The organism is Streptomyces griseoluteus (assembly GCF_004784465.1).
GTDB classification, from domain to species: domain Bacteria; phylum Actinomycetota; class Actinomycetes; order Streptomycetales; family Streptomycetaceae; genus Streptomyces; species Streptomyces griseoluteus.
On the sequence record NZ_SRRU01000013.1, the window covers coordinates 1 to 56,312 of the forward strand.

The window sequence follows — 56,312 nt, forward strand, 5'->3', positions numbered from 1 at the left end:
CGGACGGCCATGAAGATGCGGGGCATGACCGGGAAGTGGAAGGCCATGTGGCATTCGTCGCCGCCGGTGGAGTAGTCGCCGAAGTAGTCGACCACGTCCTCGGGCCACTGATTGGCCTCCGCCAGCAGCACGGTGTCCGGGTACTGGGCGTCGATCTCGCTCCGGACGCGCTTGAGGAAGGCGTGCGAGGCGGGCAGGTTCTCGCAGTTGGTGCCCTCGGCCGCGTACAGGTAGGGCACCGCGTCGAGCCGGAAGCCGTCGATGCCGAGGTCCAGCCAGAACCGGAGGGCGGCCAGGATCTCCTCCTGCACGGCCGGGTTCTCGTAGTTGAGGTCCGGCTGGTGCGAGAAGAAGCGGTGGAAGAAGTACTGTCCGCGCACCGGGTCGAAGGTCCAGTTGGAGACCTCGGTGTCGACGAAGATGATCCGGGCGTCCTGGTACTGCTTGTCGTCGTCGGCCCACATGTAGTAGTCGCCGTACGGGCCTTCGGGGTTGGCGCGGGACTCCTGGAACCACGGGTGCTGGTCACTGGTGTGGTTCATGACGAAGTCGATGATGACCCGCATGCCCCGCTGATGGGCCGCGTCCACGAACTCCACGAAGTCGGCCAGGTCGCCGAACTCGGGAAGGACGGAGGTGTAGTCCGCGACGTCGTAACCACCGTCACGCAAGGGGGACTTGAAGAACGGCGGGAGCCACAGACAGTCCACGCCGAGCCACTGGAGATAGTCGAGCTTGGCGGTCAGACCCTTCAGATCGCCGACGCCGTCGCCGTCGCTGTCGTGGAAGGAGCGGACCAGCACTTCATAGAAGACGGCGCGCTTGAACCACTCGGGGTCCCGGTCCTTGGCCGGAGTGTCCTCGAAAGTGTCCGGCACGGGTTCGTTCACGGTCATGACGCTGAAGGCCCTCCGATCTGTGACGTCGCCGGCTCGGCACGCAGGACGTGCGCGGGGGCGCGGCCGGGGCTGAGGCGGACATAGTTGTCGCGGCCCCAGTGGTAGGTCTCGCCCGTCAGTTCGTCGTGCACGGACAGGGCGTCGTTCCAGTCCAGTCCGAGTCGCGGCAGGTCCAACGAGACCGTGGCCTCCTGGGTGTGGTGCGGGTCGAGACTGACGACCACGAGGACCATGTCGTCGCCGGTGCGCTTGCTGAACGCGAGCACCGAGTCGTTGTCGGTCCGGTGGAAGCTGAGATTGCGCAGATGGTGCAGTGCGGGGTGCCTGCGGCGGATCTCGTTGAGGCGGGTGATGAGCGGGGCGATGGTCCGTCCCTCACGGGCGGCCGCCTCCCAGTCCCGGCGGGCGAGTTGGTACTTCTCGGAGTTCAGGTACTCCTCGCTGCCCGGCTGAAGCGCCTGGTTCTCGCACAGTTCGTAGCCGCTGTAGATGCCCCAGGCGGGGGAGAGCATGGCCGCGAGCACGGCACGGATCTCGAAAGCGGGGCGGCCGCCGTGCTGGAGGTAACCGGGCAGGATGTCGGGGGTGTTGGCGAAGAAGTTGGGCCGCAGGTAGGCGGCGGATTCGCCTGACAACTCGGTCAGATACTCCGTGAGTTCCTGCTTGCTGTTGCGCCAGGTGAAGTAGGTGTAGGACTGCTGGAAGCCGATCTGGGCGAGGGTGTGCATCATCGCGGGGCGGGTGAACGCCTCCGCCAGGAAGATGACGTCCGGGTCGGCGTGGTTGATCTCCCCGATCACGCGCTCCCAGAACACCACGGGCTTGGTGTGGGGGTTGTCGACGCGGAAGATGCGGACGCCGTGCTCCATCCAGTGCCGGAGCACCCGTACGGTCTCGGTGACCAGGCCGTCCATGTCGGCGTCGAAGGCGATGGGGTAGATGTCCTGGTACTTCTTCGGCGGGTTCTCGGCATAGGCGATGGTGCCGTCGGGGCGGTGGTGGAACCACTGCGGGTGCTTCTCCACCCACGGGTGGTCCGGCGAGCACTGCAACGCGAAGTCCAGGGCGATTTCCAGGCCCAACTCCCGTGCCCGGCCCACGAAGTGGTCGAAGTCCTCGAGGGTGCCGAGGTCGGGGTGGACGGCGTCGTGGCCGCCCTCGGGGGAGCCGATCGCCCAGGGGACACCGACGTCGTCCGGGGTCGCGGTCAGCGTGTTGTTACGGCCCTTGCGGTGCGTGGTCCCGATCGGATGGATCGGAGGCAGGTACACCACGTCGAAGCCCATCTCCGCGATGGCCTCAAGACGCTTCTGGGCCGTCCGGAACGTGCCGTGCGGTTCGTCCAGCGTCCCCTCCGAGCGCGGGAAGAACTCGTACCAGGAGCCGTACAGGGCCCGTTGCCGCTCAACCAGCAGCGGCATCGGGTCCGAGGCGGTCACCAGGTCCCGCAGGGGGTACCGGGCGAGGACCGCCGCCACCTCCGGGCCCAGGGCGTCCTTCAGACGGTGGTTCACCGAGAGGGTGTCGTCGCCCAGGACGTGGGCGGTGGCCAGGACGAGGTCGCGCTCCGGGCCCTTCGGTGCTCCGGCGGCCGCGCGCTCGTAGAGCTCCGCGCCCTCCTCCAGCACCAGACCGGTGTCGATCCCGGCCGGGATCTTGATGCCGGCCGCGTGCCGCCAGGTGGCGATCGGATCGGACCACGCCTCCACGCGGTAGGTCCAGCGGCCGGTGGCGTCCGGGGTGATGTCCGCGCCCCACACGTCGCTGCCGGGGGACAGCTCGCGCATCGGGGTCCACGGGCCGCGCCGGCCATGGGGACCGCGCAGGACCACATTGGCGCCCACCGCGTCATGTCCCTCGCGGAACACGGTCGCGGTCACCTGGAACGTCTCCCCGGCCACCGCCTTCGCCGGGCGCCTGCCGCACTCCACGGCCGGCCGGACATCACGTACCGGTACGCGGCCGATGGCCGGGGTCCTGCGCATGGATCTCACCTCCGCCGTGCGCGAAGCCGGGCACACGGGGCCCGGCTTCGCGGTCCTGGATACGGGCCGGCAGGTGCCGTCCCGTAGGGGAACGCCATGTACGGTGCCAGGTCAGGGGCTTGGCGCCGTGGATCGCCGCTCCGGGGACTGCGCGCGTCGCGCCGCCCGTCCGGGCCGCGGCCGCCCGTCCTGCTCGCCCGGCCGGCCGGGCGGGGTGGAGCGCAGATACCGCTCCGCGGCGTCCGCCGCCTCCCTGGCGCAGCGTTTTCCCATCAACACGCACAACGTGTAGCCCGAGTCCTCGAAGGTGCTCCGGACCGTGCGGTCGTGGGGCGAGGCGAGCATCACGCGCTCCCACGCCCGGTAACGCCGCAACTGCCGGGCCACTTCGGCCTTGGCGGGTAGCAGCATGGCCCCTTCACCTTCCACGGCTCTCGACGTCGCGTTCCCGACGGTCGGGTGGTGTCCGAGCACGGAAGGGCGCGGAACCGTTACGGCGATCGAGGGCTTTCACCCATGGTGCACGTGTAAACACCCTCCGTCCTGTTGGAGCTTCAACGACCCCGCCGTTCGTGATGCTCGTGTTGCACGAATGGCGTAGCAGCCGCAATGTGGATGATGACTCAGAAGCGACTGGCATTCACGCTGAGTGTCCGGTGATCCCGCCGGACGGCCGTGGAGCAGGAGCTTCGCCGGTGAGGAGCAAGCGACAATGGAGACCGCAGTGCCTCGCTACTACCACCTCGACGTGGAAGTCAGCCCGGAACGGGTGGGACAGGTCAGCCGCATCCTGGCCGCCCACCTCAGTCACTGGGACCTCGACAATCTCGTGGACCCCGTCCGCCGCGGCACCGAGATTCTGCTGCGCGCCATCGACCAGCACGCCCCGGACACCACCACCTCCATCGAGATGTGGTGGAACGGCCAGCACCTCATCACCGCCATCGGCGGCGGCGACCGCGACCTCGGCCCGGACGAGGGTCTGCGCGCCTGTCTCGCGGACATCGCCGCCATGAGCGACGGGTGGGGCTGCTGCGCCACCGAGACCGGGGCCAGGATCATCTGGTTCTCGCAGCGGGCCCGTGCCGACCAGCGGGTCCCGCTGGTCCCGACCGCTCCCTCGCCGCACATCGGCCGGATGCTGCGCGTACCCCGCGCGGCCCCGGTGCCCGCAGGGGTCGGCGAGGTGCCCGCCGGCGCTCTGGTGGGCGTCCGGTGACGGCCAGGAAGTCCCGGAAGGGGGTGCCCGTGTGGAGCGGGCACCCCTATCCGTTGGGCGCCTCCTACGATGGTCAGGGCACCAACTTCGCGCTGTTCAGCGAGGTCGCCGAGCGCGTGGAGCTGGTCCTCGTCGACGACGCGGGCGCCGAGACGCCCGTACCCCTCCACGAGGTCGACGGGTTCGTGTGGCACGGGTATCTGCCGGGGGTCGGGCCGGGCCAGCGCTACGGGTACCGGGTGCACGGTCCCTGGCAGCCCTCCCTCGGCCACCGCTGCAACCCGGCCAAGCTGCTGCTGGACCCCTACGCCCGGGCCGTCGACGGCCAGATGGACAACGACCCCTCGCTGTACGAGCGCGACCCGCACGGCCCGGCGCCCGCCGACAGCGCCGGGCACTCGATGCTGGGCGTGGTCACCGACCCCTACTTCGACTGGGGCGACGACCGCCCGCCGGGGCACCCCTACTCCGAGTCCGTCATCTACGAGACCCATGTGCGCGGCCTGACCCGGACCCACCCGGACGTGCCGGAGCGGCTGCGCGGCACCTACGCCGGGCTGGCCCACCCCGCGGTCACCGAGCATCTCACCTCGCTCGGAGTCACCGCGGTCGAGCTGATGCCGGTCCACCAGTTCGCGCAGGACGGTGTGCTGCGCGACCGGGGCCTGTCCAACTACTGGGGCTACAACACCATCGGCTTCTTCGCCCCGCACAACGCCTACGCCGCCCTCGGCTCGCGCGGCCAGCAGGTCAACGAGTTCAAGGCCATGGTCAAGGCGATGCACGCGGCCGGCCTCGAAGTCATCCTCGACGTGGTCTACAACCACACCGCCGAGGGCAACGAGATGGGCCCCACCCTCTCCTTCCGGGGCATCGACAACGCCTCCTACTACCGCCTGGTCGACGGCGACTGGGCGCACTACTACGACACCACGGGCACCGGCAACAGCCTGCTGATGCGGCACCCCTACGTACTCCAGCTCATCATGGACTCATTGCGGTACTGGGTGACCGAGATGCATGTCGACGGGTTCCGCTTCGACCTCGCGGCGACCCTGGCCCGGCAGTTCCACGAAGTGGACCGGCTGTCGGCGTTCTTCGACCTGATCCAGCAGGACCCGGTGATCAGCCGGGTCAAGCTCATCGCCGAGCCCTGGGACCTGGGGGAGGGCGGCTACCAGGTCGGCAACTTCCCCCAGCTCTGGTCGGAGTGGAACGGCAAGTACCGGGACGCCGTACGGGACTTCTGGCGGGCCGAGCCCGGTTCGCTGGGCGAGTTCGCGTCCCGGCTCACCGGTTCCTCCGACCTCTACCAGGCCAGCCGGCGCCGGCCACGGGCCAGCGTCAACTTCGTCACCGCGCACGACGGTTTCACCCTGCGCGACCTGGTGTCGTACAACGACAAGCACAACGAGGCCAACGGTGAGGGCAACCGGGACGGTGAGAGCGACAACCGGTCCTGGAACTGCGGCGCCGAGGGCGACACCGACGACCCGGCCGTGCTCGAACTGCGGGCCCGCCAGCAGCGCAACCTGCTGGCCACCCTGCTGCTCAGCCAGGGCATCCCGATGCTCGGCCACGGCGACGAACTCGGCCGTACCCAGCGCGGCAACAACAACGCCTACTGCCAGGACAACGAGATCTCCTGGATCGACTGGGACCTCACCGACGAGCAGCGCGCCCTCGTCGACTTCACCCGGCGCCTGATCGGCCTGCGCGCCGAGCACCCCGTGCTGCGCCGGCGCCGCTTCTTCCGGGGCGAGACCGAGACCCGGAAGAAGCAGCCGCTGCCCGACCTGATCTGGCTGCGGCCCGACGCACGTGAGATGACCGACCAGGACTGGCGGCGCGGCGACGCGCACTCGGTGGGCGTCTTCCTCAACGGTGACGCCATCGCCGAGCGGGACGCCTACGGCGGCCGGGTGGTCGACGACTCCTTCCTGCTGCTGCTGAACGGCTTCTGGGAGCCCGTCGACTTCCGGCTGCCCGCCGCGTCGTACGGTGAGCGCTGGACGACCCTGATCGACACCGCCGACCCCGAGGGTGTGCCCGACGAGCGGGAGCGCAAGGCGGGTACCCGGCTGCGGGTCGAGTCGCGGAGCCTGATCCTGCTGTCCCGGCCGTCCCGCGACGGCTGAGCGGGGACGACAAGTGGGCGCCCACCGGATTCCGGTGGGCGCCCACTTGTCGTCCGTCAGCGCGGGTCGCGTGCGGTCACCGTGAACTGGGCGCCGTCCGGGTCCCGCAGGACGGCCTCCCGCTCGTTCTCGCTCAGCACGCTGCCGCCGTGCTTCTCGGCGCTGCGGGCGCAGCGCGCCACGTCGTCGACGGAGAAGTGGATCTGCCAGTGCGGCCGCACCGAGGGGTCCGGGGCCGCCTCCACCGCGCCGGAGTCGATCCGCGCCACCACGGTGCCCTGGCTGCGCAGCACCACCTCGCCGCCCGCGTACTCGACCTCGCAGCAGCCCGCCGTCCCGGAGGCCCAGTCCAGCACCTCGCCATAGAAGATCGCCGCGTCGAAGGCGTTGCGGGTGTGCAGGCGGATGAAGGCGGGGGCGGAACGGCGCCAGGACTCCCAGTCGGAGAACAGCTCGCCCTGCCAGACGCCGAAGGTCGCCCCGTCCCGGTCGGCGAGCAGCGCGCCCCGGCCGGGCGGGAAGGACAGCGGGCCCACGGCCGCCGTGCCGCCCCGCTCCCGGACCCGCGCCACCGCCACGTCGGCGTCGGGGACGGCGAAGTACGGGGTCCAGGCCACCGCGGTCTGCCACATCCCGGCGACGGCGGCGATCCCGGCGATCGGCACGCCGTCCGCGAGCGCGATCCGGAAGTGGTCGCCGAGGCGGGCGTCGCGCCAGCGCCAGCCGAGCACGGCGCTGTAGAACTCCTCGGTGGCGTCGAGATCGCGGCTGGTCAGGCTCACCCAGCAGGGGGCACCGAAGACGGAGTGCGTCGAAACGGTGTCCTTCTTCTTCCTCAAGCCACCGCTGACGGATGTGTGGTGATTCATGACGGTCGCGTCCTGCTCTCGGGGCCCGGCGGCCACCGGTCTCGACCAGTGTCCGGCCGAAAAGGGGTCGGCTGCCTCCCGACTACCCCGCAGACGGGCCCTGATGTGCGGTGAGCTCCCCCGGCCACCCAGCGCGTCGGGGGCGTCACGAAGCCGGGCGGCTATCGCCCGAAAGAGTGAAAGGCACGGCGGTACGGGGGCTGCGGGAGCACGCTCAGCCGGACTCGGTGAGCAGTTCCTCGCGGAGCCGGTCGAAGCAGCCGCTCAGCAGCCGGGAGACGTGCATCTGCGATATGCCGAGCTGCTCCGCGATCCCGCTCTGCGTCATACCCCGGAAGAACCGCAGGTAGAGGATGGTGCGCTCCCGCTCGGGCAGCGCCGCCAGACAGGGCTTCACGGCCGCCCGGTCCACCACCAGGTCGAAGCCGGGGTCGGGCTCGCCGAGGGAGTCGCCGAGCGCGTACCCGTCCGTGCCCGCCACGTCGGCGTCCAGGGACAGCGCGGAGAAGCACTCCAGCGCCTCCATGCCGGTGCGCACCTCGTCCTCGCTGAGCCGGGTGTGCGCCGCCAGCTCCGCCACGGTGGGCGGACGGCCGGGAATGGTCTGCGCCAGCTCCTTGCCGGCGCTGCGGACCCGGTTGCGCAGGTCCTGCACCCGGCGCGGCACGTGCAGGGTCCACATGTGGTCCCGGAAGTGGCGCTTGATCTCGCCGGTGATCGTCGGCACCGCGTACGCCTCGAAGGCCCGGCCGCGCTCGGGGTCGTAATGATCCACGGCCTTCACCAGGCCCAGGGCGGCCACCTGGTACAGGTCCTCCAAGGACTCGCCGCGGCCGCGGAACCGGACCGCGATCCGCTCCGCCATGGGCAGCCACAGCCGCACCAGCTCGTCCCGCAGCGCCGCCCGCTCGGGGCCCTTGGGGAGCCCGGAGAGGCGCTCGAAGGCGTGGGCCGTGTCAGGGGCGTCGTCATGAGGGTGGGTTTTCGTGCTGCCAGTTACAGACATCGCGTGCACTTCTCTCGCGGGCTGGGACGACAGGCACATTCGGCACTGCAGTCCCTCTTGCCCAGTGTGCGGCAAAAGCAAACAAACATGCCAATAGGGGACGAAACCCGTGTCGGTCTTGACCCGGTTTTGGACTGGGTGGCTCCATGGACGCGGGCCGTGAGAGGCGGTCGCCGGGAGTGATGTGCGGCACGCGCCCGAACCGTGCCCGCGCACCCGCCCGGACGGTTTCTCCTGGGCACGGCTTGATCGCCGAGCGAAGCGGGCGAACCGCCTGGCCATGTGGCATTCCGCTCATTTGACAGTGTGCTGAGCACACGGATAGACAGCAGCTCGCGGATGGTCGAGAGGGGCACTGTGTACGAGCCGAACGTGGTCGGTGACTGGCAGGAATACGGCGAGCACGCCGGCCTGCGGGTCCGCGTCCATCGTCTGGAGACGGCCGATCCGCCCCGGGGGCGTGACGACGCCGCGGCCGGGCTGACGTACTTCAGCGTCCGTGTGACGATCGAGAACCGGGGCACCCGCCCGTGCAGCGTCCAGCTCGAGGACGGTCAGATCGACGTCCGGGTCGGCGCCGACGGCGAGGGCGCCTTCATCGACTGGCGCAACTCGCAGTTCATCGAGGGCTTCGACGTGTACCCGCTGCGCCGGGCCACCGCCGTGGTCCACGCGGCCGCCGCCGAGGACGCGCTCACCCATGTGGACGTCCAGGTCCATCTGCGGGTGGACGACGAGTGGACCGACCGCAGGCTGTGGGCCGGCGGCATCGGCCTCACCGAGACCGCCCAGGTGGCCACCGCCGCGGCCTGCGGGCCGGACAGCCTGGCGCACCAGCTCACCGCGTACCTGGAGGAGCGGACCGAGCCCGGTACCGCCTGACGGGCACCGGGCCGGCCCGCGAGAGGGTCAGGCGTTCGGGTCGAAGGGGATGCCGGCCGGCTTCGCCGACGCCAGGTGCGAGGCGAAACTCGCGTCCTTCAGACCGAAGTTGGCGCTGCCGAAGTCATACGTGCTCAGCTTGTCGCGCAGACCGGGCGGGTAGCCGTCCCAGCCGACCAGCGCCGGGTACTGCCAGGTGTGCTTGTGGTTCTCCGGCGGCTCGTCGCCTGTGTTGGCCAGCCGGAAGCAGTGCGTGCCGATGCCGTCCTTGTGGTAGACGACCTTGGCGTGCGTGCCCTCGAAGCGGACCTCGGAGACCGGGTGCACGGTGAAGGAGCCGTGGTTGGACGTCGACACGTACCGCGTCTGCCCGTCCTGCACCCACACCACCACGTGCTCCCAGTCGTTGCGGTGGCCGCCGATGCTGGTACCGGGGAGGGCCTGGTCCTTCTCGAAGTACAGGCCGTAGAGATAGCCGCACCAGCCGTTGTTGCACTTGGCGCGCGAGTATCCGTTGGTGTTGTCCAGGTCCGAGGCGTCGCGGCAGTTGCCGTTGAGCGCGCCGGTCGGGTTCAGGCCGGGGTTTATCGTGCCGTCGGGGCCGATCGCGGGCGTCGAGTAGCAGCCGTCGGTGTCGTAGTCGAACGCGGGCTGATACCTCAGTTCCTCGGCCGTGGCGTTGACCGGCAGGGCGAGCGGGGGAGCGGCGAAGGCCGCGGCCGGGAAGGCGATCACGAGGGTGGCGGCGCCGGTGAGCGTGGCGAGCCATCTGCCGCGCCGTCGGCGGGACGGGGACGAACCCACTTCAATCTCCAACTGCATTGAGGGACAAGGCAGTTCAGCATCCCGGCCGAAGGGCCCGCTGTGAAGCCGTCCCACCTGTCCCGCAGGTGAAATCCTGTCAGCCGCGCGCTCAGAGATCCTCGGGGAGGTCCGCCGCCGACTCCTCGGGGGCGAGGTCCGGGCGCAGGCGCAGCCAGCTCGGCTGGCGCAGCAGCCCCGCCCGCGTCCGGGTGCTGAAGCCGACCTCGCCGACCAGCCGGGGCAGCACCCAGCGCGCCCCAGGAATCCGGGGCTCGGGGTCGAAGGGGCACCGTTCGCTCGCCGAGGCCGCCAGCAGCGCGGCCAGCTCGGTGCGCTCACCCTCGCTCCAGCCCGTGCCCACCCGGCCCGCGTACACCAGCCGCCCTCCCGCGCGCTGGCCGACCAGCACCGCGCCGGGCAGCCCGGACAGGCGGCCCTTGCCGGGCAGCCAGCCGCCGACGATCACGTCCACGCTCCGGATGTTCCGGATCTTGATCCAGTTCCGGGAGCGCACGCCCGGCTCGTACACGGAGTCCAGCCGTTTGCACACCACCCCCTCCAGACCGTGCTCCCGCGTCATCCGCAGGGCCTCGGCGCCATGGCCGACCACCGCCCCCGGCACCGACCAGCGCGGACCGTTCAGGCCGAGGCCCGCGAGCAGGTCGCGCCGCCGCGCGTACGAGGCCGCCGTCTGCGGCCCGGAGAGGTACGGCACGTCGAACAGCACCAGGTGGACCGGAGCCCGCGCGGCCCGGTGGGCCGCCAGGGCCGGGGTGTGCGCGAGGCCCATCCGGTTCTGGAGGGCCTGGAAGTCGGCCCGCCCCTCCGCGTCCAGAGCCAGCACCTCGCCGTCCAGGATGGCGGGCGTGTCCCCCAAGGCGCGGCCCAGCGGCTCCAGTTCGGGATAGGCGGCCGTGATGTCCTCCCCGGAGCGGGCGCGCAGCAGCAGGGTTCCGTCACCGGGCAGGTAGACCATCACCCGCTGCCCGTCCTGCTTGGTCTCGTACGCCCAGCGCGCGTCCTGGGCGGGCGGCGGCAGGGTGCCGGGGGTGGCGAGCATGGGGCGGACGAACGGCAGCGGGGTGACGGTCACGGCAGAAGATGTCGACCACGCCGGGCGCCACCACGCACCCCGCGCCGCGGGTTCCCCCGAACGGCGGCCGCCGCCGCGCCGGTACCCGAGCCGCCGACCGGCCCCTACCGTCGAGTAATATCCGGCGGCAGGCCATCGAAGGAGACATCGTGCCCCCACGTTCACCCCTGTTGCTCGCCGGTCTGCTGGCCTCGGCCGGGATCGCCCACTTCGCCACCCCCAGGAAGTTCGACGAGCTCGTCCCCCGGGCCCTGCCCGGCTCGCCCCGCACCTGGACCTACGCCAGCGGGGTCGCGGAACTCGCCCTCGCCGCCGGGATCGCCGTGCCCGCCACCCGCGCACCGGCCGCCAAGGCGGCCGCCGCCTTCTTCGTCGGGGTCTTCCCGGCCAACGTGAAGATGGCCGTCGACTGGCGGCACCGGCCCGCCCGGCAGCGCACCGCCTCCCTGGCCCGGCTGCCCCTCCAGGTGCCGCTGGTGCTGTGGGCCCGGGGCGTGGCCCGTACCGCGAAGGGCCAGTCATGAGCCTCCAGGTCGGCGACACCGTCGAGGACTTCACGCTGCCGGACGAGACCGGCACCGAGCGGCGGCTGACGGAACTCCTGGCCGACGGCCCCGTGGTGCTGTTCTTCTACCCGGCCGCCCTCACCCCCGGCTGCACCGTCGAGGCGTGCCACTTCCGCGACCTGGCGGGCGAGTTCGCCGCCGCCGGGGCCCAGCCGGTGGGCATCAGCGGCGACACCGTCGAGAAGCAGCAGGAGTTCGCCGGGCGCCACACCCTCGGCATGCCCCTGCTCTCCGACACCGACGGCACGATCCGTGAACGCTTCGGCGTCAAGCGGGGCTTCACGATCGCGCCCACCAAGCGGGCCACGTTCGTCATCGGGCAGGACCGCACGATCTGGGAGATCGTCCGCAGCGAACTGCGCATGAACACCCACGCCGACCGGGCGCTGGCCGCGCTGCGGGCGGCGAAGGGCTGATCTCTCGTACGGGAGGTGGCCGGGGCCGTGCTCGCCAAGGCCACCGTCCGGCTGACACGATCAAGGGGAGCCCGTACGACGACCCCCGGGAGCGCAGACATGAGCACGGACAGCACCTCGGCGGAGCGGCCCGAGCCCGTCGCGGGCGTGGCGGTGAAACCGGTCGCCGGACACATCGGCGCCGAGATCACCGGCGTCGACCTCGCCGCACCGCTCGACGACTCCCTGGTGGCGCTGATCAGGGACGCGATGCTGCGCTGGAAGGTCGTCTTCTTCCGCGACCAGCGGCTCGACCACGCCGGGCACGTCGCCTTCGCCCGCCGCTTCGGCGAGCCCGTCGTGCTGCGCAAGCGGGGGAGCGCCTCGCCGGAGGGGTTCCCGGAGGTGGAGACGACCGCCGACCGGCTGGAGCTGGGCGGCCGGTTCGGGATGGAGCACGAGGAGTGGCTGCGCCGGCGCCGGCACACCCTGCTGCGCGGCTGGCACTGCGACCACGGCGCCCGGATCGACCCGCCCGCCGCGACCATCCTGCGCGCCGAGACCGTCCCCCCGTACGGCGGCGACACCACCTGGGCCAACCTGGCGGCCGCCTACGCCGGGCTGTCCGCGCCGGTGCGCTCCTTCGTGGACGGGCTGCGGGCCGAGCACCGGCTCGGGGTCGGCTACCAGCCCCGGCCCGGAGACGACGCGTACCTGCGGCACCTCCTGGACCACCAGGTCGCCTCCGAGCACCCCCTGGTGCGGGTGCACCCGGAGACGGGGGAGCGGGTGCTGTTCGTCAACGGCTACTACCTGGAGCAGATCTCCGGGGTCTCCCGCCCCGAGAGCGCGGCCCTGCTGGAGATGCTGCTGGAGCAGGTGGTGCGGCCCGAGTACACCGTCCGCTTCCGCTGGGAGCCCGGCAGCGTCGCCTTCTGGGACAACCGGGCCACCGTCCACCTCGCCCCCGGCGACACCGCCCACGTCGGCCATCCCCGGATCATGCACCGGGTCATGCTCCAGGGCGATGTGCCGGTGGGCGTGGACGGCATCGCGTCGAAGCCGCTGGTGGGCACGGAGCCCGGACGCTGGTAGTCCCCTGGTTCACCCCGGTGTGACCAGCCGCGCCTCGTAGGCGAACACGGCCGCCTGGGTGCGGTCCCGCAGGCCCAGCTTCACCAGGATGCGGCTCACATGGGTCTTGATGGTGGAGTCGGCCACCACCAGCCGCTCGGCGATCTCGGAGTTCGACAGGCCCTGGGCGATCAGCACCAGCACCTCCGTCTCCCGCTCGGTCAGCTCGCCGTAGGCCGCGTGGGCGGCCGGCATCAGGCGGGGGGCCTCGGACAGGCGGGAGAACTCGTGGATCAGCCGCTTGGTGACCGTCGGCGCGAGCAGCGCCTCTCCGGAGGCCACCACCCTTACACCGTCGGCGAGTTGGCGCGCGGAGGCGTCCTTCAGCAGGAAGCCGGAGGCCCCGGCCCGCAGTGCCTGGTACACGTACTCGTCCAGATCGAAGGTGGTGAGCACCAGCACCTTCGCCGTCGCGTCCGCCGCGATGATCTCGCGCGTCGCCTCTATGCCGTTCATCTCCGGCATGCGGATGTCCATCAGCACGACGTCCGGCGCGAGTTCACGTACCCGCGCCACGGCCTCCCGGCCGTTGACCGCCTCGCCGACGACCTCGATGTCCGGCATCGCGTTCAGCAGGACCGAGAAGCCCTCGCGGACCATCATCTGGTCGTCGGCGATCACCACGCGGATCGTCATGCCTCACCCTCGATCGGGGCGGCCGCCGGCACCGGCAGGAACACGGCCACCTCGTAACCGCCCTCGGCCGTCGGGGATGCCGTCATCTCGCCGTTCAGCATGGAGACGCGTTCCCGCATGCCCGTGATGCCGTGACCGGCGCCGGGGGAGGGCTTGATGAGACCCGGCGCGGGCGGCGCCCCGTTGACCACGCGCAGGCCCAGACCGCCGAGCACGTACCCGATCTCCACCTTGGCGTCCGCGCCCGGCGCGTGCCGCAGGGTGTTGCTGAGCGCCTCCTGCACGATCCGGTACGCCGACAGCTCGACACCCTGCGGGAGTTCGCGCACCGCGCCCGTCACCGTCTTGGTGACGTCGAGCCCGGCGTCCCGCACGTTGGCGAGCAGGGCGTCCAGGTCCGCGAGGGTGGGCTGGGGGGCGTCCGGGGCCTCGTAGTCCTGTGCGCGGACCACGCCCAGGACCCGGCGCAGCTCGGTCAGGGCGGCGACCGCGTTCTCCCGGATGGTGGCGAACGCCTTCTCCAGCTCCGGCGGCGGGTTCTCCACCCGGTAGGGCGCCGCCTCCGCCTGGATGGCGACCACCGACATGTGATGCGCGACCACGTCGTGCAGCTCGCGGGCGATGGTGGTGCGCTCCTCCAGCAGGGTGCGCCGGGAACGTTCGTGCGCGGTGACGGTCTGATGGACGCTCACCTCCCGCCGGGCCTGCCGCAAGGTCTGCCGGATCGCGACGGTCAGCAGGAACACGCCGGCGAAGAACAGCAGCGGCCCCAGGTCGGACCCGTAGCCGAAGTCGCTCGGGCCGAACAGGCCGTCGGCGAGGACCCCGTAGGCCGCGGTCAGCAGCCACATCCAGGCGGCCGTGCGGGGGCGGGTGCGCGCCGCGACGACCGTCAGCACGGCCAGGTGCCCGACGAAGCCGCCCGGCGGGAACGGCGATTCGCCGGACGAGCCGCCGGCCAGCACGAGGGCGACCGTGTTGGCGGCCAGGGAAGCCCAGAACGCTCCCGCCGGACGTACCAGGGTCAGCAGCACCGGTGCCCCGGCCAGCAGCCCGCACAGCAGGCCGGACAGGCCACCGGTGTACGTGGACACCAGGGCGACGAACACCGAAAGCCCGGCGAGGACGACCACCACCGCGTGGGGCGCCCAGGCGCCGTACTCCCGCAGGCGCTCGGAGCCGCGCCGGGTGAAGCGGCCGCCGGGTTCGGTGGGCGGCAGCGGGCGGTAGGCGAAGGCGTCGTGGAACAGGTCCTGCCGCAGCCCGCCCAGGGCGTCCGCGGCGAACCGGAACTCCGGGCTGCGCTGCCGCGCGGGCCGGCCCGGCGGTATCGGCTGGGTGTGCGTCGTATCGGTCACGGAAGAGACGGTAGGCCCAGAGCGGGGTGCGGTCGTCCCCTCTCAGGGGGGTTCTCGGGGGTCCGTCTCAGGGGGGAGGCGGGGCACCCGCCTGAGTCCCGCTCCGGGAAAACCGGCGCTCCGGAATGCGGACAGTCATGGCTATTTCTTTGTCTGCCTGTCAAAAAGGTTTTACACAGCGAGGTTTGAGTTTGAATTCATTCGCCGGAACCCGGGCGGCCTCCTAGGGAAAACCCTCGCTTGTTCCGGCGCTTGGTGACATGACCTAGTCAAGGTGCCATTCTCGCCCCGTACGCGCATCCTCCCCACTCCCTTCTCAGGAGGAGTACGAGTGAGACGCCTTCCCCACAGACACCTTTCCCGCAAGGGAGCCACGGTCGGAGCCGCCCTGCTCTCCACGGCGGCGCTCCTCGCCGTGGCCGTCCAGGCGACCCCCGCGGCCGCACGGCCCGCCGCCCCCCACGCCCCGCTGCGCACCGGCGCCCTGGAGGCCAGGCTCAGCCCCGCCCAGCACGCGGCGCTGGTCAAGACCGCCAAGCAGGGCACCGACGACACCGCCCGCTCCCTCGGTCTCGGCGCCAAGGAGAAGCTGGTCGTCCGGGACGTCGTCAAGGACAACGACGGCACCGTGCACACCCGTTACGAGCGCACCTACGCGGGCCTGCCGGTCCTCGGCGGCGACCTCGTGGTGCACACCCCGCCCGCCTCCGTGGCCAAGGGCACGGTGAGCACCACCTTCAACACCAAGCGGACCATCAAGGTCGCCTCCCTCACCCCGGCCGTCACCAAGTCCGCCGCGCAGTCGACGGCGCTCAAGGCCGCCAAGGCCCTGAAGGCGGAGAAGCCCGCCGCCGACAGCGCGCGCAAGGTGATCTGGGCCGGCTCCGGCACGCCGACGCTCGCCTGGGAGTCCGTGATCGGCGGCTTCCAGGACGACGGCACCCCGAGCAAGCTGCACGTCATCACCGACGCCAGGACCGGCAAGGAGCTGTACCGCTACCAGGCGGTGCAGACCGGCACCGGCAAGACCCAGTACAGCGGCACGGTCAGCCTCAACACCACGCTGTCCGGGTCCACGTACCAGCTCTACGACACCACGCGCGGCGGCCACAAGACGTACAACCTGAACAAGGGCACGTCCGGCACCGGCACCCTGTTCACCGACGCCGACGACGTGTGGGGCTCCGGGGCGGGCTCGGACACCCAGACCGCCGCGGCCGACGCCGCCTACGGCGCCCAGGAGACCTGGGACTTCTACAAGAACACCTTCGGGCGCAGCGGCATACGCAACGACGGCGTCGCCGCCTACAGCCGCGTCCACTACAGCAACGCCTACGTCAACGCCTTCTGGGACGACTCCTGCTTCTGCATGACCTACGGCGACGGCACGAGCAACACCCACGCCCTCACCTCGCTGGACGTCGCCGGCCACGAGATGAGCCACGGCGTCACCTCCAACACCGCCGGGCTCAACTACACCGGGGAATCCGGCGGCCTGAACGAGGCGACCTCCGACATCTTCGGCACCGGGGTGGAGTTCTACGCGAACAACACCACCGACCCCGGTGACTACCTCATCGGCGAGAAGATCGACATCAACGGCGACGGCTCGCCGCTGCGTTACATGGACAAGCCGAGCAAGGACGGCGCGTCCAAGGACAGTTGGTCCTCCAGCCTCGGCGGCCTCGACGTGCACTACTCCTCGGGCCCTGCGAACCACATGTTCTACCTGCTCTCCGAGGGCAGCGGCACCAAGGTCATCAACGGCGTCACCTACAACAGCCCGACCTCGGACGGCGTCGCGGTCACTGGCATCGGCCGGGACAAGGCCCTCCAGATCTGGTACAAGGCGCTGACGACGTACATGACGTCCAGCACCAACTACGCCGCCGCCCGCACCGCCGCCCTCAACGCGGCCGCCGCGCTGTACGGCACCAACTCCGCCGAGTACGCGGGCGTCGGCAACGCCTTCGCCGGGATCAACGTCGGCAGCCACATCAACCCGCCGGCCAGCGGGGTGACCGTCACCAACCCCGGCAACCAGTCCGCCACCGTGGGCAAGGCGGTCAGCCTCCAGATCCAGGCCAGCAGCACCAACAGCGGTGCGCTGAGCTACAGCGCCACCGGGCTCCCGGCCGGGCTGTCGATCAACGCCTCCACCGGCCTGATCTCCGGCACGCCGACCAGCGCGGGCTCCTCCAGCACCACGGTCACCGTGACCGACTCCGCGGGCAAGACCGGCACGGCCGCCTTCATCTGGACGGTCAGCGCCACCGGCGGCGGCTGCTCGGCGACCCAGCTGCTCGCCAACCCCGGCTTCGAGTCCGGCAACACCGGCTGGACCGCGAGCAGCGGCGTCATCACCACCGACAGCGGCCAGGCCAGCCACGGCGGCTCGTACAAGGCATGGCTGGACGGCTACGGCTCCACGCACACCGACACGCTGGCCCAGTCGGTCGCGATCCCCGCGGGCTGCAAGGCGACCCTGACCTTCTACCTGCACGTGGACTCGGCGGAGACCACCACCAGCACCCAGTACGACAAGCTGACGCTCACCGCCGGTTCGACCACCCTGGCGACCTACTCCAACCTCAACAAGGCCACGGGGTACGTCCAGAAGACCATCGACCTGTCCTCGCTGGCGGGCTCGACGGTCAGCCTGAAGTTCACCGGGGTCGAGGACTCCTCGCTCCAGACCAGCTTCGTCATCGACGACACCGCCCTGACGACCGGCTGATCCGCGCCTCCCCGCACGACAAGGGTCCCGCACACGGGGTGTGCGGGACCCTTCGCGTTCCCCGTCAGTTCAGCGGGTCCAGCGTGAGGTACGCCTGCTGCGGGTTGCCGTCGTTGACCAGCGACTCGTGGTTGCCGACGTCGTCGAAGGCGAAGGCGTACGCCTTGCCGTCGGCCATCTGGGCGTGGACGGCCTTCGCGTACTGGTTGGTGACCCCGTCCTGGTAGAAGCCGGCGTCGGAGCTGTCCGGCTGGTTGGGGTTGCTCAGCAGCGTAGAGCGGTTGTAACCGGCGCACAGGGTGCGGGAGATGGGGCCGCGCACCTGGTCGTTGGGCGCGTCCAGCAGCTTGTGGCAGCCGAAGATGCTGGAGGCGTCCGGCTTCTGGAAGCTGGTCACCACCGCGCCGGAGGAATTGGTGAAGTTCATGACGTTGCCCGAGACCCGGCCGAAGTACTTGGTGTTCGGCTGGTCGCTGAACGGCGTCACGGTCAGGGTCTGCGAGGAGTACTTGGACCAGACCCGGTTGACGTAGTCGTCCATGACGTTGGCGGGGAGCGCCCCGGTCTCCACGCCGTACAGCGGGGAGAGGGCGCGCAGCACGGTGCCGTCCGAGCGGGTCTGCACGAGGCCCGACCAACCCGACTTGCTGCGCAGCGAGTTCATGACGGCCGAGTAGCCGCCCGGCTTCAGGTGCCCGGTGGTGGCGACCTGGCCGTTGCCGCGCTTCACGCCGACCGCGTAGGGCGCCGAGTACATGTCGACCTGGGTGCTGTTGAGCCAGAGCCCGGCGTCGTTCAGCGTGTACTCGGACCAGCTGAACAGGATGTCCCGGTTGGGGTCCGAGGGGTTCTGCACGGCCGGCTGCACCAGGCCGCCGGTGGTGAGCCGGAAATCCAGCTTGCGGCCGTAGGAGAAGTAGATCCGGCCGGAGAACTTCGGTATCCGGATGGTCGTCGACTGGCCCGGACCGGGCCCGGCGATGGCCGCGTCCGGCGCCGGGGTCGGCGGGTTGCCGCCCGCGGGCCAGGCGTGGAAGCTGCCGCCCGCGTCGGCCCAGCCCTGCCGCCCGGAGGACAACTGGGTGCCGAGGTCGTAGATGTACACCGGCTCGGAGCGGTCCGAGTTGTTGGTGATCTGGAGCGGGATCGTGTCCGGCACGGCGGCACTGGCCTGGCCGGCGGCGCCGAACGTCAGCACCGAGCCGACCAGGGCGGCCGTGGCCGTGGCCGACAGCGCGGAACGAGCGATTCTTCGAGTCAACTCTCCACCTCCGTGTGGGGGTTCGGGGCGGCACGGATACTGGTCCGTACCTTTTTGAGAGCGCTCTCAGAGTGCTTGTGTGTCGCGGACGTGTCAATCAGTTGAACCGAACACGTTCCGTGACGTGAGCAGACGTTCAGAAAGTGCGCCGGAGAAGGGAGTTGAGCGCCGCCCAGTGACGCTCCTCGGCCGCCGCGTCGTAGGACGAGGTGTCCTTCTGGGTGTAGCCGTGCGGTGCGCCCTCGTAGACCTCGCTGGTGTGGCGCACCCCGGCGGCCGTCAGGGCGTCGTCCAGGCGGCGCATCTGCTCCGGGGGCATCGAGGCGTCCTGGTCGGCGTGACCGAAGTACAGCTCGGCCGTGATGCGGTCGGCGCCCAGGTGCGGGCTGTCCGGGTCCTCGGTGGCCAGGTTGCCGCCGTGGAACCCGGCGGCCGCCGCCACCTGCTCGGGATGCGTGGCCGCCGCGCGCAGCGCGAGCCGGGCGCCCATGCAGTACCCGGTCACCGCCACCGGCCCGGCCGCGACCAGCGGGGACTGCTCCAGCCAGCCCAGGAACGCGTCCGCGTCCACCTCCGCCTGCTCGGGGGTGAGCGAGTGCACCAGCGGGCCGAGCCGCTCCCAGATCGTCGGGTCGGACCCGGGGTCGATGAACTCGGGCAGCTCCACCACCGGCGCCGTGCCCTCCCGGTAGAACACGTTGGGCACGAGCACCGTGTACCCCTCGGCGGCGAGCCGGTCGGCCATCCCCTTCAGCCAGGGCCGCAGCCCGTAGGCGTCCTGGTAGAAGAGGACTCCGGGATACGGCCGTCCGTCGGCGGGGTGGGTGAGATAGGCGTCGGCGTCACCGTCCCGCGTGGGGATGGTGACGGTCGTTCCCTGTACGTCGGTCATGATCAGCACGCTTCCCTGTCGGACTACTCGAACCGCGCGGGGTCGCCCGCCCCCACCCGCACGATCTCCGCCTCGCCGCTGGAGAAGTCCACCACCGTGGTCGGCTCGGTGCCGCACTCGCCGGAGTCCACCACCACGTCCACCACGTGGTCGAGCCGGTCCTTGATCTCCCAGCCCTGGGTCAGCGGTTCCTCCTCGTCCGGGAGCAGCAGCGTGCTGGAGACCAGCGGCTCGCCCAGCTCGGCCAGCAGCGCCTGGGTCACCACATGGTCGGGGATGCGCACACCCACGGTCCGCTTCTTCGGGTGCAGCAGCATGCGCGGTACCTCGCGGGTGGCCGGCAGGATGAAGGTGTAGCTGCCGGGCGTCGCCGCCTTCACCGCGCGGAACACGTCGTTGTCGATGCGGACGAACTGGCCGAGCTGCGCGAAGTTCTGGCACATCAGGGTGAAGTGGTGCCGGTCGTCCAGCTTGCGGATGGAGCGGATGCGCTCCATGCCCTCCTTGCTGCCCAGCTTGCAGCCGAGCGCATAGCACGAGTCCGTGGGATAAGCGATGAGCGACCCCGACCGGACCGCGTCCGCGATCTGCGCCACGGCGCGGGGCTGCGGGTTGTCGGGGTGCACGTCGAAGTACTTGGCCATCCGCCGAGCTTAAGCCGTTCCCAACCGTCACTCGCGCACCACCACCCGGCCAGGCGTAGGACGCGCGGACCGGGGCATCCGCACGTCGAGGCACCCGGAGCACTCCCCCCCAGCTCCGGGCCCCGCCGTCTCCGCCGGTGGCCAAGGCCCCCCAGGCCACCGGCGGAGCCTTGCCCGCATTCCCCCGGCGACGCGCGGCGGGGGTGTCGGGTAACGTCGGCCGTCCGACGCCGAGGCCGAGACGGGGACGAGGTGCACCACGTGGCCGCCCGAGCCGGCGAGGGCACCCACGCCCGACCGCCGCACGACACCGCCGCCACCTGGGCGGAAGAGCTGCTCGACCAGTTGCGGCCCGCGGTCCGGCACCCGCGCCGGGTCCTCGCCTGGCTCGCCCGCACCGTCCACGCCACCGCCTGCCTCGAGGACGCCGACGGCCGGCTCCTCGCCGGTGACCCCCTCCCCGCCGATACGGCCGTCCGCGCCGACGTGGCCACCGGGCGGATCTCCGCCGCCGCCCTGGAGGACGGCGGACGCCATGTCCACGTGGTCGGCATCCGCCACCCCGGACCCGGCCGCGCGGCCGGTGCCGTGCTCACCGTGGCCCGGCCCGAGCCCTTCGACCGGCGCGCCGCCGAGATCGTCCACCGCACCGCGACGGTCCTCGGACTGCTGCTGAGGGAGGGCGAACTCGCCCGCTCCGCACGCCGGTTGCGCCGTGCCTCCGCCGACCTGCGCCTGGCCGTCCTGCAACTGCTCATGGTGGAGGACGTGGTCTCCGCCCGCCGCGTCACCGCCGGACTCTGGCCCGGTCTGCTCGAACAGGACACCGCCCGCCTCTACGTCGTCGAGGGCTCGCCAGCCGGACGGGACGCCCTCGCCGAGGAGTGCACGGACGTCACCGAGGGCCGCGCGCTGGTCGTACGCTGCCCCGCCGTGGACGGACATGTCATCGTCGTCAGCCCCGCCTCGGCGCCGGGGGAGAGGCTGCGTGCCCTCGTCGCCGACCGCCCGGACACCTATCTCGGCGGCAGCCTGCACCAGCGGCTCGCCCGGACCGCCACCGCCTACGGACAGGCCGTCAGTGCCCTCGCCGTCGCCCGGTTCAGCCCCGGCCGCAGCGCCGTCTACGCCGAACGCACCCACCCCGAACGCCTGCTGGACCCGGCCGCGCTGCGCACCTGGTCCGCCCGCACCCTGCGCCCGCTGGACACCCTGCCCCACCACACCCGCGCCGAGCTGCTGGCCACCACCCGGCTGGGCCTGGACTTCACCGCGGTCAGCGCCGCCAAGGTGCTCGGCGTCAGCCGCAACACCGTCCGCGCCCGCATGGACCGGCTGCAGACCCTGCTGGACACCGACCTGACCGACCTCACCACCCGCACCGCCGTCCGCCTCGCCCTCCTCACCGAGGCGGCACACGGCCCCTACGACCCCGGAACGGCCCCGCACACCGGGCCGCGCTTCACCGACCTGCTCGACTCCGCCCCGCTGCGCGACTGGGCCCGCGACCTGCTCGGCCGGCTGGACGGCGACGGTCGCGATCTGCGCGCCACCCTGAGCGCCTGGATCTCGGCCGGCGGCAATGCCGAACGGGCCGCGAAACAGCGGGGCGTGCACGCCCAGACGGTCCGTGAACACGTCCGCGCCGCCGAACCCGTCCTGGAACGCCAGCTCCTCGCGGGCGGCAGCGACCTGTACGAGGTGGTTCTCGCCCATCTCGCGGACGGCAGCCTCGCCGCCCCCGAAGCCGGAGCGAACGGGGACCAAGCGGACGCACCTGTGCACGGGTGAGTCCTCAGCGGCACCGACCGGGCACCGCTGCGATGGCCACCGCCAGGCCGCCCGGTTAAGTTCGGCAGTCCAGCGGGGGTACGACCGGAGCGGGGGGCCGGTCGTACCCCTTTGGCATGCCCGCGCCCCGGCCCGGGCGCGGGCTCAGTGCCGGTTCTGCGCGGGCAGGTCGTAGACGTGGCCGGGGGAGATGACCTGGGTGACGGCCTGCCCGAACAGGGTGCTCGGCTCCTGGCCGTCGTGCGCGATGTCGGTGTTCAGCAGCACCACCAGCGAGGTGCGCGCCGAGGGCAGGTACACCGTCAGCGACTCGTACCCCGGCAGTGAGCCGTTGTGGCCGATCCAGCCGTGCACATTGAAGATGCCCAGGCCGTAGCCCGCGCCGGGGTAGCCGGTGGGCAGGGTGAGCAGGCGCTGGCGCTGCGTGGCGGGGGTGATCATCCGCTCGCCGTCCGGGAACCGCCCGGTGGCCACCGTGCGGGACCATACCCGCATGTCCTCCAGGTTCGAGACCATCGCGCCGGCCGCCCAGCCCCAGGACGGGTTCCAGCCGGCCGTCTCCGCGACCTTCCCGTCCGCCGTCTGGTTGGTGTACCCCTGCGCGTGCGGCTTCGGGAACTCGCTGCCCTCGGGGAACGAGGTGTGCTTCATCCCGGCCGGGTCCAGCACATGCTGCTGGATGTAGTCCCCGAGCCCCTGCCCGCTCTGCTGCTCCACGACCAGGCCGAGCAGGATCAGATTGGTGTTGGAGTACTCGAACTTCGCGCCCGGCTGGAACCGCACCGGATGCCTGAAGGCGTAGTCCAGCAACTGCTGCGGCGTGAAGGAGCGTTGCGGGTCCGAGGTGAGCGCCTTGAAGAAGTCCGGGTCCTCCGAGTAGTTGAACAGCCCGCTGCGCATGTCGGCGAGCTGGCGCAGGGAGATCTTGTCGCCGTTCGGCACGCCGTCGATGTACCGGCCGATCGGGTCGTCCAGTTCCACCTTGCCCTGGTCGACCAGTTGCAGCAGCGCGGTGACGGTGAACGTCTTGGTCTCGCTGCCGATCCGCATGTACAGATCCGGGGACATCGGGCGCTTGCTGCTCTTGTCGGCGACACCGAAGGAGCGGACGTAGTTCCCCTTGTCGGGGGTCCAGATCCCGACCGTGACACCGGGGACGTTCGCCTCGCGCATCACCCGCTGTACGGCGTCGTCGATCTGCCGGTTCACCTCGGGCGTGAGGGCCTGTACGTCGGGGCCCGTGGGGGAGGGGCTCGGGGAATCCGCGGCGGGCGGCGCCGCCAGGGAGGGGGCCGCGGTGAGTGGGGCGACGAGTGCGCCGAGAGCGGCCGCGACGGCCAGCCTCCGGCGCAGGCGTGCTGGGGAACGGGGCATGGGCTGACTCCAAGCACATGAGAGCCGGAGCTGCGGGCGGGGCTGACGCCCCGGGCTCTCAGGATAGGAGCGCTCCTTCCGCCTCGCCCGTCGGCCGTTCGGGTGAGCGCCGGTACTCAGCGGGGCGACTGCTCCGGGGCCAGGACCAGCACGCTCGCGTCGTCGTCCACGCGGTGGCCGAGGTGGCGTACGTCCTCCCAGAGCGCGTCCGGGAGCGCGGCGGTGCCGGTGTCCGCGAGGGCGGCCAGGCGTTCGGGCATCGGGTAGAAACGGCCGGACGCGTCCCGCGCCTCCCACAGGCCGTCGGTGGCGATCAGCAGGCGGTCGCCCGGATTCAGCGTCACCGTGGCCTCCTTCGGCGGCTCGACCCCGAGGAGGCCGATGCCCAGCGGCGGGCCCGGCGCGACCGTCAGCTCCCGCGCCCCTCCCGCGCGCAGCAGCACCGGCGGTGGGTGCCCGCAGGCCACCACCCGTACCGTCCGGCTGTCGGCGGAGAACTCCAGCAGCACCGCCGTGGCGAACAGCTCCGCGTGCCGGACTCCGGACGAGTCCGCCACCAGCCGGCGGTCCATCCGGGCGGCCACCGCCTCCAGCGCCCGCTGGTCCAGCGCCGCCTCGCGGAACGCGCCCAGCAGCGCCACCACCGTCCGCACCGCCGACAGGCCGTGCCCCTGGACGTCCCCCATCACCGCCCGCACCCCGTAGGGGCCGTCCCGGACGTCGAAGAAGTCCCCGCCCAGCAGCGTCCCGTCCTGCGCGGCCCGGCTGAACCCCACGCACCGAAGGTCCCCGACCCGCTCCGGCAGCGGCGGCATCACCGCCCGCTGCACCGCCTCGCCCACCTCCCGCTCGGTGTCCAACTGGGCGTCCCGGCGGCTGCGTACGTAGGACACGAACACGCTCAGCACGGCCACGAAGACGATGGTCAGCAGGTCGGTGTCGCCCGGCCGGTCGAGGTGGGTCACCGGCAGCACCAGCGACACGGTCGCCAGCGCGCCCAGCACCGCGGTGGCCAGCGGCCCGTACGACAGGACCGCGAGCGGCGGGATCGCGCCGAGCAGGAAGCCCAGATCGCTGGCGTGCGGGGTGACGAGGGTGGCGAGCGTGACCGCGATCAGCAGCAGCACCGGAAGCACCCGGACCCACGGCGGCGGGGGAGCGCCCCGCAGCCAGCCGCGCCGCTCCCGCGCTCGCCCCGGTGACCAGCCACGCAGCGACCTCACACGCCCACGCTACGCCGCGCCCGCCCCTGCCGCCCGCTCCGGAAAACCCCTGGACGCCCGCGCGGGCGTGCCCCTACTGTGGCGCGAGCACGCCCGAGACGGACCAGGAAGGAGGCGAGCGTCATGTACATCACCACGCACGCGCGCTCCCTCCACTCCGTCATCCGGGTGTGCACCATCTGACCGGACCGGGAGCGCCATCACCGCAGGCACATCTCCCGGAGGACACCTTGACCACACCGGTCATCCGCACGCTCGACCCGAGCAGTGCCCACCTGTTCCACGACCTGCCCGACCCGCTCGGCCTGAGTGAGCGGCACCGCACCACCCACTTCCGCCCCGACTGGCGGCGCGTCGCCCTGCGCGACGGACGCCCCGTGGCCCGCGCCGCCTGGTGGGCCCGCGCCGAGGACCCCGCCCCCCTGGTGATCAACTGGTTCGACGTGGCCGAGGGCGAGGAGGCGGCGGGCGCCGAACTGCTGCGCACCGCGCCCTGGACCACCCCGGAACTCGAACTCGATCTCCCGCCGGGCTGGCGCGACGACCCGGCCCTCGCCGCCGCCGTCGCCACCCGCACCGCCGCCGCCCGTCTCGCCGGGTACGAGCCCCTCGTCGAGCGCTTCATCTACCGCTGGACCCCTGACCTGGGCCTGCCCGAGCAGCCCGGCCGCCTGGAGTTCACCCCGGAACCGGACGACGAGGTCTTCCTGGACGCCCTGCGCCGCATCCACTCCGTCACCCTGGACGCCCACGCCCGGCGTGCCATCGAGAAGGGCGGTGTGGAACTGGCCGCCCGGGAGGAGCTGGACTTCTTCCACTGGTGCCCGTCGCCCCGCGAGTGGTGGCGCGTCGCCCGTACCCCCGAGGGCGAGATCGCCGGTATCCATGTCCCGGCCCGCAACCCCTCAGGGCCCTGCGTCGGCTTCATCGGCGTGGTCCCCGGGCAGCGCGGCCACGGTTACGCCTACGACCTGCTGGCGGACTGCACCCGCTTCCTCGCCGCCGAGGGCGCCGACTTCATCGCGGCCGCCACCGACCAGGGGAACTTCCCGATGGCCGCCCACTTCACCACGGCCGGCTATCCGGTCGTACGGGAACGCGTCAACTTCTGGGCGGACGGGGCACCGGCCGGCTAGTCGACCGGTTCGCTGAGGCGCGCCTGTGCCGCCGCGAGGATCTCGGTCACCCGGAGTCCGAACGCGGCGTCGCAGGCGTGCCGGCGACCTGTGCGGGCGGCTGCCGCCAGGGCGTCCACCGCACGGGCCAGCGCGGGCACCGCGCCCTCCGAACTCCTCGGCAGCAGCGCCACCCCCGACTCGCCACGCAGCTCCACATCGGCTCCGGCCGCCGAGGGCGGCGCCGACAGACTCAGCGTCAGCGTGCTCGACGCCCCGGTGGCATGGTCCAGCACCAGATGCACGGTGTCGGCGGGACCGTGCACCGCCGCGAGCACCTCCCGTACGTCACCCAGCACCGGCAGCAGAACCGACAGGGCGTGCGGGCCCACGTCCCACAGGGCGCCCTTCTCCCGCCGCCACGCCGACGCCGCGAACGGGCTGTCGCTGGTGAACACCGAGCCCATCCACTGCGCCCGCGCCGTGAACCACCCCGCCTCGGCGGCCTGTTCCTCGATCCACGCCTCCGGCTCCTTCTGGAACCGGGTGGTGAAGAAAACCACCGACGCCACCTGGGCCCGCTCCGCCGCCTCGGCCACCGCCCGCGCCTCGGCCACGCCCAGCGCCAGCGGCTTGTCCAGCAGCAGATGCCGCCCGGCCCGCGCCGCGCGCACCGCCAACTCCGCCTGCACCGACGGCGGGAGCGCCACCGCCACCGCCTCGACATCGGCCAGCAGTTCGTCCACGTCCGGGTACGCCCGCACCCCGTACTCCCCGGCCAGCGCGGCCGCCGCTTCCGGGCTGCGCCCCCACACCCCGGCGAACTCCACACCGGGGTGACCGGCCAGCGCCGGTGCGTGTGCGGTGCGCGCCCAGGGGCCCGTTCCCAGCAGTCCGATGCGCATCGAGCGCTCCCTTCTCTTCAAGCCGTGCTCCACGGCATCAAGGGACGGCGTCCCTCTTGTCGTGGGTATACGGCTCCACGGGCCGGTCGTCTCCGGCCAGCCAGTGGGCGATCGTCTCCGCGATCGGCTGACCGGTGTCCAGCTCGACGAAACCGAACTGGCCCGACTGATTGCACTCCAGGAACCACCAGGTGCCGTCCGCGTCCTCCGCGAAGTCGAAGGCGCCGTAGGCCAGCTCGGCGGCCTTCAGATAGCGGCGGACCGACACCGCCACCCGAGGGGGCACCTCGGCGGGGAGCCAGGGGGAGACGGAGGGAGCGAAACGGACGTCCACATGGTCGGGGTGGGCGTCCGGATCGACCGGTTTGCGCGCCGCCAGCAGCCGGTCCCCGACCGCCGTCAGCCGGATGTCGGCCCGCTTGGCCACCCGTTGCTGGAGCAGCGTCGGTCCGAAGGCCACGGCGCTGAAGTCGGTGCCCGGCGCCACCCGGCTGGTCGGCACCGCGCGCGGCGGCTCCTGCGGATGGGCGCCGGAGACCGGCTTGACCACCACGTCGCGGTGCCGCTCGGCGAACTCCCGTGCCGTGTCGGGGAAGGTGGTGATCAGCGTGGCCGGCACCGGCAGCCCGCTGCGCTGGGCGAGCCGCAGCTGCCACGGCTTGTGCCGGGCACGCGGGGCCGCGTCCGGATGGTTCATCCAGCGGGCGTCGCTGCACCGCAGCATCCCGTACAGCGCCTGCGCCGACTCCTGGGTCAGCCAGGGGGACGGCTGGGCGGCACGGGCGGCCGCGTCGCCGGGCCTGCGCACCCAGATGGAGCGCAGGCCGCTCATCCCGACCAGGCGCCCGCCGACGGACAAGTGGCCGCCGCAGTCGTCCCCCGCGTACTCGCCGGTGAGTGCCACCCCGTTGGTGAGGTCGGCGGGGTCGAACCGGACGACGGGCACGCCCGCCTCGCCCAGCCGCAGGACCACCATGTCGGCCGTGACGTCCTCGTCACTGGTCAGGATGAGCACGGTCATCGTCGGGGGCCCGCGATCAGTCGTCGAAGTGCGTCTTGGAGCCCGCCGTGGAGGTGGTCGTCCCCAGGGTGAGCAGGATCGCGTGGTCGGTCGCGGCGATCCGCCCGTCCGGCAGGACGTTCAACTGCAGTGCGGAGTCGTACGCGTACGGAGCGGTGACATCCAACTGGCCAGCAGGCCGTGCGTAGTTGAGCGTGAACGGTTGCATGGTCTCTCCCCTGTTTCGTCCTTCACGTCCTTATACGAATCGAACGAGTGGTTGGTTTCCTCACGCTCCGTGACCAGAGCCCGGAGGGAGGCACCGTGAACCGATGGGTCAGCAGGAAGGACGCCACGTGGGGCGCGGTGGCTGCGCCCCACCGCAGATTCGTCTGCCCCGTCGGCCCTCGGTGTGAGCCTGTTCACCCGGCCAAGGTGGCGCGCGCGGCGGACAGGGCCTGTTCCGCGTAGCCCCGGCCGAAGAGCACCGCGTGCACCAGCAGCGGGAAGAGCTGATGGGCCCCGACCCGGTCGCGCCAGCCGTCGGCGAGGGGGCTCGTCTCCTGGTAGCCGCCGAGCACCTGTTCCAGATGGGGGCAGCCGAAGAGGCGGAGCATCGCCAGGTCGGTCTCCCTGTGGCCGCCGTGCGCGGCCGGGTCGATGACGCGGACCTCACCGTCGGCGCCCCACAGGACGTTGCCCTGCCACAGGTCGCCGTGGAGGCGCGCGGGCGGCTCGGCGGGACCGGCGAGTGCGGGCAGCCGCTCGCACGCCGCCTCGATCACCCCGGCCTCGCCCGGCCGGACCGTGCCCGCGTCGACGGCGGAGCGCAGGTACGGCAGCACCCGGTGCTCGGCGTACCAGGAGGGCCAGTCGTCGCCCCGGACGTTCCGCATCGGCGCCCGGCCGATGTACGCGTCCTCGGGTCCGTCCGGCGGGGCGGCGCCGAACGCGGGGGCGCCGGAGGCGTGCAGCGTGGCCAGCGCGCGGCCGAAGCGCGTGGCGGCCCCGGCGTCGGGGGCGCCGGTCGGCACCCGTTCGCTGACCAGGGACCACTCGTCGTGCCCGAGCACCTCCGGCACCCGCACCGCACGCGCGGCACCGAGCCAGCGCAGCCCGGCCGCCTCGGCGCGCACCGCGCCGGGGCCGTCGCCGCGCTTGACCATCACCGTGGTGCCGTCCTCCAGGGTGACCTCGGCGGGCGAGCCGGTCCCCACCGGGCCGCCCGTGACCCGGCGCCCGGTCAGCCGGGACACGGTCAGCGCTGGGTCTTCGACTTGCTCGATCACGGCCCCAGAGTACGACCCGCAAAAGCCCAGCCACGTCAGGAACTTCGAGCATGGCTACGACGGTTTTCGGCCAAGTTTGCCCGGAATGCGGGGCGGTGACGTCCGTTTCGCACTTACGGGCGGCCGAAGGTCCCCGCCCGCCCGCCGGACGGGTAACCGGCTGGGCCGTTCGGGGGTCGCACCGGCGTGTCGCTGGGACAGACGGGTGGAGAGCTGACCCGGCTGGACGGCCCGGATGGTGCGCGGCGCCGGGCGGTCCGACGGTGGATCATGTCGAGGCCGGGTCATGTCAGCCGATGAGGAATCCGCTGCCCGGCCACGGCGGAAGGACACCGACATGCGCTCTGCCCGCATTCTCCTCGCCACGGCGGCCGCGTCCGCCGCCCTCGCCCTGGCTCCCGGCGCCGCGCTCGCCGCGGACGACGGAGGGCGGGACGACTCCTCCTACAACAAGCAGCACGACAGCGACTCCGACCGGGACAAGGGCTCCGGCGACAAGGAGTCCGGGGGCCGCGACTCCGGCGGCAAGGGCTCCGGCCGTGACTCCTACGACTCCGACTCCGACAGCCCGCGCGGTGGCATGCACACCGGCGGCGGCGCCCTCGCGGCCGTCCGCAGCGACGATTGGAGCTCCGGCTCCGGCTCCGGTTCCGGCGACAGCCGCTTCGACCCGGAGAGCTACAAGGACAAGGGCGACGGCGGCGGCAGCGGCAGCGGCAGCGGCGGCAAGGACAGCGGGGGCAGGGACTCCGGCGGCAAGGACGACTCCGACGGGCCGCGCGGCGGCATGCACACCGGTGGCGGCGCCCTCGCCGGTTCGGGTGGCGTGACCACGGGCGGCGTCGCGGTCCTCGCCGCCGGTGCCCTCGGCGCCTACGCGCTGCGCCGCAAGAAGGCGGCCGGTCCGGCCTCCTGACCGTTCCCGAGACCCCGGGGGCCGTGGCCGCCGTCGACGCCGTACCGCGTCGGCGGCCCGCGCCCCCCCTTGATCCAGATCCCTGTGCTGCCGTGCCCGAGCGAGGTGGTGTCCGATGGCAGCAGACCCTTCCGGTGACAACGCGGGCCGGGGCGGCGGCCGGCTGACGCTGTGGGGGGCGGCCGTCGCCATCCTGGCGCTCAGCGTCTTCGGCGGCCACCACGGCACGGGCGACGGCACCGGCACGGCCCGCACCGCGACCGCGACGGCGGGCGCGATCCAGGCGGGAGCCCCGCTGCCCCGCTCGGCGCCCACCCGGCTGCGCATCCCCAAGATCGGCGTGGACGCGCCCTTCACCGCCCTCGTCCTCGCCTCGAACGGCCAGTTGGAGCCCCCGCCCGCGGGCAACACCAACCTCGTCGGCTGGTACAGCAAGGGCGCCTCGCCCGGCGAGAAGGGCACCTCCGTCATCGCCGGCCACGTGGACACGGCCACCTCGGCGGCCGTCTTCGCCCGCCTCGACGACCTGGCGCCCGGCGACCGCTTCTCGGTGGAGCGGGCCGACGGCAACACCGCCAACTTCGTCGTGGACAGCGCCGACACCTTCGCCAAGGACGACTTCCCCAGCCAGCGGGTGTACGCGAACGCCAAGCGTCCCGAGGTCCGGCTCATCACCTGCGCCGGGGACTACGACCACTCGGCCAAGGACTACACGGAGAACCTGGTCGTCTTCGGCCACCTCGTCTGACCCGGCGGCCCCGCGCTCACCGGGCGCGGGGCGCCAGGGGGCCGTCGGAAGCGAAGGCGAGCTTCGCGAACCGCTCGCCGATCCGCCGGTGCGCGGCGCCGTCCGGGTGGAGCCCGTCGGGCAGCGGCAGCTCCGCGAAGTCGGCCTCGCCGTACAGCTCGCGTCCGTCGAGCAGGTGCAGATGCGGGTCCTCGGCGGAGCGCTGCGCCACGATCCGGGCCAGTTCGGCCCGAACGGCGTTCAGCGTCAGCTTGCCCCGGGCGGCCTCCGCGGGGTCCCCGGCCGCGCGGAACGCGAGGCGCCCCTCGCTCAGTGCGGAGAGGTCCGGCATGGTGGGGCCGGGGGTGTCCTCGTGCATCGGGCACAGGATGGGGGAGACCACGAGCAGCGGTGTGCCGGGGTGGCCCTCGCGGATGGTGTCCAGGAAGCCGTGCACGGCGGGCCCGAACGCCCGAAGCCGCATCAGGTCGGTGTTGACCAGGTTGATGCCCAGTTTGACGCTGATCAGATCGGCCGGGGTGTCCCGCAGCGCGCGGGCGGTGAACGGGTCCAGCAGGGCGCTGCCGCCGAGGCCCAGGTTGACCAGCTCGACCCCGCCGAGCGAGGCGGCGACGGCGGGCCAGACACCGGTCGGGCTCGCCGCGTCCGAGCCGTGGCTGATGGAGCTGCCGTGGTGCAGCCACACCGGCCGCTCGGAGGCGGGTACGGGCGCCGCAGGCGCGTCGGTGCGCAGGGCGACCAGCTCGGTGGTCTCGTTGTGCGGCAGCCAGATCTCCACGGTCTTGTCCTCGGCGGACAGCCCGCTGAAGCGGGCGGTGCCGACCGGACCGGGAGTCAGTTCGCCGGCGCCGGTGGTCATGTCGAGGGTCAGCGTGTCGCCGCCGCTGACCGTGGCGCTGCCCGCCGGGCGGCCGTCCACCAGCAGGTCGTAGACGCCGTCCGGGCGCGGTGGTGCGCCCAGGTAGGCCCGCTTGGTGGGCACGGTGTCCAGCTCGATCACGGTGGCACGGGTGCGGAACACCAGCCGTACGCCGGAGGGCTGGGACTCCACCATGTGCAGTTGCGGGTCGGCGCACTGGGCGCGGGCCCGCGCGGGCAGCCGGTGGGGGAGGAGGCCACGCTCGGTGCGCTCCAGTTCCAGGGCGCCCCGGACGAGGTCGGCGGTGAGGGGGGTGCTGGTCCAGTCGGTGGTCATCGGAAGGTCCGTCGGCAGTAGGAACAGGGCAGTTCAGGAGGCGGGCCAGTTGCGCAGGAGGACGTCGAGCGCGTCGAGGACGCGGTCCCAGGACTCCTGCGAACCGGGGGCGCTGTGGTCGAACCCGCCCGCCGACTCCAGGCCCACATAGCCGCTGAACACGCTGCCCAGCAGGCGTACGGCATGGGTCTGCTCGGGCTCGGCGAGGTCGTAGCCGCGCAGGATCGCCCGGGTCATCTGGGCATGCCGGACGCCCGCGCTGGCGGCGGCGGTCTCCGGGTCGAGCCGGTACCGGGCCGCCTCGAAGCGGCCGGGGTGCGCGCGGGCGTAGTCGCGGTAGGCGTTGGCGAACGCGGTCAGGGCGTCCTTCCCGGCCCGGCCCGCGAGGGCCTCGGCGGCGCGGTCGGCCAGCTCCTCCAGGGCGAGCAGCGCGATCCGGGTGCGCAGGTCGTGGGAGTTGCGCAGATGCGAGTACAGGCTCGCGGTCTTCACGTCGAACCGCCGGGCCAGCGCCGACACCGTGACCTGCTCGAACCCGGCCTCGTCGGCCAGCTCCGCCCCGGCCCGGACCAGCCGCTCCGTACTCAGCCCCGCACGCACCATGGACCCGCCTCCTTGAGAACCTGACCGATTATGTATTTGCCTAAAGGGTTTAGGCAAATGGGTGGCAGGCGTAGGCAGGTACGCCGACGGCCGCCGACCGGAGTGCGGTCGGCGGCCGTCCAGGGCCGCTACTGGGTCGATCAGACCTCCGGTGCCGGGTACGTCGGGTACTCCACGCCCGAGACGTGCTGGACGACCCGGACCACCTGGCAGGAGTAGCCGAACTCGTTGTCGTACCAGAGGTAGAGGATCGCGTTGTCGCCGTCGACCTTCAGGGCGCCCCCGTCGACGATGGAGGCGTTGCGGGAGCCGATGAAGTCGCTGGATACCGCGTCGGGCGCCGTGGTGAAGTCGATCTGGCGCTTGAGCGGAGAGGTGAGCGACACCTCGCGCAGGTAGTCGTGGACCTCCTCGCGGGTGGTCTCGCGGCCGAGGCGCAGGTTCAGGATGGCGATCGAGACGTCCGGCACCGGCACCCGGATCGAGCTGCCGGTGATCGGCGCCTTGAGGTCCGGCAGCGCCTTCGACACGGCGGACGCGGCGCCCGTCTCGGTGATCACCATGTTGAGCGGCGCGGACCGGCCCCGGCGCTCGGCCTTGTGGTAATTGTCCAGCAGATTCTGGTCGTTGGTGAACGAGTGCACCGTCTCCACGTGGCCGCGCAGCACCCCGTACTCGTCGTCCATGGCCTTCAGCGGCGGGACGATGGCGTTGGTGGTGCAGGACGCGCAGGACAGGATCTGCTCGTCCGGCTTGATGGTGTCGTGGTTGACGCCGTGCACGATGTTCGGCACGTCACCCTTGCCGGGCGCGGTCAGCACGACCTTGTCGATGCCGGGCCGCAGGTGCTTCGACAGGCCCGCGCGGTCACGCCAGTTGCCGGTGTTGTCGATGAGGATGGCGTCGCGGATGCCGTACTCGGTGTAGTCCACGGAGGACGGGTCGTCGGCGTAGATGACCTTGATCTCGTTGCCGTTGGCGACGATCGTGCTGGCGTCCTCGTCCACCGTGATGGTGCCCTGGAACTGGCCGTGGATCGAGTCGCGGCGCAGCAGCGAGGCCCGCTTGACCAGGTCACCGGCGGCCTTGGCGCCACCGCCCCGGACCACGACGGCCCGCAGCCGCAGGCCGTTGCCCGAACCGGCCTTCTCGATCAGCAGGCGCGCGACCAGCCGGCCGATGCGGCCGAAGCCGTACAGCACGACGTCGCGCGGCGCGCGGCGCTCGATCTTCTCGGCGCCGGTGGCCCCGGCGACCGCCTCGGCGGTGAACTCCGCCACGCTCAGTCCCCGGTCGTCGGCCTTGTACGTCGCGGCCAGCATGCCGAGGTCGATCTGGGAGGGGCCGAGGTCGAGGGCGGCCAGCGCCTTCAGGAACGGCATCGTCTCGGTGACCGACAGCTCGGCGCCCGCGATCTGCCGGGCGAAGCGGTGGGTCTTGAGGATGCTGACCACCGACTTGTTCACCAGGGAGCGGCTGTGCAGCAGGACGGTCACGTCCCGCTCGCGGTGCAGCTTCCCGATGATCGGGATCATCGACTCCGCGATCTCCTCGCGGTGCTTCCAGTTCGTGAACGAGTCGTCGTTGACAGTCACAGATCTATCTTTCGAGCTAGGCGGCGCTCATATGGTAAACACACCCTACTTTGATCATCGGAGTCGCCTGTCAGGGGGGTCGGCCCGGGCGCCGTTCCTGAATCAGGGTGGAAGAACACGCGACACCCTGGCACCGCATTGCACCGCCCGTACCCCATGACCATCGTCGGTGCGTGATCACGTATTCCGCATCCCGGCCCGGAGCGGCCACCGCCCCCGGGCCGCCGCGCCGCCGTGCACTGCCCCTGATCGTCCGCCACCGGGCACCGCACGGCGCCCTCCTCGCCCTCACGCTGTTCGCCGCCGTCCGCGCGGCGGGCATCGCCGCCGTGATCGCCACCAACGCGCTGACCGACCGTCCCCTGGTGCGCAACCTCGCCCACTCCTGGGACTCGCGCTGGTACCTCAACATCGCCGCGCACGGCTACGGCCGGCTCATCTGGATCACTCCCACCGGGGGAGTGCAGAGCGACTGGGCCTTCTTCCCGCTGTACCCGGCCCTCGTCCGGGCCGCCGACACCGCCCTCCCGCTCACCCCGGCCGCGGCGGCCATGCTCATCTCCTGGACAGCCGCCGTCGTCGCCGCGTACGGCGTCTACCTCATCGGCCACCATCTGTACGGCCGCGCCACCGCCACCGCCCTCGTCGCGCTGTGGGCCGCTCTGCCGCACGCGGTGGAGCTGACCATCGCGTACACCGAGTCCCTCTTCGCCGCCCTGGCCGCCTGGTCCCTGTACTGCGTGCTCAGGGACCGCTGGCTGTGGGCGGGCACGCTCGCCCTCCTCGCGGGCCTCGCCCGGCCCACCGGCTTCGCCGTGGCGGCCGCCGTCATCACCGTCGCCGCACAACAGCTCCGGCTGCGGCGCGGACAGGCCGCCCCCGGTGTGTGGGCGGCCGCCCTGCTCGCCCCGCTCGGCTGGCTCGGCTACGTCCTCTGGGTCGGCTGGTGCACCGGCGATGTGACGGGCGGCTACTTCGCCGTGCAGGGTGCCTGGGGCTCCCGCGTCGACTTCGGCGCCGGCGCCGCCCGCTTCGTCGGCGCGCTGCTCGCCCACGGCGGTCAGGTCATCTACCCCGTCGCACTCGCCCTGGTGCTGATCAGCCTGGTGCTGTTCGCGCTGCTCTGCCTGGAACGCGCCCCGCTGGCCCTGATCGCCTTCGCCGGAGTCCTGGTGCTGCTGGTGGTCCTCGGCTCCGGCTCCTTCTCCTCCAAGCCACGCTTCCTGCTGCCGGCCTTCCCGCTGCTCATCCCGGCCGCCCGCGCCCTCACCCGCACCTGGCGCACCCGTCCCGCCGCGGCCCTCCTGGTCGGCGGCGCCCTGGCCGTCGTCTCCGTGCTGTACGGCGCGTACGTCACCGTCCTGGTCCACTCACCCCTGTGACCCGCGCCGGTGCGAAGGTGCGGAAAGCGGGTAGGCGGGGGCTTCGAGGAAAGGACGACCATGACGACCTACGTGATCACCGTGCCCGGCACCTTCACCACGGACATCGAGGCCGACACCCGCACCCGGCTGGGCCGGGCCCTGCGTCCCGCGGACCCGCACGGCACCGGCCTGGGCAGCGCCGAGGACCTCGACACCGTCAACGTCAACGAGGACGGCACCTTCACCCTCCACCTCACCGTCGAGGCCGACAACAACAAACACGCCGAGCAGGAGGCCCGCCGCCTCGCGGACGAGGCCCTGCGCACCGTCGGGCTGGACGAGAACACCGCACCGCTCGGGCCCGCCGTGATCACCGGCATCGACTCCCAGGTGTACTGACGGTCCATGGCGGGCCGCCCCGGACGCTGAATGCGCCTGAATGGGTAAAATCCAGACAACGGCCCGCCAGGATCACCGCCCACCGGGGTGAACGATGTTCCGCAAGCGCTCCACGGACGAAGGCGACGAGCTGCTGGCCAGACTCGGCTCGCTCACCGCCCAGGCGCGTGAGCGCGCGGAACAGCAGCGCAGTCAGGTCGAGCTGGCCATCGCCCTCCAGCGCGGCATGCTCCCGCGTGACCTGCCCCGCCGCCCCGGCCTGCACCTCGCGGTGCGCTACGCCCCCGCCAACCAGGGCCTCAACGTGGGCGGCGACTGGTACGACGCCTTCGCCATGCCGGACGGCAGGATCGGCCTCACCATCGGCGACGTCCAGGGACACAACATCGAGGCCGCCGCCTTCATGGGCCAGGTGCGGGCCGCACTGCGCGCGCTCGCCTCCGTCACCAGCGAACCGGGCGAACTGCTCGCCCGTACCAACGACCTGCTGCTCACTCTCGGCAGCGACCTCTTCGCCACCTGCACCTTCCTCCGGCTGGACCCCGTGACCGGCGTCCTGGAGAGCGCGCGGGCCGGGCACATCCCCTTCGTCTGGGCCACGGCCGACGGCAAGTCCGGCGTCGTCCACGACATGGGCGGCCCGCCGCTCGGCATCCAGCCCGGCATGGACTACCGCGTCACCCGGCACCGGCTCACCACCGGCGGTGTCTTCGTCCTGCTCACCGACGGCGTGGTGGAAGGGCCCTCACTGCACGTCGAGGACGGCCTGGCCCAGGTGGTCCGCCTCGCGGGCATCGCCGCCGTCGCCGGCCTGAAGGTGCACGCGCTCGCCGCCGCCGTGATCAAGGGTGCCGACCACGTGGGCCACGACGACGACGCGGCCGTACTCGTCGTCGGCCACGACGGCCCGAACACCCCGGCACCGCCCGCGCAGCCCCGCGTCGTTAGACCATAGGCGGCGTTCGCCTCGCCGCTCCCGGCCGACCGGTGTGAGAGTTGCCGGGTGGTGGCATTCCCTGAAGCGCGTCGGCCGGGCGGCCATGCCGCCCTGGTCGTGGCCGTCGCGGTCTGCTACTTCGCGGCCGGGCGCCTCGGCCTGCTCTGCAAACTCACCGTCGACGGCGCCGTCGTCACCCCCATCTGGCCGCCGACCGGCGTGGCCGTCGCCGCCCTGCTGATCCTCGGGGTGCGGTACTGGCCGGGCGTCACGATCGGCGCGTACCTCATCGTGCTGTCGCTGGACGCGCCGGTGCTCTACTCGCTCGGCTATCTCGTCGGCAACACTCTGGCCCCGGTCGGGGCGGTGGTGCTGCTCCGCCGGGCCGGATTCCGTACCGATCTCAGGCGGTTGCGGGACGGGCTCGCGCTGGTGTTCTTCGGTGCGCTGGGCGCCATGCTGATCAGCTCGACCGTGGGCGTCGTCCTGCTCGTGGCGACCGACCGGATGCCCGCGCACACCTTCTGGACGGTGTGGCTCGCCTGGTGGGTGGGCGACGCCATGGGCGTCCTGCTCGTCACCCCGCTCCTGCTCCTGTTCAGCCACGCCCGGGGGCTGCGGCCGACGCCCCGCCGGTGGGAGGCCGCCGCGCTGGCCGGGGCCGCCGTCTGTGTGGTGCCGCCCGCCGTCTACAGTCACCTCAGCCTGCTGTTCCTGGTGTATCCGCTGATCATCTGGGGTGCACTGCGCTTCGAGCTGGTCGGCAGCATGCTCTGCGCGCTGGCCACCTCGGTGCCGGCCGCCGTCGCCGCCACCAAGGGGGCGGGTGCCTTCGGGGGGCTGAGCCGACTCGAGGTCATGGCCAAGCTCCAGGGGTTCAACGGGACCATGGCGCTGACCGCGCTGCTGCTGTCCGCCGTGATCACCGAGCAGCGGCACACCCGGCGCTCCGTGGAGCGGGCGTGCGAGGAACTGGTCGAGGTGCTGGAACACCTCACCGCGGGGGAGGCCCCGCCACCCCGCCCGGCCCCCGAGGACGCCGACCCCCTGCTCCGGCCCGGCGACGACGCCCGGCCGCCACCGGGCAGACCGTAGGACGTGTCCGCAAAGTCCCGCCTGGCTCGCGACGGCTGGCACGAACTCCCCCAAGCTCTACGAGCAGGGGGACCCCCAGCGGCGTTGTCGGGGTCGCCCTCGTACACCCAGTACGAGGGCGACCCTCCGCCTTGCGATCGCACGCACCAGACGCCGCGAGCCCTGCCCTCCGGGCAGACGGCGCTACTTTGCGGACACGCCCCTAGGGATGCCTCGCCCCATGGTCCAGCGCCAGCGCCAGCGACGCGGTGACCCGCTTGCCGCGGCCCAGGGGGGTGACCTCCAGTGCGCCGCAGAGCAGGGTCACCAGCCGCAGCCCGTGCCCGCCCACCCGCTCCGGGTCGGGCGGGCGGTGCCGGGGCGGACGGGGCGAGGAGTCCGTGACGCTGATCCGCAGCGCCGCCGGGTCCGGTATCACTTCCATGTGCAGCGTGAACGGCCCCGGCGCGTGCTTGAGCGCGTTGGTCACCAGCTCGCTGGCGACGAGCTGCGCGTCCTGCACGGTATGCGCGGACGGGGTGGGGCGGACCCGCGCGAGCAGGTCGGCGACCGCGTCCCTGGCCTCCGGGAGGGACGCGGTGTCGGCGTCCCAGCGGCGGCTGTAGCGCGGCAGCTCCGGCGCGGTCCGCGTCATGGTGTCTGTCGTGAGGGGGAGGTCCATGCGGAATCGCCCTTCTCCCATGGTGGCCGGCTCAGGCCCCTTCGTGCGATCGCGGAGGATCGTCCCTTCTCCACCCGGCTACCCCCGGCTGCGCCGATCAAGGGGCGTCCGGGCGGGAATCCCCCGGAGGCGTGAGAACGACCCGGTAAAACACCGGGCACACAAAGTGGCGGGCCCGGAAATCCACAAAGGGAATTTCCGGGCCCGCCCCGGTACGGCATCGCACCGACTCAGTGTTTGAACGTGTCCTTCGCCTTTTCCTTGGCCTGGCGGGCGTCGCCCTTGGCGCCTTCGGCGCGGCCCTCGGCCTCCATGCGCTCGTTCCCGACGGCCTTGCCCATGGTCTCCTTGACCTTGCCCTTGAGCTGCTCCGCCTTGGCCTTGCCCTTCTGGTCACCAGCCATGGGGTATTCACATCCCAACGTTTTCGGTGCGTGGTCGACATCCGGCTATCCCCAACGCCGCCGGCCAAACCAGAAAAGCCGACATTCATTGACCGGCGTCGTTACGGCGGGCCCGCCGGCGCCGCACCAGGTGCCGGACGACCAGCGCCGCCACCAGCAATCCGGCGGCGATGAGCACGTAACGCTGATAGCGGACGATCTCGTCGTACACCGCCGTGATGTGGCTGCCCGCCAGATACGCCAGCGAGGACCACAGGCCCACCCAGAGGGCCGCGCCGAGCGCGTTGAAGGCGAGGAAGCGGGGCCAGGGCATCCCGGTGGTGCCCGCGATGATCCCGTTGGCCTGGCGCAGCCCCTCCACGAACCGGGCCACCGTGACGATCTTGCCGCCGTGCCGCCGGAAGAACGCCTCCGCCGCCTCGAAGCGCTTCGGCGTCAGCAGGATGTACTTGCCCCAGCGCTCCACGAACGCCCGGCCCCCCGTACGGCCGATCACGTACCCGACGTTGTCCCCGAGGACCGCCGCCGCGAACGCGATGACCGCCACGGCGACGATGTTCAGCTCCCCCGCACCGGCGTAGACCCCGGCCGCGAGCAGAATCGTCTCGCCCGGCGCCGGGACCCCGAAGTCCTCCAGGAAGACGACCGCGCCGACGGCCCAGTAGCCGTAGTGACCGAGCAGCGGGGCCAGCGGCCCCAGGGGGCCGGGGAGGGGAGGCGGCATGGCATCACCGTACGCCGCGCCGCGCCCCGCCCCTCTGTGACCTGCGCGAAGGGCCGTGCTCAGGAGCGGCCCACCGCGTCCTGGTCGCGCACCTCCGCCGGGGCGGACGGCTCCGCGGCCGGCTCGGCCGGGGCCGTGCGGGCCCGGCGCCACTTGGCGATCCCCAGGGCGATCTGGTCGGTGTAGCGCGCGGTCAGCGGGCCGACGACCACCAGGATCAGCACGTACGCGGTGGCCAGCGGACCCAGCCGGGAGTCGATGCCCGAGGTGACCGCGAGACCGGCGATGACCACCGAGAACTCGCCGCGCGCCACCAGCGTGCCGCCCGCCCGCCAGCGGCCCCGCACGGAGACGCCCGCGCGCCGCGCCGCCCAGTAGCCGGTGGCGATCTTGGTGAGCGCGGTGACGACCGCGAGGGCCAGCGCGGGCAGCAGGACCGGCGGGATGCTCGCCGGGTCGGTGTGCAGCCCGAAGAACACGAAGAACACGGCCGCGAACAGGTCCCGCAGCGGTGCCAGCAGGTTGTGCGCGCCCTCGGCGACCTCGCCGGAGAGCGCGATGCCCACCAGGAAGGCGCCCACCGCCGCCGAGACCTGGAGCTGCTGGGCTAGCCCGGCCACCAGCAGGGTGAGACCGAGGACCACCAGCAGCAGCTTCTCCGGGTCGTCGCTGGAGACGAAGCGGGAGATGACCCGGCCGAAGCGCACCGCCAGCAGCAGCACCAGACCGGCCACGCCGAGCGCGATGGCGAGGGTGATGCCGCCCGCCACGAAGCCCGTACCGGCCAGCAGGGCGGTGACCAGCGGGAGATAGACCGCCATGGACAGGTCCTCCAGCACCAGGATGCTGAGGATCACCGGGGTCTCCCGGTTGCCGATCCGGCCCAGGTCGCCCAGGACCTTGGCGATGACGCCGGAGGACGAGATCCAGGTGATGCCGGCCAGCACCACGGCGGCGATGGGACCCCAGCCCAGCAGCAGTGCCATCACCGCGCCCGGCACCGCGTTCAGCGCGAAGTCCACCAGACCGGCCGGGTACTGCGTCTTGAGGTTGGAGACCAGGTCACCGGCGGTGTACTCCAGGCCGAGCATGAGCAGCAGCAGGATCACGCCGATCTCGGCGCCGATCGCCACGAACTCCTCACTGGCACCCAGCGGCAGCAGCCCGCCCTCGCCGAAGGCCAGCCCGGCGAGCAGATACAGCGGGATGGGGGAGAACCTCAGCCGGGCGGCGAGCCTGCCGAGCAGGCCGAGGGCCAGGATGATGGCGCCGAACTCGATGAGGAAGACCGCGGAGGAATGCATCCGGATCACTCCCTGCCGAGGATCTCGGCGGCCGCGTCGACGCCCTCGCGGGTGCCGATCACGATGAGCGTGTCACCGCCCGCGAGCCGGAACCCCGGACCGGGGGAGGGGATGGCGTCGGCGCGGCGGAGCACGGCCACGATCGACACACCGGTCTCGGTGCGCATCCGGGTGTCTCCGAGCAGCCGTCCGTTCCAGTGCGAGACGGAGGACAGCGAGATGCGCTCGGCGACCAGGCCCAGCTCTGTGGTGGAGAGCAGGCTGGGGCTCTGGTGCGTCGGCATCAGCGTCCTGGCGATGGCCTCCGCCTCGCCGCCGGTCAACTGCACCGACAGCGCGCACGCGTCGGGGTCGTCCTCGCGGTAGGCGCTCAGCGTCCGCGCCCCGTCCCGGTGGGCCACCACCGACAGCCGACGGTGTTCGCGGGTGGTGAGGTCGTACCGGACGCCGATCCCCGGCAACGGCGTCCTACTCGTGCGTGCGGTGCCCATGGCAACCCCCTGACATTTTTGACTGTTTCTTGGTGCAACCATTGCCCACACCCTAGCTTGACGGTGCATGGCCACACGGAAAGCGGTCTCTCAGGGGGGTCACGTCATGCTTGGTGCGCTTCTCAGCCGCCCAGGTTGCCCTGCCGGGCGTCGGCCCACAGATCGACCCCGCCGTCCGTGGCGTACTTGTCGATCTCGGCCAGCTCCTCGGCGCTGAACTCCAGGTTCTGCAGCGCCGCAACGTTCTGCTCGAGCTGCTCGGTGCGCGAGGCGCCGATCACCAGCGAGGTCACCCGCTCGTCCCGCAACGCCCAGGCCAGCGCCATCTGCGCCAGGGACTGGCCGCGCCGGGCCGCGATGTCGTTCAGGGCGCGCAGCCGGCCGCGCATGTCCTCGGTCAGCCAGGACTGGTCGAAGGACTTGCCCGCCGCCGCCCGCGAGTCCTCCGGCACGCCGTCCAGGTAGCGGCCGGTCAGCAGGCCCTGCGCCAGCGCCGTGAAGCCGATGACACCGAAACCCTCCTCCTCGGCCACGTCCAGCAGACCCTCGGTCTCGATCCAGCGGTTGAGCATGTTGTACGACGGCTGGTGGATCAGCATCGGCGTGCCCAGCTCGCGCAGGATCGCCGCGGCCTGCCGGGTGCGCTCGGCGTCGTAGGAGGAGATGCCGACGTACAGCGCCTTGCCCTGGCGGACGGCGGTGTCGAGCGCGCCCATCGTCTCCTCCAGCGGCGTGCTCGCGTCCAGCCGGTGGGAGTAGAAGATGTCCACATAGTCCAGGCCCATACGCTTCAGCGACTGGTCCAGGGAGGCCAGCACATATTTGCGCGAGCCACCGCCCTGGCCGTAGGGGCCCGGCCACATGTCCCAGCCCGCCTTGGTGGAGACCACCAGCTCGTCCCGGTACGGCGCGAGGTCCTGCTTCATCAGCCGGCCGAAGTTGATCTCCGCCGAGCCGTAGGGCGGGCCGTAGTTGTTCGCCAGGTCGTGGTGGGTGATGCCCAGGTCGAAGGCGCGCAGCGCGATCTCCCGCTGGGTCTCGAAGGGCCGGTCGTCACCGAAGTTGTGCCAGTAGCCCAGCGACAGCAGGGGCAGGTCGAGCCCCGAGCGGCCGGTGCGCCGGTAGCGCATGGTGCCGTCGTAGCGAGCGGGGTCCGCGACATGGTTCATCGGGTGATCTCCGGGTGATGCCGTAGGGGTGCCCCCGGGAAGTGGGGCTGATCCACCCTGCGCCCTCGGCAGCGCGAAGTCCAACCGTCGCACGTCATGGGATTGAGCTGCCTTGTTTCTTAATCACCCAGCCCCTGACCTCGGCGTTCGCCCATGTGTGCGTGGCCGGTGTGACGGGTGTGGCGTTGGGCAGCAGGATGGGACACGGGGCTGATGCCCGGTGCGGCCGGAGAAAGCGCATTCCGGTGACACCGACGGCGAAAGGAGCGGCAGTGAGTGATGCCCTGTCCGGCGGAGAGCGGCCCTCAGGCATAAAGAAGAAGGCCTCCGAGGCCGTGATGGAGCTCCCCCGTCAGGTCCGCGAGGAGCTGACCCACAGGCTGCGGCACAATCGGGGCGCCTTCCGCAAGGACGACGTCCAGGTCGTCGAACCTCCCCTGCTCAAACGGGCCGTCGGCGCCTCGGCGCTCGGCAACTGCATGGAGTGGTTCGACTTCGGGGTCTACAGCTACCTTGCCGCCACGCTCGGCAAGGTGTTCTTCCCCGGCGCCTCCCCGGGCGCCCAGGTGATCTCTTCCTTCGCCACCTTCGCCGCCGCCTTTGTGGTCCGCCCGCTCGGCGGGCTGGTCTTCGGACCGCTCGGCGACCGGCTCGGCCGGCAGAAGGTGCTGGCCACCACCATGATCATGATGGCCATCGGCACCTTCGCCATCGGTGTGATCCCCGGCTACTCCACCATCGGCATCGCGGCACCCATCCTGCTGCTGGTCGCCCGCATGGTGCAGGGCTTCTCCACCGGCGGCGAGTACGGCGGCGCGACCACCTTCGTCGCGGAGTACTCACCCGACCGGCGGCGTGGTTTCCTCTCCAGCTGGCTCGACTTCGGCACCTTCGTCGGTTACGCCCTCGGCTCCGCCCTGGTCACCGTGCTGAACCTGCTGCTCTCGGACGCCGAGATGCTCTCCTGGGGCTGGCGCATCCCGTTCCTGATCGCCGGTCCGCTCGGCGTGATCGGCCTCTACATGCGGCTGAAGCTGGAGGAGTCCCCGGCGTTCCAGCAGCAGCTCGACGAGCACGAGAAGAGCCTCGCCCAGGAGTCGGCGGGCAGCGAGTTCAAGGACATCATCAAGAGGCACTGGAAGGCGCTGCTCATCTGCATGGGCCTGGTGCTGCTGTACAACGTCACGAACTACATGGTCACGGGGTATCTGCCGACGTACCAGACCGAGACGCTGGGCCGGTCCAGCAGTTCGGCCGACGTGCTGGTGCTCATCGGCATGGTGTGGATCGTCATCCTCATCACGTTCCTCGGCCGGCTCAGCGACCGGATCGGCAGGCGCCCGCTGTACGGCTGGGCCGCCGCCGCCATGATCGTGCTGGCCGTCCCGGCCTTCCTGCTGATCAAGATGGAGGGCACCTGGGCGCCGATCCTCGGCGTGCTGATCCTGTCCACCCTGCTGGCCTGTTTCGCCGCACCGAGCGCGGCCACGCTGCCGGCCCTCTTTCCGACGGCCGTCCGGTACGCGGCGATGGGCATCGGCTTCAATTTCGCCGTCGCGGCCTTCGGCGGTACGACCCCGCTGGTGACCGCCGCGCTGGTGGACATCACCGGCGACGACCTGATGCCCGCGTACTACCTGATGCTGGCCGGCGTCATCGGCCTGATCACGGTGAAGTTCCTCCCCGAGAGCGCCCAGGTCCCCCTGCGCGGCTCCCAGCCGATGGTCGGCTCCAACGAGGAACGGCGTGAACTGATCACCACCTCCAAGGAGCTGTACGCCCTGGCGAAGGACAGCCCGGCGGCGGATCGGGGCTAGACCCCCGAGATACCGGGAGACCCCTCGTGGCCTTTGTGACCGCGGGGGGTCTTGGCGTGCGGGGGAGTGCTCTGCGGGGAAGAGGCTTTTCGGTCGACTCCGTCCTTGTCGAGGTCTCGAATAGCGGACGCGGGTTGATCACGCCGCGGACCGGATGCTTGTATCGCGATTCGTTGAATCCGCTCAGTTGCTCGCCGTCACGGAAGGTTTTTCATGGGGGTCCGTCATGTCGTGCTGTTCAAATTCAAAGACGGCATCAACTGGTCGGATCCGAGAGCGGAAGAGGCGGAGGCCGCGACGTTGCGGCATCCGCTGCATATCCCCGAGATAGCCAACTGGAGTTGCGGCAGGAACACCGCCGCGCGTTCGATCGCCCACGACTTCGCCGTGATCGGAGACTTCGCCGACCGGGACGCCGTGCACCGCTACCTCACCCACCCTGACCACGTGCGGGGCGTCGAACTGTGGCGGGCCATCGCCGACTGGTCGGTGGTGGACTTCGAACTGGACACGGAATCCGCGGTGTGACGGGAATTCACTCCGGAACCTCCGTCTGTCATGACGCGATCCACGGGAGCAATCATGGATGAGAACGGCGTCTTATCGCCTCGGACCCGGTCCGGCCCGCCCTGGGCGGCGCTGCTTGCCGTCGTGGCCGCAGCGCTGATCTGGAGCACCTCCTTCGCCGTGACGAAAGTGGTCCTGAAGAACGTGCCGCCGATGACCATCGGCGCCATCAGGTTCTCCGCCGCCGCCCTTGTTCTCGCGTTTCTCGTCCGGCTCCAGAAAGGGTGGCGCCCGGCCGGCCGCCGCTCCGCGCTGGCGATGGGCGGAGCCGGACTGCTCGGGATCACCGCGTACTTCGGGCTGGAGAACATCGGTGTCGACATGGCGACAGCCGCCGACGCCGCCGTCATCGTGGCGGCATTCCCCATCATCACCGTGATCCTCGAAGTCGCCGTCCACCGCGAATGGCCCTCCCTCACGCGGGTGCTGGGCATGGTGCTCGCGGTCGGCGGGGTGTGGCTGATCGTCCGGCAGAGCGCGAGCGCCGGAGGCGCGCACCGGCTGCTCGGGGACATCATCCTGCTGGTGGCCGGTGTCGCCTGGGCCGCGTACAACGTCGTCGCGCGCCGCACCAGCGCGGGGTACTCCCCGCTGACCATCACCTACTACCAGACGGTCGCCGGCGCACTGGGCTTCGTCCTCGTCAGCCCGCTGGAGTTCCGGGACTGGGCAATGCCGACCACGGTCGACGTGGGCATGCTGGCCTTCCTGGCCGTCATGTGCTCCATTGCCGCGTTCGTCCTCTACAACTACGGCCTGCGCGAGGTGACATCGAGCACCGCCGTCAACGTGCTCAACCTCGTCCCCGTTTTCGGTCTGGTCTCCGCCGTCGTCGTCACCGGCGAAAGTGTCGGCGTCGTCCAGGGGGTGGGCTGTCTCATCGTCATCGCCGGTGTCGTGCTCGGTGCACAGGCACGGCGCCGTCCCGCCCGGACCACGCACCGGGAGCCGACCGAAGTGTCCCTGCAACAGCACGAGTTGGAACCGAAATGAGCCCGGACATCCAGAACAGCAAGTGCGTGATCGTCGTCAACGGCGATCTCCCCGCCGGCCTGACGGCCAACGCCGCCTCAGTGGTCTCGCTGACCCTCGGGCGCAGCGTCCCCGAACTGATCGGTCCGGACGTCAAGGACGCGGACGGCGGCGCGCACCTCGGCATCACCTTCATCCCGGTGCCGATCCTCAAGGCCTCCGCCGAGCGCATCGCCGAGATCCACCGGCTGGCCGACGCCGACCCCGAAGCGGTGGTCGTCGGTTTCAGCGACCTGGCGCAGTCCTGCCGCACCTACGACGAGTACATCGAGCGCATGGCCGGAGCCGGCCCCGAGACACTGGCCTACTCCTCGATCGGCCTCTTCGGACCCCGCAAGCAGCTCAACAAATGGACCGGAAGCCTGGCTCTGCTGCGCTGACCGGTACCCGAAAGAACGGGTGCCTGCGGCTCCTACCCCGCAGGCACCCAAGCCCCGTAGCCCACTGATCACAAGCACAGGCTGGGACCATGTTCACTATATTCGACGACCGTCTCGACGCCTTCGCGCGTCGCACCCTCGATGATCACCGCCGCTTCGACGCCGGCGGATGGAACCCGGAGGAACTGGCGGCGTACCAGCTCCGCGCCCTCGGCGAAACCCTCCGCTACGTCACCGAGCGCTCCCCCTTCTACCGCGAACTCCTGGGCCCCCTCGGGGTATCCGCCCCGGCGGAGCTCACCTTCGACTCCTTCGCCGAGCTGCCCTTCACCACCAAGGACGACCTGCGCGGCCGTCTGCACGACATGCTGTCCAGGCCCGTGCACGAGGGCTGGATCTTCTACGAGACCACCGGCACCACCGGCCGCGCGACCCCGTGCCCCCGAGACAATGTCGACTCTCTCGTCAACAACACCGCTCTGTCCGTCTGTTACGACCACGTCTTCCGCGCGCACGGCGGCGATCACGTCATCGGCGTGATGGGTCCCAACGAACTCCACTCCACCGGCGACACGTTCGGCGACGTGTGCCGCAACCTCGGCCACGCGCACGCCAAGATGTGGCCGCACTCGCCCGTCGTCGGCTTCCGGCGCGCGCTGGAGGTACTCCAGGAGATCTCCGTCACCGGTGTCTTCTGCACGCCCAACGTCGCCATGTCGATGGCCAAGGAGGCGGTGCGGGCCGGCCTGGAGCCGAAGGACCTCGGCATCCGCTTCTTCATGTTCACCGGTGAACTCGCCACCCCCGGCCTGCTGAGCAACATCGGCGAGCTCTGGGGAGCCACCGCCTACAACTGCCTCTACGCCTCCCAGGAGGCATCCATCCTCGGCGCGGTGCACGGCGACGGCCGGCTGCGCACCGTCCCGCTGAACGTCTACTACGAACTCATCGACCCCGGCACCGGTCGTCCGGTGCCCCGGCGAGACGGCTACCGGCAGGGCGAGTTGGTGATCACGCACCTCTACCAGGGGAGCAAGCCGCTCGTGCGCTACCGGACCGGCGACCTGGTCCGGCTGTACCCGGCGGACACCACCGGGGGCCGCTACCCCTCCGAGGTCCTGCTCCCGCTCGGCCGCGTACGGGACCTCATCGATCTCAACGGCCACGAGGTCACCGCCTACGAACTGGAGTCCCTGATTCTGTCCCGGCTCGCCGGCGCCATGGACTACCAGCTCGTCATCGACCGCGTCGACGGGACCGACACCCTCACCGTGGAGGTCGAGACCCGCGGCGGCGCGACGCTGCCGCCCCAGAGCGCCGCAGACCTCGTCACCGCCGCGCGGGACGCCTGGGACTGCCCGCTGGAGGTCGCCTACGGGCAGCTCGGCGGCGTCACCACCACCGGCGCCATGGTGAGCTGGAAGGCGGCCCGTGTCCACGACCGTCGCCAGGCCCCGGACGCCGAACGTCAGGCCGCCCTCGCCATGGCCGGGCGGAGGTCGGGCCGGTGAACGCGACGACCGGGGAGCGGTGGGTCTTCCACCAGGGCGAGTTCGCCCGCGCCCGGGATGTGACACTGGGGCCCGGCACCCAGGGCCTGCACTACGGCACCGGGGTCTTCGAGGGGATCCGCTCCTACGCGGCCGCCGACGGTGACGAAGCGCTGCTCTTCAAGGCGAAGGAGCACTACGAACGCCTCCACGCGTCCTGCCGCCTGCTCCGCCTCGACCTGCCCTACAGCCCCGACGAGCTCGTCGAGGTGAGCCGCGAGCTGGTCCGGCGCAACGGCCTCACCGGCGACGCGTACCTCAGGCCCCTGGTGTACAAGCTGGCGCTGGAGCCCGGCACGCCCTTCGGCGTCAGGCTCAGCGGCGTGTCCACCTCCGTCACCATCCTCGCCATGCCCATGGGCGACTACAGCCGCGCCGAAGGCATCCGCTGCGCAGTCAGCTCCTGGCGCCGGGTACCCGACGCCTCGCTCCCCGCCCGCGCCAAGATCACCGGCGCCTACGCCAACAACGCGCTGGCCGTCGACGAGGCGACCGCCGCGGGGTACGACGACGCGATCATGCTCAACCAGGGCGGTTCCGTCGCCGAGGCCAGTACCGCCAACGTGTTCGTCGTCCGCTCGGGCGAGGTCGCCACGCCGGGCCCCGACTCGGACATCCTGCTCGGCCTCACCCGCGCGGCGGTCATGCGGATCATCGCCGACGAGACCGGCGTCTCCGTCACCGAACGCGCCGTACCCCGCTCAGAACTCCACACGGCCGACGAGGTGTTCCTCACCGGAACCGGCTGTCAGATCGTGCCCGTGACCGAGATCGACGGCCGCCCGGTCGGCGACGGCACCCCCGGCCCCCTCACCACCCGTGTGCGCGAGGTCTACCGGCGCGCCGTCCGCGGCGCCGATCCGCGCTACCGGCACTGGACCACCTCGGTCGGCCTCGGCTCCCGCGCCGACGCGCGCGTCTGACGAGCTCCTCTTCACCGGCCGCCCCGGCACGGCGATCAGGCACGCCCTCCCGCGTGCCCGCCTGGACCGGTGCGTCCCCACACGACTTCTCGCGTCTTCACCCTGCCCTTCCCTGGAGGAACTGTGATCAGCAGGTACCGCTCCGACGTGTCCGACGGCCAGGAGATCACCGACGTCGCCCTCTTCCGGCTCCCCCTCACCGTGCCCCTGCGCATCTCCTCGCTGGGCCCCGCGGGGACCAGCAGCGAGCAGGCATGCCGAGCCCTGCAGAACCGGTTGCTCCAACGCGGCCACGAGAGCGTCCGGATCGACCTGTGCGACCAGTACGAGGAGGCGGCCGACCGGCTCGTCTCCGGCGCCGGCGAACTCGCGGTCGTCGCCAACGCCTATGCCGGCATAGAGCGCTTCTACATGGACCCCGCCCTGCGGCTCGCCGCGGTGTTCGTCAAGGACACCCCGCACTACGGCATCGCGGCCGTACCCGGCGCCAAGATCGCCGGGAAGGCGTCCGTCGTCACCCACCCCGCGCCCCGCGCTCTCATCGGCGAGCTGCTCCCCGACCGCATCGACGTGGCCGAGGTGGTGTTCGCCTCCTCCACGAGCGCGGCGGCACGGGCGGTCGCCGAGGGCGAGGTCCCACTCGCCCTCACCACCGCGCCGGCCGCCAGGCTGCACGGCCTGGAGTTCCTCTCCCGCACCCGCCCCATCCGCATGGTGTGGTCGGCGTTCACCAGGGCGGACATCCTCGACGAGGACCGGCCCGCACGGCGCCCCGTCCCGTCCGCTCGGAACCTCGCGTGGTGAACGCCCCGGTCTTCATCGGCGACGCCGAGGTCCGCGCCCTGTTGCCTGCTTCGACGGCCGTCACCGCCATGCGGGAGGTGATGCGCGCCTTCTCGGCCGGCGAGGTGACCCAGCCGGTGCGCACGGTGCTGCGCCCGCCGGCGCGGGACGGCGAGGAGGCCGGCCTGTTCGGCTCGATGCCCGCCCAGGTGCCGTTCGAGGGGCAGCGGTGGTTCGGCATCAAGTCCGTCGTGGTGCGCGAGGACAACCCGGCGCGCGGTCTGCCCACCCACGTCGGCACGGTGACCGTCTTCGCGCCGGACACCGGACTGCCCGTGGCCGTGCTGCCCGCCGACACCATCACCGAACTGCGCACCGCCGCCGTGTCCGCCGTGGCCGTGGACGCGCTCGCCCCCGCCGGGCCGGTCACGCTGGCCGTCGCCGGTGCGGGCGCCCAGGCGCGAGCCCATGTGACGGCCGTCGCGGCGGTACGGCCCCTCAGGAGCGTGCGCCTGTGGAGCAGGCGGCCGGAGAGCGCGGCCGAGCTGGCCGAGTGGGTCCGCACCGAACACGGGCTGTGCGCGGAGGTCCACGGCACCTTGCACGAGGCGGCCCGCCAGGCCGAAGTCGTCTGCACGACCACCGCCGCCAGGGAGCCCGTGCTGGACGAGCCGGACGTGGCGCCGGGTGCTGTCGTCTGCGCGGTGGGCGCCTGTCAGCCCGGCGAGCGGGAGCTGTCGTCCCGGCTCGTCGCCGGCTCGGCCGTGGTGCTCGACAGCGCGGAGGCCGCGGCCAAGGAGGCCTCCGAGCTGCTGGTGCCCATGGCGGAGGGGCTGATCGGCCCCGGCCACGCGCGGGGCGAACTCGGTGCCCTCCTCGACGGCCGGATTCCCGGGCGGCTGAGCGAGCGGGAACGCGTGGTCTACCTCTCCCTCGGACTCGCCGCTCAGGACGTCGCGGCAGCCGTCCTGGTCGCCAAGGCCCACGCACAGCGGACGGGGGCACGCTGAGGCTCAGTGCGTCTCGTAGATGCCTTGGTAGTGGGCGAGTGCCGTCTCCTGGATCCGCTGGTCGGTCCAGGAGGCGAAGCGGTCGGGGGCCAGGCGGGCGGGGTCCACGAGGAGATCGCCGGTGTCCAGCAGCATGTGGGCGAGCTGGCGGCCTACACCCCCCGCGTGGGTGACCCAGGACGCTTCCGCGAACCACAGTCCGGGGGCCCCGGCGGCCGGTCCCACCAGGGGCAGTTCGTCGGGGGTCATGGCGAATACGCCGTTGAGCCGTCGTCCTCGGGGAGCCGTCCGGAACACGGGCACCAGTGAGGTGGCTCGGTCCAGGGCGGCGCCGAATTCCTTCTCGGGGAAGGGGAGTTCCGCCGAGACGAGGTCGGCGGAAGGTCGTAGCGGCAGGGGAGTGTGGGCGTAGCTCCCCACGCCGTAACGGCGGCCGTGGCGGCGGGTGTAGACCGAGTGGTCGGGGTAGCGGACGATCGGTGTGTCCGTGAACGTGTCGTCCAGACCCGGCAGTTCACGCGTGTACAGGTACGGATGCTGGACCGCCGCCATCGGCAGCCGGACCCCGGCCCGCGCGGCGAGTACCGGTCCCCAGACACCGGCGGCCAGGACGACCCGGCCGGCCGGGATCAACTCGTCCTCCGTACCCGCCCGTACCCCCACGACCCGCCCCCGCTCCTGCGCGAGTGCCGTGACGTGGGTCTTGAAACGGAAGCGCGCCCCCGCCCGCTCCGCCTCCTCCACCAGCAGCCGCGTCAGCAGCACGGGGTCCACCGCGCCGTCGGAGGGGACGAACAGGGCACCCAGCGCCCGCTCGGGGTCGACCAGCCCGGGAGCCAGGCCGGCGGCCTCGACGGGACCCAGCACCCGTGCCGCCAGTCCGAGTCGGGCCCCGTGCTCCACGTCGTGGTGCGCCCGCTCCAGCCGTTCCGGACCGGTGGCCACCTCCAGACAGCCGACCTGCCAGAACGCTTTGCCGCCCGGCAGCGCGCCGTACTGGGCGACGCTGTCCTGGGCCAGCGCGCTCAACTCCGCACCGGCGCTGAGCTGTCCCACGAAGCCGGGGGCCAGTCCCGTAGAGCCCGGCAGCTCCGGGCGGCTCCGCGTGTCGAGCACCACCACGTCGTCATGACCCAGCCGGGTCAGATGGCACGCGACCGATGCGCCCACCACTCCAGCGCCGACGACGACCACCCGCTCGGACACCCGTTGTCCACCGCTCATCACACACACCTTCCTGCCCACGCTCACCGAGGCACCAGGGTCCACCCGTGCGGACGGTGCGTACAGACACGCGGCCGCTCCGTGACAACTGCCGTGCCCTCGCTCAGGTCACCCCCGCCGGGGTCCCGGCCGGACTTAAGCGGGGGTTAATCGAGGGTTAAACGTCGCCCGGTGAGGTTGTTGTTTGTTCAGATACCCGCTGCTCATGGGCGTTTTGAGGGGTTGTCGGGGCGGTTGGAGCCGCTGGGTCCGAGGCGTATGGTCGGGGCCTGCCGGTGGTGCTCGCCGTTCGCGTGAGAGCGCTCTCAGGCCTTCGGGTCCGGTGCGTGCGGTGTGCTCCTCCGGCGCCCGTCCCTTCCCCCACGGTCGAGGGCGTGCCCCGTACGTCCCCCCCACAGAGAACAGGGTGTGTTCAGGTCATGGCTGGTCATCGTTTACGTCGCTGGTCCTACCGCGGACTGATCTGCGGAAGTGCCGCCGCGCTCGCCGCCGGTGTGCTGCTCAACACCACGGGCCCCGGCGCCCACCGCGCCGACGCGGCGCCGGCGGCCGCGCTGAGCTGGTCCGACGACTTCGACGGCGCCGCGGGCAGCGCGCCGGACAGGTCCCGCTGGACCCTGGAGACAGGCGGCAGCGGCAACGGAAACCACGAGCTGCAGTACTACACGAACAGCACCGACAACGCCGCCCTCGACGGCAACGGCAACCTGGTCATCACCGCGCGCAAGAACACCGACCCCAACCTGAACTGCTGGAACGGGCCCTGTCAGTTTACCTCCGCACGGCTGAACACGGCGCAGACGTTCACGCAGAAGTACGGCCACTTCGAGGCCCGCATCAAGATTCCGCGCGGCCAGGGCATCTGGCCGGCCTTCTGGATGCTGGGCGACGACCTCGGCAGTGCGGGCTGGCCGGGCAGCGGCGAGATCGACATCATGGAGAACGTCGGCAAGGAGCCCTCCACGGTCCACGGCACCATCCACGGTCCCGGCTACTCCGGCGCGGGCGGGATCGGCGCCGCGTACAACCTGCCGAACGGCAAGCCGTTCGCCGACGACTTCCACACCTTCGCGGTCGACTGGAGCCCGTCCGGCATCACCTGGTCCGTGGACGGCCAGAACTACCAGACCCGCACCCCGGCCGACGTGAACGGCAACAAGTGGGTCTACGACCACCCCTTCTTCATCATCCTCAACCTCGCGGTCGGCGGCGACTGGCCCGGCAGCCCCGACGCCGGTACGTCCTTCCCGCAGACGATGACCGTGGACTACGTCCGCGTCTCCGCCCAGAACTGAGGTCCGGGGGCCGGGAGTTGCCAACCCCTGGCCCCCTGACCGTCCCGTGCTGTCCCGGCTCCGGCCGGGTGCTTCCCCCACTGCAAGGAGTTCCCCGCATGTCGCCTCGTCACCAGCGCAATCTGACCCGCCGCAAGCTGATGTTCGCCCTGGGCGGCGCGGCCGTGGCCATCCCCGCGGGCGCCGCCATCGCGCCCTTCGCCCTCGCCGACCAGCCGGGCGACAGTGGCGGCAACAAGACCCGCGCGGCCTCGGGTTCGCTGCCGGTGACCGTCGTCAACAACAGCGGCTCGTTCGACAACGGCTCCGTGAACGTCTACGTGGTCGGCAACGTCGACGGCAAGCAGGTCCGCCTCAAGCAGGACGGCACCCTGGCGCCCATCGCCGTCTCCGACAACGGCGCCGACGGCTTCACCGACTACGCGATACCGCTCGCGGGCAGCGGCGAGACCAAGCTGTCCCTGCCGTTCATGTCCGGCCGTATCTACGTCTCGCTCGGCGACAAGCTGAAGATGAAGGCCGTCACCGACGGCAACGGCAACGCGGCGCTGCAGTTCCCGGCCGGCTGGGTCGAGTCCGACCCCAACTTCGGGGTGCTGCACGACTGTGCGGAGTTCACGTACAACGCGTCCGGCATGTTCTGCAACACCACGATGGTCGACATGTTCAGCGTGCCGATGAGTATCCGGCTCACCGGTGAGAAGGACCAGACGACCGGCAGCATCCGGGACGGGGGCCGCGCCGCCGCCTTCGCCGCGGTCAAGGAGGTCGCGGAGTTCTCCAAGCTGGTCGTCGACGACAAGCGCATCATCGCGCCTGGTCACGGGCTGGACGCCGGGCTGTTCGCCAAGGACTACTTCGCCCCGTACATCGACGAGGTGTGGTCCACCTTCACCGGCAAGGACCTGAAGATCACGACCAACGCCGGCACCTTCACCGGCCGGGTCCGCGGCGACCGCTTCACCTTCGACGGGCCGGCCTCGGTGTCCTTCGCCAAGCCCTCCACCCGTGACGTCCTCTTCTGCGACGGCAACCTCGCCGCCCCGAACGACGGCACCACCGGCCCCGTCGCCGCCGTCCTCGGCGCCGGCTTCAACCGCTCGACGCTGCTCACCGACACCGCGCAGCCCAGCACCGACCCGGCCGCCTTCTACCAGGGCGAGCTGACCAACCACTACTCCAAGGCCATCCACGCGGCCACGAAGGACGGCAAGGCGTACGGCTTCGCCTTCGACGACGTCGCCGACTTCGCCTCCTTCATCCAGGACACGGCGCCCTCCGGCTTCACGCTCACGCTGACGGCGTTCTGATCCACCTCCCTACAGCACTGCTCCCCGCCTCGGCCCGAGGCGGGGAGCAGTGTGGTGTCCCTGGTGGTCAGCAGGGACGGATGTGCCAGACCGGCGTCCAGGAGGCGGTACCGCTCTGCGGTGCCCGGCTGCTCCACCGTTCGGTGCCGTTCTCGTTGTAGAACCGGGCCACGGTGCCGCTGCTCTGGTTGTTGTTGAAGTAGCCGTCCCCGATTCCGTAGAAGTCGTAGTAGCCGCAGTAGTAGTAGTCGTAGCGCTTGCCGTTGCCGTCCTGGATACACAGGTGCCCGGCGCTGCAACTGATCGCGGCGGTGCCGGAGGCGGCGAAGGTCACCGTTCCGCCGGGCATCGTCGCCTTGTCCGCCGAGACCTGTCGCTCGCCGGGGTGGGCGGCCAGATAGCTGTCGATCCGGCCCTGCACACCGCCCGCCGCCGACGCGCTCCCTGCCAGCAGCTGACTTCCCGCCAGCGCCACCGCGGCCACCATCACGCCCGCAACTTTGCGCACGCTCATCTTGAGACTCCCCCTTTTCCCGCCCCCGGCCACCGCCACGGACGACGCCGGTCCCGAAGGCCGGACCCATCGTCCCGAGTGTGTCAGGTGCCCTTGAAGCCCGATTCCGGTCATTGCACCCGACCCGGCTCCCACCGGGGGCGCACACGCACCCCACCCCCCGTCCCTTCGCACTACGAACCGTTTCAGCAACCGCCCCGAAAAAATTGCTCCGCAAAGCCGGGTAAACGACTCCTGTACCGCGGGCATCTTCCGTCTCCCACAACCGGACACTTCGAGTGACCTGGAGGGTCCAGAATGTCGCTGCGCGGTCTCAGTCGCGATGGCACCGCCGCTGCTGGAGCGATCTGCAGCGCCTGCGCTCGACACAAGCCCCCGACGTCGTACACGCCCAGCGCCAGCAGTACCAGCGCTTCCGCCGGCGAATCCTGACCGCCGAGGACGACCTGCTCACCCACACCGCGCAAGCGATCCTCGATGAGCACGGCCTCGACGAACCACTCCAGTGGACACCGCAGTTCCCCGCCCGCACCCTGCGCCACCTCGCTCTGCCCGGACCCGGCCCGGACAGCATCACCATCGCCCAGTCGCACCAGGCCGTGCCCAGCGGCGACTTCTCCATCGTCCAGCTCGCCCGCACCCTGAACACCACCACGGCCCGCGTCATCTGCCTGCTGTCCCAGCACCCCGCCGGCTCCTGCCCGGGCCGCCCTCGCCGCAAGTGATCTTTCCCTGAACTTGCCGAGGCCGTCGAGGCATCTCCCGCTGGGCCCTGAGTCAGTCTCAGAAGCGACACGGCTTGCGGGACCGTGATGAGTGACCGTACGGGCCGCACGCGAGCCGGCCTCACCCCTGAGTGTGATACCGGCGAACCACCCGTGTCGAATGCGGGAGCAATTCCGATGGGGGCAGCGGCCCCGTACTCACGCTCCGGTGATATCCGCCGAACAGTCCAGCCCTCGATTTCCCTCCGCGGAAATTTCTTCGTATTGCCATACTCTCGTCCTGCGTTTCCGAGAGGCTCCGCATGTCAGCTCGTCCGGTCATCTGCCCAGTGCCTGGCCGTACGCGCGGGGTGCGGCCGTAC

54 protein-coding genes and 1 pseudogene are annotated in these 56,312 nt (G+C 71.4%); 26 read left to right on the plus strand and 29 right to left on the minus strand.

What is annotated here, in order from left to right:
- The 3 genes from E5082_RS28675 to E5082_RS28685 form a co-directional block, all read right to left on the minus strand.
- On the minus strand, positions 1-896 hold an 896-nt coding region (locus E5082_RS28675; RefSeq protein WP_244321638.1), incomplete at its 3' end, for an alpha-amylase family glycosyl hydrolase.
- A complete protein-coding gene (locus E5082_RS28680) occupies positions 893-2,884 on the minus strand; it encodes an alpha-1,4-glucan--maltose-1-phosphate maltosyltransferase (RefSeq protein WP_135794163.1) in 1,992 nt (663 codons plus the stop codon). The genes E5082_RS28680 and E5082_RS28675, both read right to left, overlap by 4 nt.
- A gap of 111 nt (positions 2,885-2,995) precedes the next feature.
- Positions 2,996-3,295, minus strand: a complete 300-nt coding sequence (locus tag E5082_RS28685; protein WP_135794164.1) for a DUF5133 domain-containing protein — start codon at positions 3,293-3,295, stop codon at positions 2,996-2,998.
- A gap of 301 nt (positions 3,296-3,596) precedes the next feature.
- Between E5082_RS28685 and E5082_RS28690 the strand changes: the two genes are divergently transcribed.
- The gene (locus E5082_RS28690; protein ID WP_135794165.1) at positions 3,597-4,103 is read left to right on the plus strand and encodes a pep a2; all 507 of its coding nucleotides are present in this window, start codon (positions 3,597-3,599) and stop codon (positions 4,101-4,103) included.
- Between the two features lie 23 nt (positions 4,104-4,126).
- Positions 4,127-6,241: a glycogen debranching protein GlgX gene (gene glgX / locus E5082_RS28695; protein ID WP_167514173.1), complete on the plus strand. Its 2,115-nt coding sequence runs from the start codon at positions 4,127-4,129 to the stop codon at positions 6,239-6,241.
- A 56-nt stretch (positions 6,242-6,297) separates the two neighbouring features.
- On the opposite strand, the gene E5082_RS28700 is transcribed toward glgX, so the two are convergent.
- Both E5082_RS28700 and E5082_RS28705 read right to left on the minus strand, forming a co-directional pair.
- Positions 6,298-7,110, minus strand: a complete 813-nt coding sequence (locus tag E5082_RS28700) for a VOC family protein (protein ID WP_167514166.1) — start codon at positions 7,108-7,110, stop codon at positions 6,298-6,300.
- A 214-nt stretch (positions 7,111-7,324) separates the two neighbouring features.
- Positions 7,325-8,116: an RNA polymerase sigma factor SigF gene (locus E5082_RS28705; RefSeq protein WP_135794168.1), complete on the minus strand. Its 792-nt coding sequence runs from the start codon at positions 8,114-8,116 to the stop codon at positions 7,325-7,327.
- 357 nt (positions 8,117-8,473) lie between these two features.
- Between E5082_RS28705 and E5082_RS28710 the strand changes: the two genes are divergently transcribed.
- Positions 8,474-8,998, plus strand: a complete 525-nt coding sequence (locus E5082_RS28710) for a hypothetical protein (RefSeq protein WP_135794169.1) — start codon at positions 8,474-8,476, stop codon at positions 8,996-8,998.
- 27 nt (positions 8,999-9,025) lie between these two features.
- Here E5082_RS28710 and E5082_RS28715 read toward each other — a convergent pair whose 3' ends face one another.
- A complete protein-coding gene (locus E5082_RS28715; RefSeq protein WP_244321640.1) occupies positions 9,026-9,802 on the minus strand; it encodes an NPP1 family protein in 777 nt (258 codons plus the stop codon).
- A 109-nt stretch (positions 9,803-9,911) separates the two neighbouring features.
- Positions 9,912-10,862: an ATP-dependent DNA ligase gene (locus E5082_RS28720; RefSeq protein WP_135794279.1), complete on the minus strand. Its 951-nt coding sequence runs from the start codon at positions 10,860-10,862 to the stop codon at positions 9,912-9,914.
- A gap of 182 nt (positions 10,863-11,044) precedes the next feature.
- On the opposite strand from E5082_RS28720, the gene E5082_RS28725 reads away from it, so the two are divergent.
- The 3 genes from E5082_RS28725 (at position 11,045) to E5082_RS28735 (ending at position 12,951) form a co-directional block, all read left to right on the plus strand.
- The gene (locus tag E5082_RS28725) at positions 11,045-11,419 is read left to right on the plus strand and encodes a DoxX family protein (RefSeq protein ID WP_229919004.1); all 375 of its coding nucleotides are present in this window, start codon (positions 11,045-11,047) and stop codon (positions 11,417-11,419) included.
- Positions 11,416-11,877 (plus strand): peroxiredoxin, encoded by a 462-nt coding sequence (locus E5082_RS28730; RefSeq protein WP_135794172.1) that lies wholly within the window; start codon positions 11,416-11,418, stop codon positions 11,875-11,877. Before E5082_RS28725 ends, E5082_RS28730 begins: the two co-directional genes overlap by 4 nt.
- A 99-nt stretch (positions 11,878-11,976) precedes the next feature.
- Entirely contained in the window at positions 11,977-12,951 is a 975-nt protein-coding gene (locus E5082_RS28735; RefSeq protein ID WP_135794173.1) for a TauD/TfdA dioxygenase family protein, read from the plus strand.
- Between the two features lie 9 nt (positions 12,952-12,960).
- On the opposite strand, the gene E5082_RS28740 is transcribed toward E5082_RS28735, so the two are convergent.
- Positions 12,961-13,626, minus strand: a complete 666-nt coding sequence (locus E5082_RS28740; RefSeq protein WP_135794174.1) for a response regulator — start codon at positions 13,624-13,626, stop codon at positions 12,961-12,963.
- Entirely contained in the window at positions 13,623-14,984 is a 1,362-nt protein-coding gene (locus E5082_RS28745; RefSeq protein WP_135794175.1) for a sensor histidine kinase, read from the minus strand. The genes E5082_RS28740 and E5082_RS28745 overlap by 4 nt, the downstream gene beginning before the upstream one ends.
- A 331-nt stretch (positions 14,985-15,315) precedes the next feature.
- Here E5082_RS28745 and E5082_RS28750 point away from each other — a divergent pair, with 331 nt between their 5' ends.
- Positions 15,316-17,721 carry a M4 family metallopeptidase gene (locus tag E5082_RS28750; protein ID WP_135794176.1) on the plus strand — a complete coding sequence of 802 codons (2,406 nt, stop codon included), beginning with the start codon at positions 15,316-15,318 and terminating at the stop codon, positions 17,719-17,721.
- Positions 17,722-17,785: 64 nt separating this feature from the next.
- On the opposite strand, the gene E5082_RS28755 is transcribed toward E5082_RS28750, so the two are convergent.
- From E5082_RS28755 to E5082_RS28765, 3 genes are all read right to left on the minus strand, one after another.
- A complete protein-coding gene (locus E5082_RS28755) occupies positions 17,786-18,982 on the minus strand; it encodes a glycoside hydrolase family 64 protein (protein ID WP_135794177.1) in 1,197 nt (398 codons plus the stop codon).
- A 136-nt stretch (positions 18,983-19,118) separates the two neighbouring features.
- A complete protein-coding gene (locus tag E5082_RS28760) occupies positions 19,119-19,874 on the minus strand; it encodes a dienelactone hydrolase family protein (RefSeq protein WP_135794178.1) in 756 nt (251 codons plus the stop codon).
- Between the two features lie 23 nt (positions 19,875-19,897).
- Positions 19,898-20,518, minus strand: coding sequence for an L-threonylcarbamoyladenylate synthase (locus E5082_RS28765; RefSeq protein WP_167514167.1), 621 nt, complete (start codon positions 20,516-20,518; stop codon positions 19,898-19,900).
- A gap of 261 nt (positions 20,519-20,779) precedes the next feature.
- On the opposite strand from E5082_RS28765, the gene E5082_RS28770 reads away from it, so the two are divergent.
- Entirely contained in the window at positions 20,780-22,309 is a 1,530-nt protein-coding gene (locus E5082_RS28770; protein ID WP_135794179.1) for a helix-turn-helix domain-containing protein, read from the plus strand.
- 144 nt (positions 22,310-22,453) lie between these two features.
- Here the strand turns inward: E5082_RS28770 and E5082_RS28775 are convergent, their stop codons facing one another.
- Together E5082_RS28775 and E5082_RS28780 are read right to left on the minus strand one after the other, a co-directional pair.
- Complete coding sequence (locus E5082_RS28775; protein ID WP_135794180.1) at positions 22,454-23,683, minus strand: serine hydrolase domain-containing protein; 1,230 nt, start codon at positions 23,681-23,683, stop codon at positions 22,454-22,456.
- Positions 23,684-23,799: 116 nt separating this feature from the next.
- Positions 23,800-24,906 carry a PP2C family protein-serine/threonine phosphatase gene (locus tag E5082_RS28780; protein ID WP_167514168.1) on the minus strand — a complete coding sequence of 369 codons (1,107 nt, stop codon included), beginning with the start codon at positions 24,904-24,906 and terminating at the stop codon, positions 23,800-23,802.
- Positions 24,907-25,136: 230 nt separating this feature from the next.
- Here E5082_RS28780 and E5082_RS28785 point away from each other — a divergent pair, with 230 nt between their 5' ends.
- On the plus strand, positions 25,137-26,042 hold the full coding sequence (locus E5082_RS28785; protein WP_135794181.1) for an N-acetyltransferase: 906 nt from the start codon (positions 25,137-25,139) through the stop codon (positions 26,040-26,042).
- Here the strand turns inward: E5082_RS28785 and E5082_RS28790 are convergent.
- The 4 genes from E5082_RS28790 to E5082_RS28805 all read right to left on the minus strand — a co-directional run bounded on the left by E5082_RS28790 (position 26,039) and on the right by E5082_RS28805 (position 29,215).
- Positions 26,039-26,926 (minus strand): Gfo/Idh/MocA family protein, encoded by an 888-nt coding sequence (locus tag E5082_RS28790; protein WP_135794182.1) that lies wholly within the window; start codon positions 26,924-26,926, stop codon positions 26,039-26,041. The genes E5082_RS28785 and E5082_RS28790 overlap by 4 nt on opposite strands.
- A 37-nt stretch (positions 26,927-26,963) precedes the next feature.
- Positions 26,964-27,947, minus strand: a complete 984-nt coding sequence (gene tgmB, locus E5082_RS28795; protein WP_135794183.1) for an ATP-grasp ribosomal peptide maturase — start codon at positions 27,945-27,947, stop codon at positions 26,964-26,966.
- A 16-nt stretch (positions 27,948-27,963) separates the two neighbouring features.
- Positions 27,964-28,155: a putative ATP-grasp-modified RiPP gene (gene tgmA, locus E5082_RS28800; RefSeq protein ID WP_031183342.1), complete on the minus strand. Its 192-nt coding sequence runs from the start codon at positions 28,153-28,155 to the stop codon at positions 27,964-27,966.
- A gap of 193 nt (positions 28,156-28,348) precedes the next feature.
- The gene (locus E5082_RS28805) at positions 28,349-29,215 is read right to left on the minus strand and encodes a fructosamine kinase family protein (protein WP_190045414.1); all 867 of its coding nucleotides are present in this window, start codon (positions 29,213-29,215) and stop codon (positions 28,349-28,351) included.
- Between the two features lie 337 nt (positions 29,216-29,552).
- Here E5082_RS28805 and E5082_RS28810 point away from each other — a divergent pair, with 337 nt between their 5' ends.
- Together E5082_RS28810 and E5082_RS28815 are read left to right on the plus strand one after the other, a co-directional pair.
- The gene (locus E5082_RS28810) at positions 29,553-30,131 is read left to right on the plus strand and encodes a hypothetical protein (protein ID WP_135794184.1); all 579 of its coding nucleotides are present in this window, start codon (positions 29,553-29,555) and stop codon (positions 30,129-30,131) included.
- Positions 30,132-30,246: 115 nt separating this feature from the next.
- Positions 30,247-30,879: a class F sortase gene (locus E5082_RS28815; protein WP_135794185.1), complete on the plus strand. Its 633-nt coding sequence runs from the start codon at positions 30,247-30,249 to the stop codon at positions 30,877-30,879.
- A gap of 16 nt (positions 30,880-30,895) precedes the next feature.
- Here E5082_RS28815 and E5082_RS28820 read toward each other — a convergent pair whose 3' ends face one another.
- The 3 genes from E5082_RS28820 to E5082_RS28830 form a co-directional block, all read right to left on the minus strand.
- Positions 30,896-32,074: a GDSL-type esterase/lipase family protein gene (locus E5082_RS28820; RefSeq protein WP_135794186.1), complete on the minus strand. Its 1,179-nt coding sequence runs from the start codon at positions 32,072-32,074 to the stop codon at positions 30,896-30,898.
- Between the two features lie 33 nt (positions 32,075-32,107).
- The gene (locus E5082_RS28825) at positions 32,108-32,677 is read right to left on the minus strand and encodes a TetR/AcrR family transcriptional regulator (RefSeq protein WP_135794187.1); all 570 of its coding nucleotides are present in this window, start codon (positions 32,675-32,677) and stop codon (positions 32,108-32,110) included.
- Positions 32,678-32,817: 140 nt separating this feature from the next.
- Positions 32,818-34,272: a glyceraldehyde-3-phosphate dehydrogenase gene (locus E5082_RS28830; RefSeq protein ID WP_135794188.1), complete on the minus strand. Its 1,455-nt coding sequence runs from the start codon at positions 34,270-34,272 to the stop codon at positions 32,818-32,820.
- Positions 34,273-34,445: 173 nt separating this feature from the next.
- Here E5082_RS28830 and E5082_RS28835 point away from each other — a divergent pair, with 173 nt between their 5' ends.
- From E5082_RS28835 to E5082_RS28850, 4 genes are all read left to right on the plus strand, one after another.
- Positions 34,446-35,654, plus strand: a complete 1,209-nt coding sequence (locus E5082_RS28835) for a hypothetical protein (protein ID WP_229919003.1) — start codon at positions 34,446-34,448, stop codon at positions 35,652-35,654.
- A 60-nt stretch (positions 35,655-35,714) separates the two neighbouring features.
- Positions 35,715-36,035: a hypothetical protein gene (locus E5082_RS28840; protein ID WP_135794189.1), complete on the plus strand. Its 321-nt coding sequence runs from the start codon at positions 35,715-35,717 to the stop codon at positions 36,033-36,035.
- A gap of 94 nt (positions 36,036-36,129) precedes the next feature.
- The gene (locus tag E5082_RS28845) at positions 36,130-36,990 is read left to right on the plus strand and encodes a PP2C family protein-serine/threonine phosphatase (RefSeq protein ID WP_135794190.1); all 861 of its coding nucleotides are present in this window, start codon (positions 36,130-36,132) and stop codon (positions 36,988-36,990) included.
- A gap of 48 nt (positions 36,991-37,038) precedes the next feature.
- A complete protein-coding gene (locus E5082_RS28850) occupies positions 37,039-38,067 on the plus strand; it encodes an MASE1 domain-containing protein (protein WP_135794191.1) in 1,029 nt (342 codons plus the stop codon).
- A 202-nt stretch (positions 38,068-38,269) separates the two neighbouring features.
- Here the strand turns inward: E5082_RS28850 and E5082_RS28855 are convergent, their stop codons facing one another.
- The 6 genes from E5082_RS28855 to mgrA all read right to left on the minus strand — a co-directional run bounded on the left by E5082_RS28855 (position 38,270) and on the right by mgrA (position 42,820).
- Positions 38,270-38,728 carry an ATP-binding protein gene (locus E5082_RS28855; RefSeq protein WP_135794192.1) on the minus strand — a complete coding sequence of 153 codons (459 nt, stop codon included), beginning with the start codon at positions 38,726-38,728 and terminating at the stop codon, positions 38,270-38,272.
- Between the two features lie 230 nt (positions 38,729-38,958).
- A complete protein-coding gene (locus E5082_RS28860; RefSeq protein WP_086695494.1) occupies positions 38,959-39,132 on the minus strand; it encodes a CsbD family protein in 174 nt (57 codons plus the stop codon).
- 85 nt (positions 39,133-39,217) lie between these two features.
- Positions 39,218-39,856: a DedA family protein gene (locus E5082_RS28865; protein WP_135794193.1), complete on the minus strand. Its 639-nt coding sequence runs from the start codon at positions 39,854-39,856 to the stop codon at positions 39,218-39,220.
- Between the two features lie 59 nt (positions 39,857-39,915).
- Positions 39,916-41,160, minus strand: coding sequence for a cation:proton antiporter (locus E5082_RS28870; RefSeq protein ID WP_135794194.1), 1,245 nt, complete (start codon positions 41,158-41,160; stop codon positions 39,916-39,918).
- A 5-nt stretch (positions 41,161-41,165) separates the two neighbouring features.
- Complete coding sequence (locus tag E5082_RS28875; protein WP_135794195.1) at positions 41,166-41,651, minus strand: cation:proton antiporter regulatory subunit; 486 nt, start codon at positions 41,649-41,651, stop codon at positions 41,166-41,168.
- Positions 41,652-41,773: 122 nt separating this feature from the next.
- Positions 41,774-42,820, minus strand: a complete 1,047-nt coding sequence (mgrA, locus tag E5082_RS28880) for an L-glyceraldehyde 3-phosphate reductase (protein WP_135786588.1) — start codon at positions 42,818-42,820, stop codon at positions 41,774-41,776.
- Positions 42,821-43,158: 338 nt separating this feature from the next.
- Between mgrA and E5082_RS28885 the strand changes: the two genes are divergently transcribed.
- From E5082_RS28885 to E5082_RS28920, 8 genes are all read left to right on the plus strand, one after another.
- A complete protein-coding gene (locus tag E5082_RS28885) occupies positions 43,159-44,637 on the plus strand; it encodes an MFS transporter (RefSeq protein ID WP_229919008.1) in 1,479 nt (492 codons plus the stop codon).
- Positions 44,638-44,850: 213 nt separating this feature from the next.
- On the plus strand, positions 44,851-45,165 hold the full coding sequence (locus E5082_RS28890; protein ID WP_135794196.1) for a Dabb family protein: 315 nt from the start codon (positions 44,851-44,853) through the stop codon (positions 45,163-45,165).
- A gap of 54 nt (positions 45,166-45,219) precedes the next feature.
- Positions 45,220-46,197 carry a DMT family transporter gene (locus E5082_RS28895; protein ID WP_135794197.1) on the plus strand — a complete coding sequence of 326 codons (978 nt, stop codon included), beginning with the start codon at positions 45,220-45,222 and terminating at the stop codon, positions 46,195-46,197.
- Complete coding sequence (locus E5082_RS28900) at positions 46,194-46,616, plus strand: DUF2000 domain-containing protein (RefSeq protein ID WP_135794198.1); 423 nt, start codon at positions 46,194-46,196, stop codon at positions 46,614-46,616. Before E5082_RS28895 ends, E5082_RS28900 begins: the two co-directional genes overlap by 4 nt.
- A gap of 89 nt (positions 46,617-46,705) precedes the next feature.
- Complete coding sequence (locus tag E5082_RS28905; RefSeq protein ID WP_135794199.1) at positions 46,706-48,127, plus strand: phenylacetate--CoA ligase family protein; 1,422 nt, start codon at positions 46,706-46,708, stop codon at positions 48,125-48,127.
- Positions 48,124-49,089 carry a branched-chain amino acid transaminase gene (locus E5082_RS28910; RefSeq protein WP_167514169.1) on the plus strand — a complete coding sequence of 322 codons (966 nt, stop codon included), beginning with the start codon at positions 48,124-48,126 and terminating at the stop codon, positions 49,087-49,089. Before E5082_RS28905 ends, E5082_RS28910 begins: the two co-directional genes overlap by 4 nt.
- Before the next feature lie 123 nt (positions 49,090-49,212).
- Positions 49,213-49,893 (plus strand): prephenate dehydratase domain-containing protein, encoded by a 681-nt coding sequence (locus E5082_RS28915; protein ID WP_229919002.1) that lies wholly within the window; start codon positions 49,213-49,215, stop codon positions 49,891-49,893.
- Positions 49,890-50,882 carry an ornithine cyclodeaminase family protein gene (locus tag E5082_RS28920; protein ID WP_135794201.1) on the plus strand — a complete coding sequence of 331 codons (993 nt, stop codon included), beginning with the start codon at positions 49,890-49,892 and terminating at the stop codon, positions 50,880-50,882. Before E5082_RS28915 ends, E5082_RS28920 begins: the two co-directional genes overlap by 4 nt.
- A 3-nt stretch (positions 50,883-50,885) precedes the next feature.
- On the opposite strand, the gene E5082_RS28925 is transcribed toward E5082_RS28920, so the two are convergent.
- The gene (locus E5082_RS28925) at positions 50,886-52,106 is read right to left on the minus strand and encodes an NAD(P)/FAD-dependent oxidoreductase (protein WP_135794202.1); all 1,221 of its coding nucleotides are present in this window, start codon (positions 52,104-52,106) and stop codon (positions 50,886-50,888) included.
- A gap of 419 nt (positions 52,107-52,525) precedes the next feature.
- On the opposite strand from E5082_RS28925, the pseudogene E5082_RS28930 reads away from it, so the two are divergent.
- Positions 52,526-53,398: pseudogene (locus E5082_RS28930) on the plus strand (glycoside hydrolase family 16 protein); the annotation flags it as partial.
- 101 nt (positions 53,399-53,499) lie between these two features.
- Positions 53,500-54,711 carry a beta-1,3-glucanase family protein gene (locus tag E5082_RS28935; protein ID WP_135786586.1) on the plus strand — a complete coding sequence of 404 codons (1,212 nt, stop codon included), beginning with the start codon at positions 53,500-53,502 and terminating at the stop codon, positions 54,709-54,711.
- Between the two features lie 67 nt (positions 54,712-54,778).
- On the opposite strand, the gene E5082_RS28940 is transcribed toward E5082_RS28935, so the two are convergent.
- Positions 54,779-55,225: a hypothetical protein gene (locus E5082_RS28940; RefSeq protein WP_135794204.1), complete on the minus strand. Its 447-nt coding sequence runs from the start codon at positions 55,223-55,225 to the stop codon at positions 54,779-54,781.
- 278 nt (positions 55,226-55,503) lie between these two features.
- Here E5082_RS28940 and E5082_RS28945 point away from each other — a divergent pair, with 278 nt between their 5' ends.
- Entirely contained in the window at positions 55,504-55,950 is a 447-nt protein-coding gene (locus tag E5082_RS28945) for a hypothetical protein (protein ID WP_135794205.1), read from the plus strand.
- Positions 55,951-56,312 lie beyond the last annotated feature (362 nt).

What these genes read in the sequence shown, in the direction of transcription:
- E5082_RS28680 (WP_135794163.1), bottom strand. Translation starts at nt 2,884, where the DNA reads ATGCGCAGGACCCCGGCCATCGGCCGCGTACCGGTACGTGATGTCCGG.
- E5082_RS28685 (WP_135794164.1), bottom strand. Translation starts at nt 3,295, where the DNA reads ATGCTGCTACCCGCCAAGGCCGAAGTGGCCCGGCAGTTGCGGCGTTAC.
- E5082_RS28690 (WP_135794165.1), top strand. Translation starts at nt 3,597, where the DNA reads ATGGAGACCGCAGTGCCTCGCTACTACCACCTCGACGTGGAAGTCAGC.
- E5082_RS28700 (WP_167514166.1), bottom strand. Translation starts at nt 7,110, where the DNA reads ATGAATCACCACACATCCGTCAGCGGTGGCTTGAGGAAGAAGAAGGAC.
- E5082_RS28705 (WP_135794168.1), bottom strand. Translation starts at nt 8,116, where the DNA reads ATGTCTGTAACTGGCAGCACGAAAACCCACCCTCATGACGACGCCCCT.
- E5082_RS28720 (WP_135794279.1), bottom strand. Translation starts at nt 10,862, where the DNA reads ATGCTCGCCACCCCCGGCACCCTGCCGCCGCCCGCCCAGGACGCGCGC.
- E5082_RS28730 (WP_135794172.1), top strand. Translation starts at nt 11,416, where the DNA reads ATGAGCCTCCAGGTCGGCGACACCGTCGAGGACTTCACGCTGCCGGAC.
- E5082_RS28735 (WP_135794173.1), top strand. Translation starts at nt 11,977, where the DNA reads ATGAGCACGGACAGCACCTCGGCGGAGCGGCCCGAGCCCGTCGCGGGC.
- E5082_RS28740 (WP_135794174.1), bottom strand. Translation starts at nt 13,626, where the DNA reads ATGACGATCCGCGTGGTGATCGCCGACGACCAGATGATGGTCCGCGAG.
- E5082_RS28760 (WP_135794178.1), bottom strand. Translation starts at nt 19,874, where the DNA reads ATGACCGACGTACAGGGAACGACCGTCACCATCCCCACGCGGGACGGT.
- E5082_RS28765 (WP_167514167.1), bottom strand. Translation starts at nt 20,518, where the DNA reads ATGGCCAAGTACTTCGACGTGCACCCCGACAACCCGCAGCCCCGCGCC.
- E5082_RS28775 (WP_135794180.1), bottom strand. Translation starts at nt 23,683, where the DNA reads ATGCCCCGTTCCCCAGCACGCCTGCGCCGGAGGCTGGCCGTCGCGGCC.
- E5082_RS28790 (WP_135794182.1), bottom strand. Translation starts at nt 26,926, where the DNA reads ATGCGCATCGGACTGCTGGGAACGGGCCCCTGGGCGCGCACCGCACAC.
- tgmB (WP_135794183.1), bottom strand. Translation starts at nt 27,947, where the DNA reads ATGACCGTGCTCATCCTGACCAGTGACGAGGACGTCACGGCCGACATG.
- tgmA (WP_031183342.1), bottom strand. Translation starts at nt 28,155, where the DNA reads ATGCAACCGTTCACGCTCAACTACGCACGGCCTGCTGGCCAGTTGGAT.
- E5082_RS28810 (WP_135794184.1), top strand. Translation starts at nt 29,553, where the DNA reads ATGCGCTCTGCCCGCATTCTCCTCGCCACGGCGGCCGCGTCCGCCGCC.
- E5082_RS28815 (WP_135794185.1), top strand. Translation starts at nt 30,247, where the DNA reads ATGGCAGCAGACCCTTCCGGTGACAACGCGGGCCGGGGCGGCGGCCGG.
- E5082_RS28820 (WP_135794186.1), bottom strand. Translation starts at nt 32,074, where the DNA reads ATGACCACCGACTGGACCAGCACCCCCCTCACCGCCGACCTCGTCCGG.
- E5082_RS28825 (WP_135794187.1), bottom strand. Translation starts at nt 32,677, where the DNA reads ATGGTGCGTGCGGGGCTGAGTACGGAGCGGCTGGTCCGGGCCGGGGCG.
- E5082_RS28840 (WP_135794189.1), top strand. Translation starts at nt 35,715, where the DNA reads ATGACGACCTACGTGATCACCGTGCCCGGCACCTTCACCACGGACATC.
- E5082_RS28845 (WP_135794190.1), top strand. Translation starts at nt 36,130, where the DNA reads ATGTTCCGCAAGCGCTCCACGGACGAAGGCGACGAGCTGCTGGCCAGA.
- E5082_RS28855 (WP_135794192.1), bottom strand. Translation starts at nt 38,728, where the DNA reads ATGGACCTCCCCCTCACGACAGACACCATGACGCGGACCGCGCCGGAG.
- E5082_RS28860 (WP_086695494.1), bottom strand. Translation starts at nt 39,132, where the DNA reads ATGGCTGGTGACCAGAAGGGCAAGGCCAAGGCGGAGCAGCTCAAGGGC.
- E5082_RS28865 (WP_135794193.1), bottom strand. Translation starts at nt 39,856, where the DNA reads ATGCCGCCTCCCCTCCCCGGCCCCCTGGGGCCGCTGGCCCCGCTGCTC.
- E5082_RS28870 (WP_135794194.1), bottom strand. Translation starts at nt 41,160, where the DNA reads ATGCATTCCTCCGCGGTCTTCCTCATCGAGTTCGGCGCCATCATCCTG.
- E5082_RS28875 (WP_135794195.1), bottom strand. Translation starts at nt 41,651, where the DNA reads ATGGGCACCGCACGCACGAGTAGGACGCCGTTGCCGGGGATCGGCGTC.
- mgrA (WP_135786588.1), bottom strand. Translation starts at nt 42,820, where the DNA reads ATGAACCATGTCGCGGACCCCGCTCGCTACGACGGCACCATGCGCTAC.
- E5082_RS28885 (WP_229919008.1), top strand. Translation starts at nt 43,159, where the DNA reads ATGGAGCTCCCCCGTCAGGTCCGCGAGGAGCTGACCCACAGGCTGCGG.
- E5082_RS28890 (WP_135794196.1), top strand. Translation starts at nt 44,851, where the DNA reads ATGGGGGTCCGTCATGTCGTGCTGTTCAAATTCAAAGACGGCATCAAC.
- E5082_RS28895 (WP_135794197.1), top strand. Translation starts at nt 45,220, where the DNA reads ATGGATGAGAACGGCGTCTTATCGCCTCGGACCCGGTCCGGCCCGCCC.
- E5082_RS28900 (WP_135794198.1), top strand. Translation starts at nt 46,194, where the DNA reads ATGAGCCCGGACATCCAGAACAGCAAGTGCGTGATCGTCGTCAACGGC.
- E5082_RS28905 (WP_135794199.1), top strand. Translation starts at nt 46,706, where the DNA reads ATGTTCACTATATTCGACGACCGTCTCGACGCCTTCGCGCGTCGCACC.
- E5082_RS28925 (WP_135794202.1), bottom strand. Translation starts at nt 52,106, where the DNA reads ATGAGCGGTGGACAACGGGTGTCCGAGCGGGTGGTCGTCGTCGGCGCT.
- E5082_RS28935 (WP_135786586.1), top strand. Translation starts at nt 53,500, where the DNA reads ATGTCGCCTCGTCACCAGCGCAATCTGACCCGCCGCAAGCTGATGTTC.
- E5082_RS28940 (WP_135794204.1), bottom strand. Translation starts at nt 55,225, where the DNA reads ATGAGCGTGCGCAAAGTTGCGGGCGTGATGGTGGCCGCGGTGGCGCTG.